General features: G+C 64.9%; 49 protein-coding genes (2 of these 49 only partly in view). 30 read left to right on the top strand and 19 right to left on the bottom strand.

The window, feature by feature from the left end; translation table 11 throughout:
* Positions 1-423: the start of a cytochrome c biogenesis protein DipZ gene (locus tag AC5P6H_RS12790; protein WP_126411688.1), read on the bottom strand. The gene continues 1,344 nt to the left of window position 1, outside the view; only the first 423 of its 1,767 coding nucleotides appear in the window; it begins with the start codon at positions 421-423; the stop codon falls past the left edge of the window.
* A 2-nt stretch (positions 424-425) separates the two neighbouring features.
* Entirely contained in the window at positions 426-1,007 is a 582-nt protein-coding gene (gene msrB / locus AC5P6H_RS12785) for a peptide-methionine (R)-S-oxide reductase MsrB (RefSeq protein WP_495202715.1), read from the bottom strand.
* Positions 1,008-1,151: 144 nt separating this feature from the next.
* Between msrB and AC5P6H_RS12780 the strand changes: the two genes are divergently transcribed.
* Together AC5P6H_RS12780 and AC5P6H_RS12775 are read left to right on the top strand one after the other, a co-directional pair.
* Positions 1,152-1,871, top strand: a complete 720-nt coding sequence (locus AC5P6H_RS12780; RefSeq protein ID WP_014645826.1) for a response regulator transcription factor — start codon at positions 1,152-1,154, stop codon at positions 1,869-1,871.
* On the top strand, positions 1,868-3,337 hold the full coding sequence (locus AC5P6H_RS12775; RefSeq protein ID WP_495202714.1) for a sensor histidine kinase: 1,470 nt from the start codon (positions 1,868-1,870) through the stop codon (positions 3,335-3,337). The genes AC5P6H_RS12780 and AC5P6H_RS12775 overlap by 4 nt, the downstream gene beginning before the upstream one ends.
* Here the strand turns inward: AC5P6H_RS12775 and AC5P6H_RS12770 are convergent.
* Together AC5P6H_RS12770 and AC5P6H_RS12765 are read right to left on the bottom strand one after the other, a co-directional pair.
* Positions 3,334-4,680 (bottom strand): ATP-binding protein, encoded by a 1,347-nt coding sequence (locus AC5P6H_RS12770; RefSeq protein ID WP_197575085.1) that lies wholly within the window; start codon positions 4,678-4,680, stop codon positions 3,334-3,336. The two genes, AC5P6H_RS12775 and AC5P6H_RS12770, sit on opposite strands and share 4 nt — an antisense overlap.
* On the bottom strand, positions 4,677-5,366 hold the full coding sequence (locus AC5P6H_RS12765; RefSeq protein WP_014645829.1) for a winged helix-turn-helix domain-containing protein: 690 nt from the start codon (positions 5,364-5,366) through the stop codon (positions 4,677-4,679). The genes AC5P6H_RS12770 and AC5P6H_RS12765 overlap by 4 nt, the downstream gene beginning before the upstream one ends.
* 349 nt (positions 5,367-5,715) lie before the next feature.
* On the opposite strand from AC5P6H_RS12765, the gene asnB reads away from it, so the two are divergent.
* Positions 5,716-7,617: an asparagine synthase (glutamine-hydrolyzing) gene (gene asnB, locus AC5P6H_RS12760; RefSeq protein ID WP_495202713.1), complete on the top strand. Its 1,902-nt coding sequence runs from the start codon at positions 5,716-5,718 to the stop codon at positions 7,615-7,617.
* A gap of 692 nt (positions 7,618-8,309) precedes the next feature.
* Here asnB and AC5P6H_RS12755 read toward each other — a convergent pair.
* Positions 8,310-8,657: a phasin family protein gene (locus tag AC5P6H_RS12755; RefSeq protein WP_014035870.1), complete on the bottom strand. Its 348-nt coding sequence runs from the start codon at positions 8,655-8,657 to the stop codon at positions 8,310-8,312.
* A 117-nt stretch (positions 8,658-8,774) separates the two neighbouring features.
* Positions 8,775-9,137: a 6-carboxytetrahydropterin synthase QueD gene (queD, locus tag AC5P6H_RS12750; RefSeq protein WP_014645831.1), complete on the bottom strand. Its 363-nt coding sequence runs from the start codon at positions 9,135-9,137 to the stop codon at positions 8,775-8,777.
* A 192-nt stretch (positions 9,138-9,329) separates the two neighbouring features.
* Between queD and AC5P6H_RS12745 the strand changes: the two genes are divergently transcribed.
* A complete protein-coding gene (locus AC5P6H_RS12745; RefSeq protein ID WP_046428687.1) occupies positions 9,330-11,969 on the top strand; it encodes a TonB-dependent receptor in 2,640 nt (879 codons plus the stop codon).
* Between the two features lie 74 nt (positions 11,970-12,043).
* Positions 12,044-14,638, top strand: coding sequence for a M14 family zinc carboxypeptidase (locus tag AC5P6H_RS12740; RefSeq protein WP_495202712.1), 2,595 nt, complete (start codon positions 12,044-12,046; stop codon positions 14,636-14,638).
* A gap of 561 nt (positions 14,639-15,199) precedes the next feature.
* Here the strand turns inward: AC5P6H_RS12740 and AC5P6H_RS12735 are convergent.
* A complete protein-coding gene (locus tag AC5P6H_RS12735) occupies positions 15,200-16,615 on the bottom strand; it encodes a DEAD/DEAH box helicase (RefSeq protein WP_046428694.1) in 1,416 nt (471 codons plus the stop codon).
* Between the two features lie 869 nt (positions 16,616-17,484).
* On the opposite strand from AC5P6H_RS12735, the gene AC5P6H_RS12730 reads away from it, so the two are divergent.
* The 3 genes from AC5P6H_RS12730 (at position 17,485) to maiA (ending at position 20,397) form a co-directional block, all read left to right on the top strand.
* Positions 17,485-18,399 (top strand): IS110-like element ISStma6 family transposase, encoded by a 915-nt coding sequence (locus AC5P6H_RS12730; protein ID WP_495202711.1) that lies wholly within the window; start codon positions 17,485-17,487, stop codon positions 18,397-18,399.
* Between the two features lie 325 nt (positions 18,400-18,724).
* Complete coding sequence (locus AC5P6H_RS12725; protein WP_495202710.1) at positions 18,725-19,714, top strand: fumarylacetoacetate hydrolase family protein; 990 nt, start codon at positions 18,725-18,727, stop codon at positions 19,712-19,714.
* A 14-nt stretch (positions 19,715-19,728) separates the two neighbouring features.
* Complete coding sequence (gene maiA / locus AC5P6H_RS12720) at positions 19,729-20,397, top strand: maleylacetoacetate isomerase (RefSeq protein WP_032957926.1); 669 nt, start codon at positions 19,729-19,731, stop codon at positions 20,395-20,397.
* Between the two features lie 44 nt (positions 20,398-20,441).
* Here the strand turns inward: maiA and AC5P6H_RS12715 are convergent, their stop codons facing one another.
* The 3 genes from AC5P6H_RS12715 to AC5P6H_RS12705 form a co-directional block, all read right to left on the bottom strand.
* Positions 20,442-21,902 (bottom strand): UdgX family uracil-DNA binding protein, encoded by a 1,461-nt coding sequence (locus tag AC5P6H_RS12715; RefSeq protein WP_495202709.1) that lies wholly within the window; start codon positions 21,900-21,902, stop codon positions 20,442-20,444.
* Positions 21,883-23,166, bottom strand: coding sequence for a putative DNA modification/repair radical SAM protein (locus tag AC5P6H_RS12710; RefSeq protein WP_495202708.1), 1,284 nt, complete (start codon positions 23,164-23,166; stop codon positions 21,883-21,885). The genes AC5P6H_RS12715 and AC5P6H_RS12710 overlap by 20 nt, the downstream gene beginning before the upstream one ends.
* 131 nt (positions 23,167-23,297) lie before the next feature.
* Positions 23,298-24,425 carry a PilT/PilU family type 4a pilus ATPase gene (locus AC5P6H_RS12705; RefSeq protein WP_014645840.1) on the bottom strand — a complete coding sequence of 376 codons (1,128 nt, stop codon included), beginning with the start codon at positions 24,423-24,425 and terminating at the stop codon, positions 23,298-23,300.
* A gap of 121 nt (positions 24,426-24,546) precedes the next feature.
* On the opposite strand from AC5P6H_RS12705, the gene AC5P6H_RS12700 reads away from it, so the two are divergent.
* The 16 genes from AC5P6H_RS12700 (at position 24,547) to AC5P6H_RS12625 (ending at position 42,394) form a co-directional block, all read left to right on the top strand.
* Entirely contained in the window at positions 24,547-24,912 is a 366-nt protein-coding gene (locus tag AC5P6H_RS12700) for a DUF4398 domain-containing protein (RefSeq protein ID WP_005415160.1), read from the top strand.
* Positions 24,909-25,793: an OmpA family protein gene (locus AC5P6H_RS12695; protein WP_495202707.1), complete on the top strand. Its 885-nt coding sequence runs from the start codon at positions 24,909-24,911 to the stop codon at positions 25,791-25,793. Before AC5P6H_RS12700 ends, AC5P6H_RS12695 begins: the two co-directional genes overlap by 4 nt.
* 324 nt (positions 25,794-26,117) lie before the next feature.
* The gene (locus tag AC5P6H_RS12690; protein WP_005407964.1) at positions 26,118-26,354 is read left to right on the top strand and encodes an HP1242/YdcH family protein; all 237 of its coding nucleotides are present in this window, start codon (positions 26,118-26,120) and stop codon (positions 26,352-26,354) included.
* A 301-nt stretch (positions 26,355-26,655) separates the two neighbouring features.
* Positions 26,656-28,026: a pyridoxal-phosphate dependent enzyme gene (locus AC5P6H_RS12685; RefSeq protein WP_014645842.1), complete on the top strand. Its 1,371-nt coding sequence runs from the start codon at positions 26,656-26,658 to the stop codon at positions 28,024-28,026.
* Positions 28,027-28,148: 122 nt separating this feature from the next.
* A complete protein-coding gene (locus AC5P6H_RS12680; protein ID WP_495202706.1) occupies positions 28,149-29,321 on the top strand; it encodes a cystathionine gamma-synthase in 1,173 nt (390 codons plus the stop codon).
* Positions 29,318-30,178, top strand: coding sequence for an ABC transporter permease (locus tag AC5P6H_RS12675; RefSeq protein WP_141098655.1), 861 nt, complete (start codon positions 29,318-29,320; stop codon positions 30,176-30,178). Before AC5P6H_RS12680 ends, AC5P6H_RS12675 begins: the two co-directional genes overlap by 4 nt.
* Positions 30,168-31,589, top strand: a complete 1,422-nt coding sequence (locus AC5P6H_RS12670) for an ABC transporter ATP-binding protein (RefSeq protein ID WP_227864116.1) — start codon at positions 30,168-30,170, stop codon at positions 31,587-31,589. Before AC5P6H_RS12675 ends, AC5P6H_RS12670 begins: the two co-directional genes overlap by 11 nt.
* 35 nt (positions 31,590-31,624) lie before the next feature.
* Positions 31,625-33,115: a methyltransferase domain-containing protein gene (locus tag AC5P6H_RS12665; protein ID WP_495202705.1), complete on the top strand. Its 1,491-nt coding sequence runs from the start codon at positions 31,625-31,627 to the stop codon at positions 33,113-33,115.
* A 21-nt stretch (positions 33,116-33,136) separates the two neighbouring features.
* Positions 33,137-36,487, top strand: coding sequence for a glycoside hydrolase family 99-like domain-containing protein (locus AC5P6H_RS12660; protein WP_495202704.1), 3,351 nt, complete (start codon positions 33,137-33,139; stop codon positions 36,485-36,487).
* A gap of 4 nt (positions 36,488-36,491) precedes the next feature.
* Complete coding sequence (locus AC5P6H_RS12655) at positions 36,492-37,418, top strand: NAD-dependent epimerase/dehydratase family protein (protein WP_445392485.1); 927 nt, start codon at positions 36,492-36,494, stop codon at positions 37,416-37,418.
* A 33-nt stretch (positions 37,419-37,451) separates the two neighbouring features.
* A complete protein-coding gene (locus tag AC5P6H_RS12650) occupies positions 37,452-37,895 on the top strand; it encodes a C1 domain-containing protein (protein ID WP_495202703.1) in 444 nt (147 codons plus the stop codon).
* Positions 37,896-37,898: 3 nt separating this feature from the next.
* On the top strand, positions 37,899-38,372 hold the full coding sequence (locus AC5P6H_RS12645) for a class I SAM-dependent methyltransferase (RefSeq protein ID WP_495202702.1): 474 nt from the start codon (positions 37,899-37,901) through the stop codon (positions 38,370-38,372).
* Positions 38,373-38,374: 2 nt separating this feature from the next.
* Positions 38,375-39,517, top strand: a complete 1,143-nt coding sequence (locus AC5P6H_RS12640; protein WP_495202701.1) for an acyltransferase family protein — start codon at positions 38,375-38,377, stop codon at positions 39,515-39,517.
* A complete protein-coding gene (locus AC5P6H_RS12635) occupies positions 39,514-40,080 on the top strand; it encodes a hypothetical protein (protein WP_227864110.1) in 567 nt (188 codons plus the stop codon). The genes AC5P6H_RS12640 and AC5P6H_RS12635 overlap by 4 nt, the downstream gene beginning before the upstream one ends.
* A gap of 63 nt (positions 40,081-40,143) precedes the next feature.
* Complete coding sequence (locus AC5P6H_RS12630) at positions 40,144-40,749, top strand: hypothetical protein (RefSeq protein ID WP_227864109.1); 606 nt, start codon at positions 40,144-40,146, stop codon at positions 40,747-40,749.
* Between the two features lie 28 nt (positions 40,750-40,777).
* Entirely contained in the window at positions 40,778-42,394 is a 1,617-nt protein-coding gene (locus tag AC5P6H_RS12625; RefSeq protein WP_481453297.1) for a DUF8728 domain-containing protein, read from the top strand.
* Here the strand turns inward: AC5P6H_RS12625 and AC5P6H_RS12620 are convergent.
* The 7 genes from AC5P6H_RS12620 to AC5P6H_RS12590 form a co-directional block, all read right to left on the bottom strand.
* Complete coding sequence (locus AC5P6H_RS12620) at positions 42,388-43,830, bottom strand: hypothetical protein (RefSeq protein ID WP_227864107.1); 1,443 nt, start codon at positions 43,828-43,830, stop codon at positions 42,388-42,390. The two genes, AC5P6H_RS12625 and AC5P6H_RS12620, sit on opposite strands and share 7 nt — an antisense overlap.
* Complete coding sequence (locus AC5P6H_RS12615) at positions 43,790-44,206, bottom strand: GtrA family protein (protein WP_227864106.1); 417 nt, start codon at positions 44,204-44,206, stop codon at positions 43,790-43,792. The genes AC5P6H_RS12620 and AC5P6H_RS12615 overlap by 41 nt, the downstream gene beginning before the upstream one ends.
* Positions 44,203-44,934: an SDR family oxidoreductase gene (locus tag AC5P6H_RS12610; protein ID WP_227864105.1), complete on the bottom strand. Its 732-nt coding sequence runs from the start codon at positions 44,932-44,934 to the stop codon at positions 44,203-44,205. The genes AC5P6H_RS12615 and AC5P6H_RS12610 overlap by 4 nt, the downstream gene beginning before the upstream one ends.
* Positions 44,935-44,936: 2 nt before the next feature.
* A complete protein-coding gene (locus AC5P6H_RS12605; protein WP_227864104.1) occupies positions 44,937-46,247 on the bottom strand; it encodes an FAD-binding oxidoreductase in 1,311 nt (436 codons plus the stop codon).
* Positions 46,244-47,662, bottom strand: a complete 1,419-nt coding sequence (locus AC5P6H_RS12600) for a UbiA family prenyltransferase (RefSeq protein ID WP_495202700.1) — start codon at positions 47,660-47,662, stop codon at positions 46,244-46,246. The genes AC5P6H_RS12605 and AC5P6H_RS12600 overlap by 4 nt, the downstream gene beginning before the upstream one ends.
* A gap of 128 nt (positions 47,663-47,790) precedes the next feature.
* Positions 47,791-48,729, bottom strand: a complete 939-nt coding sequence (locus AC5P6H_RS12595; protein ID WP_495202699.1) for an electron transfer flavoprotein subunit alpha/FixB family protein — start codon at positions 48,727-48,729, stop codon at positions 47,791-47,793.
* Positions 48,729-49,475 (bottom strand): electron transfer flavoprotein subunit beta/FixA family protein, encoded by a 747-nt coding sequence (locus AC5P6H_RS12590; protein ID WP_014035896.1) that lies wholly within the window; start codon positions 49,473-49,475, stop codon positions 48,729-48,731. The genes AC5P6H_RS12595 and AC5P6H_RS12590 overlap by 1 nt, the downstream gene beginning before the upstream one ends.
* A 280-nt stretch (positions 49,476-49,755) precedes the next feature.
* On the opposite strand from AC5P6H_RS12590, the gene rfbB reads away from it, so the two are divergent.
* From rfbB to rfbD, 4 genes are read left to right on the top strand one after another with little or no spacing between them, the layout of a single operon-like run.
* Entirely contained in the window at positions 49,756-50,811 is a 1,056-nt protein-coding gene (rfbB, locus tag AC5P6H_RS12585; protein ID WP_014645855.1) for a dTDP-glucose 4,6-dehydratase, read from the top strand.
* Positions 50,812-50,825: 14 nt separating this feature from the next.
* The gene (gene rfbA, locus AC5P6H_RS12580) at positions 50,826-51,713 is read left to right on the top strand and encodes a glucose-1-phosphate thymidylyltransferase RfbA (protein WP_032957912.1); all 888 of its coding nucleotides are present in this window, start codon (positions 50,826-50,828) and stop codon (positions 51,711-51,713) included.
* Positions 51,710-52,267 carry a dTDP-4-dehydrorhamnose 3,5-epimerase gene (rfbC, locus tag AC5P6H_RS12575; RefSeq protein WP_004141806.1) on the top strand — a complete coding sequence of 186 codons (558 nt, stop codon included), beginning with the start codon at positions 51,710-51,712 and terminating at the stop codon, positions 52,265-52,267. Before rfbA ends, rfbC begins: the two co-directional genes overlap by 4 nt.
* Positions 52,264-53,157, top strand: a complete 894-nt coding sequence (rfbD, locus tag AC5P6H_RS12570; RefSeq protein WP_495202698.1) for a dTDP-4-dehydrorhamnose reductase — start codon at positions 52,264-52,266, stop codon at positions 53,155-53,157. Before rfbC ends, rfbD begins: the two co-directional genes overlap by 4 nt.
* A 103-nt stretch (positions 53,158-53,260) precedes the next feature.
* Here rfbD and AC5P6H_RS12565 read toward each other — a convergent pair whose 3' ends face one another.
* Entirely contained in the window at positions 53,261-54,664 is a 1,404-nt protein-coding gene (locus tag AC5P6H_RS12565; protein WP_495202697.1) for a mannose-1-phosphate guanylyltransferase/mannose-6-phosphate isomerase, read from the bottom strand.
* Positions 54,665-54,675: 11 nt separating this feature from the next.
* Positions 54,676-56,022, bottom strand: coding sequence for a phosphohexomutase domain-containing protein (locus AC5P6H_RS12560; protein ID WP_495202696.1), 1,347 nt, complete (start codon positions 56,020-56,022; stop codon positions 54,676-54,678).
* A 140-nt stretch (positions 56,023-56,162) separates the two neighbouring features.
* Between AC5P6H_RS12560 and AC5P6H_RS12555 the strand changes: the two genes are divergently transcribed.
* Together AC5P6H_RS12555 and AC5P6H_RS12550 are read left to right on the top strand one after the other, a co-directional pair.
* Positions 56,163-56,897: a CoA transferase subunit A gene (locus AC5P6H_RS12555; RefSeq protein ID WP_495202695.1), complete on the top strand. Its 735-nt coding sequence runs from the start codon at positions 56,163-56,165 to the stop codon at positions 56,895-56,897.
* A gap of 1 nt (position 56,898) precedes the next feature.
* Positions 56,899-57,259, top strand: the 5' portion of a protein-coding gene (locus AC5P6H_RS12550) for a CoA transferase subunit B (RefSeq protein WP_329857858.1). Its footprint extends 272 nt past the window's final position; the window shows 361 of its 633 coding nt (coding positions 1-361); the start codon lies at positions 56,899-56,901; the stop codon falls past the right edge of the window.

Genomic DNA, 57,259 nt, shown 5'->3' with positions numbered 1-57,259 from the left:
CGGCCCGGCACACGGTGCCCACAGCAGGCCAGTGGCGATGCCGATCAGCAGCGAGGTCCACGCGCCGCCGTGCCCCGCGGCATCCGCCGCATCGGCGCGCGCACTCAGGCGGGCACCCATGCGCTGGAACGGCGCCAGCAGGTGGTCGGCCAGTCGTGGCCAGAGCAGGGCGACCGCGAACAACGCCATCAGCAGCAGGGCGACCCAGCGTCCGACCTGGTTGGCCTGCGCCACCCATTGGCTGCCCACCGCGGCCAGGCTGGCGACCACGGTGAAGGTGAGCGCCATGCCCAGCAGCAGCGGCAGCGTGCTGCGCAGGAACGGGCGATCGGCACGCGCGAACACGAACGGCAGCACCGGCAGGATGCAGGGACTGAGCAGGGTCAGCGCGCCCCCCAGATAGGCAAGCAGCAACAGCAGCATCATCAGGCTCCGGAAGCAGGGGAAGAACCGACCGGCACCCGCCAGCCGTCGGCAGTGCCATCCGTGGCGCCGGGAGCGAACACCATCGCCGCACCGTTCATGCAGTAGCGCAGCCCGGTGGGGCGTGGCCCATCGTTGAACACATGGCCGAGATGGCCGCCGCAGCGGCGGCAATGCACCTCCACCCGCAGCATCCCGAAGGTGACGTCGCGGTCTTCGCCGATGGCGTTGTGCAGCGGCGCCCAGAAGCTGGGCCAGCCGGTACCGCTCTCGAACTTGGTGGACGAGGAGAACAGCGGCAGTGCGCACCCGGCGCAGGCGAAGGTGCCCTGCCGGTGTTCCTTGTTGAGCGGGCTGCTCCAGGGGCGCTCGGTGGCCTGCTGGCGCAGCACCGCGTACTGCGCCGGCGTCAGTCGCTGGCGCCACTCGGCATCGCTGTGCATGACCTCGAACTGTCGCGACGGGCGCGCTTCGGCGGCGGCCGGGGCGGCGCGGCTGCAGGCCCCCAGGCCGAACAGGCCGAACAGGCCGGCGGCGGTGGCGACACCGCCCAGGCCCAGCAGATGGCGGCGGGAGAGGGACATGGCGGACTCCGGGAAGGGGCGACGGGGCCATGCTGCGCCCGCCCGGGTCAACGAATCCTCACGCAGGATTCAATTTTTCGTGAGGTATCGGCGGCCGTCCCGCGCCACAATGCAGCCAGCCTCCCCACTGGCCCCGAGCTGCCGATGTCGACCAAACGCGTGCTGATCGTTGAAGACGATGCCCACATCGCCGACCTGCTGCGCATGCACCTGGGTGATGAGGGCTACGACGTCGCCCATGCCGCCAGCGGCGATGCCGGCCTGCGCCTGCTCGAGCAGGACGGCCCGTGGGATGCGCTGGTGCTGGACGTGATGCTGCCCGGCGTGGACGGGCTGCAGGTGTGCCAGCGCGCACGCGCGATGGCGCGGTATGTCCCGATCATCATCATCAGCGCGCGCGGCAGTGAAACGCAGCGCATCGTCGGCCTGGAACTGGGCGCGGACGATTACCTGGCAAAACCCTTTTCGATGCCGGAACTGGTGGCACGGGTACGTGCGCTGCTGCGCCGCGCCGAGGCGATGGCGCAGAGCGCGCGCATCGATGCCGGCGCGATCGAGCTGGGTGGGCTGCAGCTCGATCCGGTCGCGCGCACCGCTTCGGTGGATGGCAACACGCTGGAACTGACCCCGCGCGAGTTCGACCTGCTGCTGTTCTTCGCCCGTCATCCGGACCAGGTGTTCGCACGCATGGAACTGCTCAACCAGGTCTGGGGCTACCAGCACGATGGCTATGAGCACACGGTCAACACCCACATCAACCGCCTGCGCAGCAAGATCGAACCCGACCCGGCCAACCCACGGCGGTTGCTGACGGTGTGGGGCCGCGGCTACAAGCTGGTCGACCCGGCCGGGGCGGCGGCATGATCAAGCCGAACCTGTGGCAGAAGCTGGCGGTGGTGACCGCCGCGCTGATGCTGATGTGCTGCATGGCGCTGTTGGCACTGCAGATGCGTGCCAACACCCGCCACGAGCAGGAAGTCGTGCAGCGGCTGTCGCTGGGCCTGGCCGAACACATCACCCAGCGCAGCGAGCTGATGGACACCAGCGGCATGCGCGATGCGGCGGTGCGCGCGCTGTTCGGCCAGCTGATGGCGGTCAACCCCAGCGTCGAGGTCTACCTGCTGGACGACCAGGGCCGCATCCTCGGTCACGATGCACCCAGTGGACATCTGGTGCGCAACCGGGTGGATGTGGCGCCGTTGCGTCGCCTGCTGGCCGGTGCACCGTTGCCGATCCTCGGCGATGACCCGCGCAGCGCCGATGGCCGCAAGGTGTTCAGCGCTGCACCATTGATCGTGCAGGGCCGGCCGGCCGGCTATGTGTACGTGGTGCTGGTCGGCGAGCACCGGCAGATGCTCGCCGACGATCTTGCCGCCGGCAGCCAGTGGAACACCACGCTGTGGTCGGTGGTGCTGGTCGGCAGCCTCGGCCTGTTGGCCGGGCTGGTCGCGTTCTACTGGGTGACGCGTCCGTTGCGGCGGCTGACCCGGCGGATCCAGGCCTTTGACATCGATGCGCCGACGCCGCTGCCGCCGCCGGAGCCGCTGCGCGCTGGTGAGCGCGACGAACTGGTGATCCTGGAACATGCGCACGCGCAGATGGCGCAGCGGCTGGGCGAGCAGTGGCAGCAGCTGCGCCAGCAGGATCTGCAGCGCCGTGAACTGGTCGCCAACATCTCGCACGACCTGCGCACGCCGTTGTCGTCGCTGCACGGCTACCTGGAAACGCTGGCGTTGAAGGACGCCACGCTGTCACCGGATGAGCGCCGCCGCTATCTCGGCATTGCGCTGGCTCAGAGCGCCAAGGTCGGCCGGCTGGCGCGCGCGCTGTTCGAACTGGCGCGGCTGGAGCACGGCGAAGTGCGGCTGGAGTGGGAAGTGTTTGCGCTGCCGGAGCTGCTGCAGGACGTGCTGCAGAAGTTCGAACTGGCGGCACAGGCGCGTGGCCAGCAGCTGCACGCGGCGTTTCCGCCCGGCCTGCCGCTGGTCCGTGCGGACCTGGGCCTGGTCGAGCGGGTGCTGACCAACCTGCTCGACAACGCGCTGCGCCATGCACCCGAGGGTGGCCAGATCGAGGTGCGCCTGCGCGCGACCGCCGACAGCGTGGAGGTCTGCGTCGCCGATGATGGCCCCGGGGTAGCCCCGGCGCTGCGTACCCAGCTGTTCCAGGCACCGGCCGCGCTCGGCGCGCGGCGTGGCGACAACGGCGGATTGGGCCTGTTGATCGTGCAGCGCATCGTGCAGTTGCATGGCCGCCGCATCGAACTGCGCGACAGCGAACGGGGCGCGCTGTTCGTGTTTGCCTTGCCGCGCGCGGAAACGGCGGTCTAGCAGGCTGCCTCGGCCTCCACGACACCGCCGGTTTCCAGCGGCAGGTGCAGGCGGATGCAGGCGCCGCCCAGCGCCGAATCGGTCACCTCGACCTGGCCGCCATGCTTGTCGGCCACCACCTGCACCAGCGCCAGCCCGAGGCCGAAGCCGGGGCTGCCCGGGTCCAGCCGCACATAGGGTTGCAGCACCTGGCCGCGCAGTTCCGGTGCGATGCCGGGGCCGTCGTCCTCCACCTGCAGGCACAGCCAGCCGTCATTGACCGTGCTGGCGATGCGGATCTGCCGACGCGCGTAACGCAGCGCATTGCCGAGCAGGTTGCGCAGCGCCAGTTCCAGCATGTGCCGGTTGACGTTGACCAGGCCCACCGGCGACAACGCCTGCTGCACCGGCATCGGCAACGGTGCGAACTGGGCCACCACGCCGCGCACCAGCGCCGCCAGCTGCAGGCGCTGGCGGGTCAGCTGATGGCAGCGGCCCAGTGCGGCGTATTCGACGCCGGCATCGGTGAGGTGCTGCAGCCGATCGACGTCGGTGCGCAGCCCGCCCAGCGCATCGCGCTGCACATCGTCGAGCGCAGTGTCTTCCAGGTCGGCCAGGCCGAAACGCATCCGTGCCAACGGCGTGCGCACCTCGTGCGCGACCGCCTGGGCCAGCACGCGCTGGCTTTCCAGCAGCTGCTGCAACTGCTCGGCCATGTGGTTGAAGGCGTTGGCCAGCGGCCGCACCAGCGCGGTACCGGCGCGCGGCGCGCGGGTATCCAGCTGGCCGTCGCGCATCTGCCGCGCCGCCTGGGCCAACTGCGAGACGTCGCGCCACAGCCGGTACACCATCACGTACATCGGCAGTGCCACCGCCACCATCAGGATCAGCAGCAGGATCGCCACACCGGATACTTCGCTGTCCTGCCAGCCTTCGTCCGGCAGCGCCTCGTCCAACGGGCCCAGCATCACGGCGTAGTCGCTGTCGCCGATCCGCTGCAGGCTGCGCATGTGCTCCAGATCGATCTGTACGCGGCCGTTGTTGAACGGCGGGCGCTGGCTGGCCGGCAGCGCCTTCACCGCCTCGGCCAGCGGCACCATGCGCAGCGCATAGGCGAAATCGGCGTCGAGTTCGCGCGCCAGTGCCGGCCACTGCTCGCGCGGGGTTTCGGCGAAGCGATGCTGCAGCAGCGCGTGCGTGCCGCGCATCTCGGCCTGCAGGCCGGCTTCGGTGCGGTCTTCCAGCAGGGCGTCCCAGGCCCACAGGCCCAGCACGATCAACAACAGGTGGGCGACCAGGAAACCGATGCCGTAGCGCAGGAAGTGGAAGGCGTGGCCGCGCATCGCCGACGGTGTGCGTTTCATCCCCATGCCGAGCGGCTGAACAGGTAGCCGCGGCCACGGACGGTCTTGATCCGTTCCGGCTGCTCCGGGTTGTCGCCCAGCTTGCGGCGCAGGCGCGAGATGCGGGCATCGATTGAGCGGTCCAGGCCATCGAAGGCGATGCCACGCAGGCCGCGCAGCAGCGCGTCGCGGTCCAGGATCTGGCCGGCATTGCTGGCCAGCAGGAACAGCAGGTCGAACTCGGCGGTGGTCAGCTCCAGCAGGCTGCCCTGCAGGTGCACGTTGCGGGTGGATGGGTCGATGCTCAGCTCGCCGAAGCGCAGGCTGCCGTCACGCGGTTCGACCCGGCGGTGGCGGCGCAGGTGGGCGCGCAGGCGGGCCAGCAGCACCCGCGGTTCGATGGGTTTGCCGATGTAATCGTCGGCCCCCAGTTCCAGGCCCAGCACCTGGTCGATGTTGTCGGTACGGGCGGTCAGCACGCAGATGATGCCGTCATAGTGGGGCCGGATCTGCCGACACACTTCGAAACCATCCTGGTCGGGCAGGCCCACATCGAGCAGCACCAGGGCCGGCTTCTCCGCCAGGATCCGGGCCACGGCGCGCTCGCCGCTGCGCTCGTGGGCCACCTGGTAGCCATGCCGTTGCAGGTAGTCGCTGACCATCGTTCCCAGGCGGGCATCGTCTTCGACCAGTACGATATCCAGCATTTCCAAGGCCTCCGTGGGCGCAAACGTACCGCCACGGCACGAGCGCGGCGATGCTATCCCAGCCTTCGGGCCGCCCGGGTCCCGGGGGCGGGCGCCATTCAGCCGGGGTTGCTGGCGCGCGGGCCGGGTCTCAGTCCCGGCAACAACTTGGCGGCCAGCATAGCCTGTTGCTGTTACAAAACGTTACCTTCGTGATACGGCTGGTGACGATCGCTGACAGCAAAGCGACTGACGCCGCGCGCCCCCGCGCCGAGCATGGAGTCTCCTCCGCTCCGCGTGCCGTCCCCATGTCGCCCGCCGCCCCCTGCCTGCCGAACCCGTCCCGCCGCTGCCAGTGCGGAGGCTTCCGATGAGCGGCGTGGTCGGGGCCTGGCTGCCGCCCGCCGAGGATGAGCAGCTGCTGCAGCAGCTGGCGCCGATGCTGCGCGCGCTGCAGCAGCGTGGGCGTGGCCGCATCGGCTACTGGACCGACGCCGAGGCCGGCCTCGCGCTGGGCCATTGCCGGGCGCCGACCGATACGCCGTTGCAGCCGCTGAGCTCGGACTGCGGTCGCTACGTGCTGTGCCTGGACGGCCGCCTGTACAACCGCGGCGACCTGCAGGCGCAGCTGCGCGATCTGCCCCGCAGTTGCAGCGATGCGCGGCTGCTGCTGCAGGCGATCGTCGAATGGGGCGTGCAGCGGGCGCTGTCGCGCATCGAAGGCGCCTTCGGTTTCAGCGTCTGGGACCGGGAGTCGCGCGTGCTGTGGCTGGCCCGTGATCCGGTGGGCGAGCGGCCGCTGTATTACGGCTGGTACCAGGGCCAGTTCCTGTTCGCCTCGGAGTTGAAGGCGCTGCAGGCCTTCGCCGGCTTCGCGCCGAGCATCGACCAGGATGCCCTGAGCCTGCTGCTGCGCCACGACTATGTGCCGGCGCCGCACACCATCTACCGTGGCATCCACAAACTGGTGGCGGGCGCGATGCTGCGTATCGATCTCAGCGACCATGCCGCGGGTTGCTCCAGCCAGGCCGCGCAGGGCGGCGCGCGTTACTGGTGCGCACGCGACGCGATGCAGAGTGCACTGCGGGAGCCGCTGCAGCCGGCGCCGAGCCTGGAACAGGCCACCGACCAGCTTGAAGCGGTACTGCAGAAGGCCATCGCCTCACGCATGCACTCGCCCCTGGCGTGCGGCGCGTTCCTGTCCGGCGGTACCGACTCCTCGCTGGTGACGGCGATGATGCAGGCACAATCGACCCTGCCGATCGAAGCGTGGACGGTCGGCTTCGACGATCCGGGGCATGACGAGAGCGACTGGGCGTCGCAGGTCGCGCGCCATCTGGGCGTGCAACACCACCTGCATCGCATGGACGCGCGCCAGGGCCTGGACCTGCTGCAGCGCCTGCCGCAGGTCTGGTGCGAGCCCTTCGCCGACGCCTCGCAGCTGCCGACGCTGCTGGCCAGTGAACTGCTGGGGGCGCGCAAGCCGGTGGCACTGACCGGTGACGGTGGCGATGAACTGTTCTTCGGGCATCCCAGCTATGGCCGCGCGCTGCGCAATGCGCGCCTGTGTGGTGGCCTGCCGGACTGGGTACGCGACCTGGCGCGGCGCAGCGGCAACCGCATGAACGTCGAGCGCGGCCGCCTCGGTGGTTGGCGCGCCCTGGTGGCCGAGGTGGCTGCCAATGATGTGGAAGGTCACTACCTGCAGCGCGTGACCCGCTGGCGGCAGCCGGCGCAGGTGGTGCTGGGTGCGCGTGAGCCGGTGACGATCTTCCAGCAGCAGGACACGGCGCTGCCGGCCGAGGCGCGCATCCAGCTGCTGGATTTCCGCATGGACCTGGCCGAGGGCATCCTGGCCAAGGTTGATCGTGCGGGCATGGCGGCGGGCGTTGAAACCCGTGCGCCGCTGCTGGACATGGAGGTGGTGCGCCTGGCCTGGCGGCTGCCGCAGCACCTGAAGTACCACGATGGCGAGCACAAGCTGATCCTCAAGCACCTGCTGGCGCGCTACCTGCCGGATCCGCTGGTGTATCGCCCCAAGCGCGGCTTCGGCCCGCCGATGGCGCGCTGGCTGGCCGGTCCGTTGCGCGACTGGGCGGAGGCGCTGCTGGATCCGCAGCTGCTGCGCAATCAGGGCTGCTTCGATGTGGCGCGCGTGCGTGGTGTCTGGGAGGCGTTCCTGCGGGGCGAGCGCAAGTGGCACACGCACCTGTGGAACGTGCTGATGTTCCAGGCGTGGCACCAGCACTGGCACGGTGGTCGCGGGCGCTGAGCCGTTCCTGCATCGCGTGCGGCGGGTTCAATCTGCGCGGCGCAGGGCGGATGCCCTTGCGTACGAATGTCCTCCGGCGCCGGCCGTTGGCCGTCACCTCCCCCTTTACTTCGTACGCAAGGGCCTCCGCCCGGCGTTCGGAGTTCGCCGGCGCCTCCTTGAAAGGCGGCCGCGAGCGCTGTGATCTCCTCGCCGGAAGCCGAGCCTCGTCGGGACGGGCAGGGCCCATCGGTTCGCGGCGGATCAGGACGAAGACATGCGTGTGGCGGATGCATTCTGCGCGGCGCAGGGCGGAGACCCTTGCGTACGAATGTCCCCCGGCGCCGGCCGTTGGCCGTCACCTCCTCCTTTACTTCGTACGCAAGGGCCTCCGCCCTGCGTTCGGAGTTTGTCGGCGCTTCCTTGAAAGGTGGCCGCGCGTGCTGCGCTCTCCTCACCGCACGCCGAGCCTCGTCGGGGCGGGCAGGGGTCTGGGCAAAGTAAAGGAGGAGGTGACGGCCAACGGCCGGCGCCGGGGGACATTTGCCCAGACCCCTGCCCGCCCCGGCGGGGCCCTTCAGCCTGCAGAGACGTCGCACGAAGACGCGGTTCGGTATCCAAACGACAGGCAAAAAAAGACCCGGCAGAGGGAGGGATCTGCCGGGTCCGGATTGCGTGGGGGGAGGGACCCACGCAATGAGTGTTGCGTCGCGTCAGTGGTTGTTCGCGTCCGCCGTTGATTCGTTGTAGCCCTGCACCAGCTCGGACCAAGCCTTGCTGGCCTGCAGGCCGAGACCGACCACGTCCTGCTGGGCCTGGCCCAGCCGCTGCAGGTTGTCCTGCCACAGCTGCGCGCCCTTGGAGAGCGTCCCGGCCGCATCCTCGCCGCGGGCCAGTTCACCCAGCCAGCCGCCGGTCGCAGTCAGGTTGCGCTCCATCACCTTCAGCTGCACGCCGAACATGCTTTCCGCGTTCTCCAACGCCAACCGGTTCGCGCGCGTTGCCGCAGCGGCGAGCTGGCGGGTGGCATCACTGAAGCGATCGCTGAAGGCGGCGGCCATGGGGGCGTCAGGGAGTGGCTTGATGCATTGCAGCATACGCCCTTGATGCGGCAATGCAACAAAAATAACAAAGGCGCCCAAGGCGCCTTTGAAACACCTTTCAGATCAATGGGTTGATCAGGCAGTGGGGCCGCGGTAACGGCACCCCGACGTGCAGGTTTCGTGCACGGTGATCTCGCTCAGCGCCGGCAGGCCGGGCTTGAGCTCGTTCCAGATCCACACCGCCAAGTTCTCGCTGGTCGGGTTCTCCAGGCCGGGGATGTCGTTGAGGTAGTGATGGTCCAGGCGATCGTAGATCGGCTGGAAGGCCGCCTTCACGTCACCGAAATCCATGATCCAGCCGGTCTGCGCACCCGGCTCGCCCTCGACCTTCAGTTCCACCCGGAACGAGTGGCCGTGCAGGCGCGCGCACTTGTGCCCCGGCGGTACGTTGGGGAGGCGGTGCGCCGCCTCAAGCATGAAGACTTTGAAGATTTCCATGGCGCAATTGTACGCCGCAGGTGGCCGGCCATCCTGAGCGGATGCCGGGCTCTCGTGAAGTAACTCTTTCCATCCGGATGAAGAGATGATAGTTTCTCTTATATCCGTATGAAGAGATGTTATTGGCCGGACCCGGGCCAGGCATGGACTACTGCGGAACTTCATCGCCCTTACCACCTCCCCCACATCGTCATGCCCAAGCACACCCTGCTCGTGGCGGCCCTGGCCGTCGCTCTGGCCGCGCCTTTGTCTGCCGCCGCCGAAACCTCCGCCGACGCCAGTGGCGAAGCCAGCACCCTGGCCGCCGTGCGTGTCACCGGTTCCAACATCAAGCGCACCGATACCGAGGCCTCCAACCCGGTGCAGGTGATCGGCCGCCAGCAGCTGGAACAGACCGGCAAGGCCACCGTGGCAGATGTGCTGCGTTCGATCTCGGCCAACACCGGCAACGCCAGCAACGAAACCACCAACAACGGTTGGGCCTCCGGCTCGGCCGGCATCGGCCTGCGCGGCCTGTCGCAGAAGAACACGCTGGTGCTGCTCAACGGCCGCCGCCTGGCCAACTACGGCTTCCCGGCCGGTGGCCTGTCCGATACGTTCGTTGATCTCAACGCGCTGCCGCTGGTCGCGGTCGAGCGCATCGAAGTGCTCAAGGACGGCGCCTCGGCGGTGTACGGTTCCGACGCCGTGGCCGGCGTGGTCAACATCATCACCCGGCAGAACTTCGAAGGCGCCGAGATCGGCGGCAGCTTCGGCGGTGCCGACCAGGGCGGCCTGCACGAGCAGAACCTGAAGTTCGTCGGCGGCCTTGGTGATCTCGACACCGATGGCTACAACATCCTCTTCAGCCTGCAGGGTTACAACCGCGAACGTCTGGACCAGGACGAACGCAACCTGACCAGGAGCGGCATCTACACCGACAAGCCCGGTGGCCGCTGGAACGGCTGGTCGGCCAAGGGCGCGCGCTACCTGGTCAACGGCGTGTCGGTGCCGATGCTCGACGCCAACGGCAACTGCCCGGTCGGTACCACCCGCGTCGCCAGCGCGCCGATCGACGGCCTGGCCGGCGACACCTGCGGCTTCAACCAGGCCCCGTTCACCACGCTGATCCCCTCGACCAAGCGCTACCAGGCCTATGCCAACGGTACCTTCCGCCTGAACGACAACGTCGAAGCCTTCGGCGAAGTGCTGTACAGCCAGATCAAGAGTGCCGCGTGGTTCGGCAGCAGCCCGTTCTTCACCCTGGAGAGCGGCCGCTTCGCATTGAACGCCAACAGTGGCCTGGCCGAACCGGTGTCGTCGCTGCTGCCGGCCAACAATCCGTACAACCCGTACGGCCGTGCGATCCCGATCGAATACACCTTCTTCGACCTCGGCGGCACGATCAAGACCAACCGTTCCACCGCCTATCGCGGCGTGTTCGGCTTGCGTGGCACCACTGCGAACTGGGACTGGGAAGTGGCTGCATTCGGCGCACGCAGCAGCGAGCGTGAGAGCGTGTCCGGCGGCTTCGCCAATCGCTGGGCGCTGGCCGATGCGCTGGCCACCGGCAGCTACAACCTGCTGAATCCGGCGGCCACGCCGCAGTCGGTACGTGATTCGATCAACATCGCCACGCTGCGCCCGGCCGAGTCCAAGCTGCAGGGCGTCGACGCGAAGATTTCCGGCAGCCTGGGCCACACCTGGGCCGGCGAGATCGGCTTCGCCGCCGGTGCCGAGTGGCGCCGCGAGAAGCTCGATTCCAACAACCCGTGGCAGATCGATGCCGGCCTGCAGGTGCGCCCGGCCATCGCCGAAGTACATGGCCAGCGCCAGGTCAGTGCCGCCTACGCCGAAGTGAACGTGCCGCTGGCCTCGACCCTGGAACTGTCCGCCGCCGCGCGTGCCGATCACTACGATGATTTCGGCGATGCGTTCTCACCGAAGATCGGCCTGCGCTGGCAGCCGCTCGATTTCCTGCTGGTGCGTGCCTCGGCGTCGAAGGGCTTCCGTGCACCGTCGCTGTCGGAGAACTCCAACAGCACCAGCATCGCCTACGGCAGCGTGGCCGACCCGCGTGATCCGGACGTGCCGGGCTCGCGCCAGAATCCGACCTTCTTCACCGTTGGCAACAACGCACTGAAGCCCGAGCGCACCAAGAGCGTGAACTTCGGCGTGGTGCTGTCGCCATGGGCCAACACCAACCTGAGCGTGGACTACTACCGCATCCAGCTGGACAACCTGGTCGGCACCAACAACACCCAGACCCTGGTCAACGACAACGTGGCCGGCGCCGTGCAGCGCGACGAGCGCGGCAAGCTGCAGGCCGTCTACAACCGCTACCAGAACCTGAGCGAGCTGAAGACATCAGGCATCGACGTCGAGCTGCGCCAGCGCATCCCGACCGCTGCGCTCGGCGACTTCACCGTGTCCTCCGCCTACACCCACGTGCGCGACTACCGTCGCCCGACCGTGGTCGGCGGCCCGCTGGTCGACTACGCCGGCAGCAACCTCGGCGCGACCCTGCCCAAGGACAAGGCCACCACCACCCTGGACTGGAAATACGGCGACTTCAACGCCGCGGTGACCTGGTACTACACCAGCAGCTACCGCCAGGAGGCCAGCACCGCCGCCAAGGCCGTGCAGCAGCGCGTCGGCAGCTACAGCCAGTACGACCTGTACCTGGCCTACACCGGCATCGACAAGCTGACGGTGTACGCCAAGGTGCAGAACCTGGCCGACAAGACGCCGCCGTACGATGCCTCGTTCCCGGGCATCCGCGCGCCGTACGACTTCAGCCAGTACGACCTGCGCGGCCGCTACTTCACGCTGGGCTTCGACTACCGCTTCTGATCCACCCGCTGCGACCGGTCTCCCCAGGGGACCGGTCGCGCGACCGCCTGCCGTTGTGTTCCAGGGGAGTCACTGTGTCCTTGCATCGTCGTGCCGTTCTTCCGTTGTTGCTTGCCGCCGCCACCGCACTGTTCCAGCCGCAGCCGGTACAGGCACAGAGCACCTACTTCTTTCCGCAGGCTGCCGATGCAGCGGCGTTCGATACCGCCGTGCCCACGCCGGAGCAGTTCCTCGGCTATCCGATCGGCAGCCGTTACACCCGGCACGACCAGCTGGTGGCGTACTTCCAGGAACTGGCCCGGCGCTCGGACAGGATCAGCGTGCGCGAGATCGGCCGCAGCAATGAGGGCCGCCCGCTGTTGATCGCCACTGTCACTGCCGCAGGCAACCACGCGCGGTTGGAACAGATCCGCCAGCAGCACGCGACGCTGGCCGATCCGGCGCAGCCGCGCAGTGCGGCGGGCGACAGCCCGGTGGTGGTGTGGCTGGGATACAGCGTGCATGGCAACGAGACCTCCAGTGCCGAGGCGGCGATGCTGACGGCTTACTACCTGGTGGCCAACCGCAGCGCCGAAACCCAGCAGTGGCTGCAGCAGGCGGTGGTGCTGTTCGACCCGGCGCAGAATCCGGACGGTCGCGATCGTGCCGCCAACTGGCACAACGCGTGGGCCTCCGATCCGGCCTCGGCCGACCCGGCCGACAAGGAGCACGTCGAACCGTTCCCGCAAGGGCGCACCAACCACTACTTCACCGATCTCAACCGCGACTGGCTGGCCCTGACCCAGCAGGACTCGCGGCCGAAGGTGGAGGTGTTCCACCAGTGGTACCCGAACGTGCAGATCGACTTCCACGAAATGGGCAAGGACAGCACCTACTACTTCGAGCCCTCGCCGAAGAGCATGCACAGTCCGCTGATTCCCGCGGCGTCGTACGAATTCAACAAGACCCTGGCCAGGTACCACGCGCAGGCGCTGGATGCGCTGGGCTCGCTGTACTACACCGGCGAGAACTTCGACAACTTCTCGCCGGTATACGGCTCGACCTACCCGGACTTCCATGGTGCCGTCGGCGTGACCGTCGAACAGGCCAGCTCGCGCGGCCGCGTGCAGGAATCGGTGAATGGCCTGCTGACGTTCCCGTTCACCATCCGCAACCAGGTCGCCACCGGGCTGGGCACGGTGCGTGGCGCAGTGACCGAGCGCAGCGGCCTGTTCGACCTGCAGAAGCAGTTCTTCCAGAGCGCGCTGAAGCAGGCCGCACAGCAGCCGGTGAAGAGCTTCGTGTTCGGTGATGCGCATGACCCAGCCCTGACCCGTCGCCTGCTGGAACTGTTGCTGCTGCATCGCGTCGAGGTGCGCGCGCTGGATCGTGCCGTCACTGTCGATGGCCAGCGCTTCGATGCCGGCAGCGCCTACGTTGTGCCGGTCCAACAGGCGCAGTTCCGCCTGGTGCATTCGATCTTTGCCGAGACGCCGCCGATCAAGGGTGATGTGTTCTACGGCAGCACCAGCTATGCAATCGCACCGGCCTACGGCGTGGCCTTCGCCGGTAGCCGCAGCCGTATCGAAGGCGGTGCACGCGTGACCGCGCTGCCGGCGGCGCAGGGCGCGGTGCTGGGCAGCCAGGCCGGATTTGCCTACGCGATCGACTGGCGCGACTACAACGCCGGGCGCGCGCTGGCTGCACTGCAGGGCAAGGGCGTGAGCGCACGTGCGGCATTCCAGCCGTTCACCACCGCGACCGCGCAGGGCGAGGTCAGCTTCGCCGCCGGCAGCCTGGTGATTCCGGTGGCCGGGCAATCGCTGCAGGGCGCAGCGCTGCTTGAGGCAGTGACGTCGGCCGCGCGCGAGGCGGGTGTGCAGGTGCACGCATTGCCCAGCGGCCGCAGCCGCGAAGGCATCGACCTCGGCAGTGACGGCGTCAAGGCGCTGCGCAAGCCCACGGTCGCGCTGGTGATGGGCGAGGGCGTGGCCGCCACCGAGATCGGTTCGGCGTGGTTCCTGCTCGACCAGCAGCTGCACCTGCCTGCCAGCAAGCTGGACCCGCAGCAGCTGGGCAAGGTGCCGCTGGACCGCTACACCACGATCGTGCTGTCCGGCGGCACCTACACCGGCATCGATGCCACGGCGGTGGCCGCACTGAAGCGCTGGGTGCAGGCCGGAGGTTCACTGGTGACCTACGGCAGCGCCTCGAAGTGGGCGATCGAACAGAAGCTGGCCGACGGCGAGAAGCTCGGTAAGGAAGAAGAGACTGCCGACGAGAGCCGCCGTGCGTTCGGCGACCAGCGCGACATCGCTGCGATCGAGCGGGTCAGCGGCAACATCCTCAGTGCCGACGTGGATACCAGCCATCCGTTGGCGTTCGGCGTGCCGCGCCGGCAACTGGCGATCAACAAGGAAAACACGGTGACGCTGCAGCCGAGTGCGAACCCGTTCTCGACGGTGGTACGCATCGACACGCCGCCGCGGGTGAACGGTTACTTGTCCGAGCGCAACCGCACGCGGGTGGCGGGCAGCGCGTGGCTGCTGGTGTCGGCGCAGGGGCAGGGTAACGTGGTGCTGTTCGCCGATGATCCGGCGCATCGCAAGTACTGGCATGGCACGGACCGGCTGCTGATCAACGCGATCTTCTTCGGGAATCTGGTAAATCCGGCGAAAGCGCGGGGTTGAGGTGTTTGGCGCCGAGTTTCTGTTGTGCTTGGGAGGCAGGGGGCCTCAGCCAGGACACGCCGTAAACCCATCCATGGGGGCTCGATGGCGCCATCCTTGGCGCCAACGGTCCTGGCTGAGGCCCCCTGCCTCCCATGACAGTTTCCTGCGGGCGCGGACGCATCAGACCCCAAGGCGGGAGCAAGGGCAAATACAAAAGCAAAAGCAAAAGCAAAAGCAAAGCCAGGAATTGCGACTTCGGCTTTTGCCTTTGAATTTGAATTTGAACTTGAATTTGATCTTTCTTCTCCCGGCTACCCGGCGGGAGAAGAAGGCGCAGGCAATGCTTGAAGCGGATGGGCATGGGGGCAGCGCAGAACCGTTGGCGCCATGGATGGCGCCATCGAGCTTACATGGACGTATTTACAGCGTGTTCTGCGCTGCCCCCATGTCCATCCGCCCTCGGTACTGCCACCGCGTGCTTTATCACCCGGTAGCCAGCAACAAAAAAAGGACGGCGCGTCAGCGCCGTCCCTCGATAGCCCCCCGCGCAGCGGGAAGCGCCATCCATGTCAGCTGGGATCAGCCGGCGCGACCGCCGCCGTTGCCACCCTGGCCGCGACCACGGCCGCCACCATTGCCGCCACCGCCACGGCGCTGGCCCTGACCCGCGCCCGCACGCTGCTGGCCGTTGCCGCCGCCCTCGCGACGGCCACCACCGGCCTTCTTCGGGCCGGCATGCGCATGGCGCGGCGCATCGCCGTGCGGACGGCGTGCGTGGCTCTTGCGCGGTGCGCGCTCACCGGTATCGTGCTCGGCCTTGCCCGGTGCGCTGTTGCCCCAGCGGATCGGCGTCTGCAGCTCGAAGCCCGGCACATCGCGGATGTCCATGTCGCGGCCCAGCAGGCGCACGATCGCGCGCAGCAGCTTCACTTCATCCTGCGCCACCAGCGAAATCGCCTGGCCGGTCGCGCCGTTGCGGCCGGTGCGGCCGATGCGGTGCACGTAGTCCTCGGCCACCATCGGCAGGTCGAAGTTGATCACCTTCGGCAGCTCGTTGATGTCGATGCCGCGCGCGGCGATGTCGGTGGCCACCAGCACGGTCACGCGGCCGGCCTTGAAGTCACCCAGCGCACGCAGGCGCTGGCCCTGGCTCTTGTTGCCGTGGATCGCCGCGGTCTTGATGCCCGACTTTTCCAGGAACGTGGCCAGCTTGTCGCTGCCATGCTTGGTGCGGGCGAACACCAGGGTCTGCTCGCGGCTGTCCTGCGCCAGCAGGTGCAGCAGCAGGTCGCGCTTGCGGCCGGCGTCGACCGGATGCACGCGGTGGGTGATGGTTTCGGCCACGGTGTTCTTCGGCGTTACCTGGATCTGTTCCGGGTTGCGCATGAACTCCAGCGCCAGCTGGCGGATGTTGTCCTCGAAGGTGGCCGAGAACAGCAGGGTCTGGCGGTTCTGCTTCGGCAGCTTGGCCAGGATGCGCTTGATCGACGGCAGGAAGCCCATGTCGAGCATGCGGTCGGCTTCGTCCAGGATCAGCACTTCAATGCCGGACAGGTCGACGCTGCGACGCTCAAGGTGGTCGATCAGGCGGCCCGGGCAGGCCACCAGCAGGTCCACGCCACGGCGCAGGATGTCCAGCTGGTTGCCCATGCCGACGCCGCCGTAGATGCAGGCGCTGGGGATGCGCAGGTACTTGCTGTAGCCACGCAGGCTGTCATGCACCTGGGTGGCCAGCTCGCGGGTCGGGGCCAGGATCAGCGCGCGTGGCTTGCGCGGGCCGGCACGTACCTCCTGCGAGGCGGTGCCCAGGTGCTGCAGCAGCGGCAGGCCGAACGCGGCGGTCTTGCCGGTGCCGGTCTGTGCGCCGGCCAGCAGGTCGCGACCGGCCAGCGCCAGCGGGATCGCCTGCTGCTGGATCGGGGTCGGGTTTTCGTAGCCCTGCTCGGCGAGCGCGCGCAGCAGGAAGGGCGCCAGGCCCAGCGATTCAAAAGACATTGAGTTTGCTCCAAGTACAAGAAACGCCTGTCCGAGCGGACAGACGGGGGCAGATCAAACTGATCGGCTGACTCGGAGCGTTCCCGTGAACCGCGCTGCGAGAATTGGGTGCAGCCGGCACGAAGCGCAGGCTGGAATGCGTGACGAACGGCGTCGGAGTGGGGGCGGGCGAAGAGGGCGGACCCTGGTCGCCGGCGATCCCGGAGGGAAACGGACGGCCGCTGCAGACCCTGCAAGTCTAAACGATGTTCGAGACTTCGCGCAAAAAGGCCTGTTCAGGTAGGGGCGTGTCTGCAGGGCTGCGCCCTGCACCCGCAGAGGCTGAAGCAACGTCAAAGGCCGGTTCCTGTGGGTAGGCGGGGTGGGTCCGGTGGCAGGGGGCGCTGCAAGTACCCCTCCGGGGCCCGGCCCAGCCGCTGGCGGCTGGGCGTTCGGGCGCTTGCGAAGCGGTGCTTCGCAAGCAAAGCGCCCTCACCCATGTAAGCTCGGTCGCCGCATCCATGCGGCTCACGCCCCTGTCACCGGACCCACCCCGCCTTCGACAGTTTCCTGCGATCTGTCGGAATGGCATGGGGTCAGATCCGTTTTCCGCAGGAAAACGGATCTGACCCCGGAATTTCATTCGATATCTGACAGATTTCATCCACGCATGGCGTGGATCTTATCTCTTGCCGATCTGGCACCTTGGGTGCCGAGAGCCCGGCGTGGGCGACCGTGTGGATCCAGGTCTTGCGACCGAGAAGTAGCTTGGGTCCCCACGCCGGATTCTCCCTGAACCGCCCGAACAGTTGGTTGAGTTGGCGCTCGAACTGATAAGACTGGGCAAGCGGGGAGAGCTCTCGACCCTGTCAGCCTAGCGGAGTTCTGCCATGTTTGGGATCGGGATTGATGTGAGCAAAGCCACGCTGGATTTGGCCGTCCATGGAGAGCAGTTTCGCCAATTCAGCAACGACAAGCGCGGCTTTGTACGCTTAATTCGGTGGCTGAAGACGTGGCCGATCAAGCAGGTCGTTCTTGAGGCAAGCGGGGGTTACGAGCGTGCTGCTCTGGATGTATTGCACGCCGCCGGCCTGCCGATGGTGCGAATCAATCCGGCGCGTGCACGGCGATTTGCCCAAGGCACGGGCCGTGCCGCAAAGACCGATCGGCTCGATGCGACAGTGCTGGCGCAGATGGCCCATTTGTTACCGCTGACCCGCTACGTACCGCCTGCCCCTTGGCAGCAGCGTCTGGCTGAATTTGCGCAATGCCGCAGGCATCTGGTGCAGATGCGGGTCAGTGAGATGCAGCGCTTGCGGCGATTGGTTGATCCGGATCTGATTGCGATGAAGCAACGCTATATAGCTCAGCTATCTGACGACCTGAAGCAACTGGACAAAGCTATTGCCGAGCAGCTTGAGGGACAGCCTGGCTGGAAGAACATCGGCGCGCTCAAAGGCGTCGGCCCCATCCTGATCAGCACACTGGCCTGCGAGTTGCCCGAACTGGGCAGCTTGGGAAGCAAAGCCATAGCGTCGCTGGTGGGGCTGGCCCCGATGAACCGCGAAAGTGGCACTTGGCAGGGCCAACGGCGGATCAGTGGTGGGCGCGCGGTGGTACGCGAAGCCCTTTACATGGCGGCCCTGACGGCCATCCGGTACGAGCCAAGACTGCGCGCGTTTTACGCTGGCCTGAAGGCCAAGGGCAAAGCGAGCAAGGTGGCGCTCGTGGCGGTCATGCGCAAAATGCTGGTGATCCTCAACGCCCGTAAGCGGGACGCCGAGGTGGCCCTCGGCTGCCCCTGACAAGACAGTTGCTACTGGCCACCGGCCTACTGTCGAAGGCGGGGTACTGTGGGTTTGCGGGGTGTGAGCGGCATGGATGCCGCGACCAAGCCCCCATGGATGGGTTTACGGCGTCCCCGCAAACCCACAGTGCCTCGCCATCCCACGGAATGTCCGCTGTTGCTGTTGCGTCGGCTGTTGCCTTGGCTTGAAGCGGGTGCAGGGCTGCAAGCCCTGCCGAACCCCCCACTACGGTAGGGTGGGCCGATGCCGCGCTGCAGCTTGGCGCCGCCGCAGATTTTATTACACTTGAAACTTGTTTGCCCACGACTCCGGACACCCACCCATGAAGCTTGGTTCTTTGAAGGAAGGCGGCCGCGACGGCACCCTGATCGTCGTCTCGCGTGACCTGCGCCACGGCGTGCGCGCCACCGGCATTGCCGCCACCCTGCAGCAGGCCCTGGAGGACTGGAGCCACATCGCACCGCGCCTGAACGCCCTGTACGAATCGCTCAATGCCGGCGATGCCGATGGCGTGTTCGACCTCGATCCGCAGGCACTGGCCGCGCCGATGCCGCGCGCCTATGAGTTCGTCGATGGCAGCGCCTACCTGCCGCACGTCGAGCGCGTGCGCCGTGCCCGTGGCGCCGAGGTGCCGGAGAGCTTCTACACCGACCCGCTGATGTACCAGGCCACCAGCGCAGGCTTCTACGGCCCGCGCGATGCGGTCAAGGTGGTCAGCGAGGACTACGGCATCGACCTGGAAGCGGAGATCGTGGTGATCACCGACGACGTGCCGATGGCGGCGACCCCGGAACAGGCAGCCGGTCATATCCAGTTGGTCGGCCTGGTCAACGATGTCTCGCTGCGCAACCTGATCCCGGGCGAGCTGGCCAAGGGTTTCGGCTTCCTGCAGTCCAAGCCGCGCTCGGCGCTGTCGCCGGTGTTCGTCACCCCTGACGAGCTGGGCGCCGCGTGGCAGGACAGCAAGGTGCACCTGCCGCTGCTGACCCACATCAACGGCCAGTGGTTCGGTGCGCCGGAAGCGGGCGTGGACATGCAGTTCAATTTCGCCCAGCTGGTTTCGCATGCGGCCAAGACCCGTCCGCTGGTCGCCGGCACCATCGTCGGCTCGGGCACCATCGCCAACGAGGACACCAGCAAGGGTGCGTCGTGCTTCGCCGAGCAGCGCGTGGTCGAAACCCTGCGCGACGGCAAGCCGAGCACGCCGTTCATGTCGTTCGGCGACGTGGTCCGCATCGAGATGCTCGATGCCGCCGGTAACAGCGTCTTCGGTGCGATCGAGCAGCGCATCGAACAGGCGGCCAGGCCCTGAGCATGGAGGCGGCCATGGAGATCCCGGTCGACGACGGCATCGTGCTGTACACCTACTGGCGATCCAGCGCCGCCTACCGCGTGCGCATCGGCCTGGAGCTGAAGGGCCTGGCCTGGGAGGCCCGGCCGGTGCATCTGGTGCGCGACGGTGGCGAGCAGCACCGGGATGCCTATCGGGCGCTCAACCCGCAGCAGCAGGTGCCGACCCTGCTGCATGAGGGGCATGTGCTGACCCAGTCGCTGGCGATCCTCGAATACCTGGACGAGCGCTTTCCGCAGGTACCGCTGCTGCCGGCCGACGCCGCCGGCCGCGCGCGGGTGCGGGCGCTGGCCCAGCTGGTGGCCTGCGACATCCACCCGATCAACAACCTGCGGGTGATGCAGTACCTGGAGCGCGATCTGCAGGTGCCGGCCGATGCGCGCACGCAGTGGACCCTGCACTGGATCGCCGAGGGCTTCGCGGCGATGGAAGCCCTGCTGGTCAACAGCCGTGACACCGGCGCCTTCTGCCATGGTGACCGTCCCGGCCTGGCCGATATCTGCCTGCTGCCGCAGCTGTACAACGCCCACCGCTTCGGCCTGGACCTGGCACCGTACCCGACCCTGCGCCGCATCGAAGCGGCCTGCCAGGCAGTGGATGCCTTCGACCGCGCACGCCCGGAAAACCAGCCCGACGCCGCCTGAAAAAAAGGGGACGGAGGGGATTAAGTCGTATATGCACTTACGACTTAATCCCCTCCGTCCCCTTTCTGCCGCAAACGGGCCAGGTCATCGCGGAACACCCGGTAGGCTTCCTCGCGGCGCGCATCGTCGGTCTGCCGCAACACCCATGCCGGGTGCACCGTGGCGTAGCCGCGCGTGCCGTCCTCGAGGGTGTGCCAGCGTCCGCGGTCGCGTGCGAGGTCGAAACCACGACCGAATACCGAGGCTGCGGCTGTCGCGCCCAGGCACACGATCACCCGGGGCCGCACACGCGCGATCTCACCCATCAGCCAGGGGCGGCAGGCCTGGATGTGGCGGCTTTCCGGTCGCTTGTGCAGCCGCACCTTGCCGCGCCGCTCATGGTGGAAGTGCTTCACCGCGTTGGTGAGGTACAGCTGGGCGCGATCGATTCCCAGTTCCGCCAGTGCGCGGTCCAGCACCTGGCCGGCGGGTCCTGCGAACGGCTGCCCGCGCAGATCCTCGGTGTCGCCGGGTTGTTCTCCGACCAGCATCACCTCGGCCCCTGCCGGCCCCTGCCCGAATACGGTCTGCGTGGCCTGCTCCCACAACGGGCACTGGCGGCAGGCACTGGCCTGTACGCGCAGATTGTCCAGGCTGCTGGCATCGGCTGCCGGCGTCGCAGCGTTCGCACGCGGGGGAATCCTGCGTTGCGGTGCCTGTGCCGGCCGGTCATGCATTTCCTGCACGCGGTCGGCCGCGTCGCGCACCAGGCGTGGCAGCAACTGTGCTTCAGGCAGGTGGCGCCAGTACTTTGCCGGCATCTCCTGCATCATCATCCGTGTGTTGAGCCGCGCCGGATTGAAGATGCTGGCGTAGTAGGTCTGCCACAGCGACTCGCGTGCATCCTCGGCCGGGGCATCTTCGCGCCGTGCACCGGGGCCGAAGGCAAGCGCCTGCCCATCCCAGGCGACGCTGCGCGAAGGGGTCAGGATCGCCCAGCGCATGCCGGTGAAGCGGCGCGCGAAGAACGGCGCGACCCGGTCGACGATGTGGTGTTGCGGCTCGAACCAGGCGATGAACGCATCGGGCTGGCCAGGTACCTCGCGGAAGCGCACGAATGCCTTCATCTTGTGCGTGTCACGGCGGACGGCCTGGGCGAGGGCTGTCGCGCGCAGGACATCGGCGTCGGCGGGGTTGCCCAGCACTGATCGCTCGCCATGGGCGATGCGCCACAGCAGGCGATACAGCAAGGCCAGGCGCTGGGGATCCCGATGGCACAGGCAGGTGGCCGCCAGCTCCAGGAAGTCACGTGGAACGTTGGGTGCACCGGCCACGGCAAGCATCGGCGCCTGCTGCACGGCCGGCGCATCCAGCAGCGACGTGTCACTCCCTTCCAGCCAGTCCAGCTGCGGCGGGGCAACGCCGCGCAGCAACGCTTCGCGCGCAGCATCGCGCCAGGCCTGCAGCGACCACGGCGGATCCACCCGCAGCGACCAGCGCTGCGCGTCAGGATGCAGACGGGGCATCGAAAAGCGAACCCTGGCGCGGCGGCGGGGCCAGCTGCGCGCGCAGCGCCGCCGGATCATCCAGTGCTTTGCGCGGGTGATGGTCGGCCAGCAGCACGAACGGCAGCAGCTTGCTCATCGGTGCCCTCAGGCGCGCGATGTCGGCCACGCGCAGCCGCCCGTGGCGGCGTGCCATCAGCACGCGCTTGACGTTGCGCACGCCAAGGCCGGGCACGCGCAGCAGCATTTCCTTCGGTGCCCGGTTCAGATCGACCGGAAAGCGCTCGGGATGGCGGATCGCCCAGGCCATCTTGGGGTCGATATCCAGGTCGAGCATGCCGTCCTGGGTGGTATCGGTAATCTCCTCCACACCGTAACCGTAGAAGCGCAGCAGCCAGTCTGCCTGGTAAAGGCGATGTTCGCGCTGCAGCGGTGGCGGCTGCAGTGGCAGCTGCCGGCTGGCGTCCGGAATCGGGCTGAACGCGGAGTAGTAGACCCGGCGCATGCGGTAGTTGCCGTACAGACTGTCGGCGCTGGCCAGGATCTGCTGGTCGTTTGCCCCGTCCGCGCCGACGATCATCTGGGTGCTCTGCCCGGCCGGTGCGAAACGGGGAGGGCGCGGGCGAGCACTGCGACTGGCCGTCGGCGCCACCGCTGCGGGGGACTTGCGAGCCTCCTTGGCTTCCTCAATGCGCCAGCGCAGTTCGCCCATCGCGCCACGGATCGAGTGCACCGTCTTCTCCGGTGCCAAGGCGCTCAGGCCGGCTTCGGTCGGCAGTTCCACGTTGATGGACAGGCGGTCCGCATAGCGCCCGGCACTGGCCAGCAGTTCCGGCGAGGCCTCGGGAATGGTCTTGAGGTGGATGTAGCCGGCGTAGCGGTGTTCTTCGCGCAGCTGCCGGGCCACTTCCACCATCTGCTCCATGGTGTAGTCCGCATTGCGGATGATGCCGCTGGACAGGAACAGGCCCTCGATGTAGTTGCGCTTGTAGAAGTCCAGGGTGAGCGTGACCACCTCGTCCACGCTGAAACGCGCGCGGGCCACGTTGCTGGAGACCCGGTTCACGCAATAGGCGCAGTCGTAAATGCAGAAGTTGGTCAGCAGGATCTTCAGCAATGAAACGCAGCGGCCATCGGGCGTGTAGCTGTGGCAGATGCCCATGCCCTCGGTACTGCCGATACCGCCACTGGCGCGCGAATCGCGTTTGCCCGAGCCGCTGGAGGCGCAGGACGCGTCGTATTTGGCGGCGTCGGCCAGAATGGCCAGCTTGCGGATGGTTTCCATTGAGGAAACCTACGGATGAGGGGTCTCATTGGATGAGACCGCCCATGAACGCTTCAGAAAAAAGGGGACGGAGGGGATTAAGTCGCAAATGCACAAACGACTTAATCCCCTCCGTCCCCTTTTTCGTGGGGTCAGAAGCCGTGGGTGATGCTGGGTGCGCCGGCCGAGAAATCGGCGTACGGGTCGTGCTCGCCGCTGCTGCCTTCGGACAAACGGAACTTCAGGGCCAGGCCATCGCGCGAGTCGGCCGCGCGCAGCGCTTCCTCCTGCTCGATGATGCCCGCCTTGGCCAGCCGGAACAGGCACTGGTCGAAGCTCTCCATGCCTTCTTCCAGCGAGCCTTCCATCGCCGCCTTGATCTCGTGCACCTGGCCGCGACGCAACAGGTCGCGGATCATCGGCGTATTGATCAGCACCTCGGTGGCCGGCAGGCGACGGCCCTCCTTGTTCTTCACCAGGCGCTGGCTGATCACCGCACGCAGGTTCAGCGCCAGGTTCATCAGCACGTTCTTGTGCGCGCTTTCCGGGAAGAAGTTGAGGATGCGCTCGATGGTCTGGTCGGCGTTGTTGGAGTGCAGGGTGGCCAGGCACAGGTGCCCGGTCTCGGCGAAGGCGATCGCCGCCTCCATCGTTTCCGCATCCAGGATTTCGCCGATCAGGATCACGTCCGGCGCTTCACGCATCGCGTTCTTCAGCGCGTTGTGGAAGGCGTGGGTGTCCAGGCCGACCTCGCGCTGGTTGACGATCGACATCTTGTGCTTGTGCAGGTACTCGATCGGATCCTCGATGGTGAGGATGTGACCGGTCGTGGTGCTGTTGCGGTGGTCGATCATCGACGCCAGCGAGGTGGACTTGCCGGAACCGGTGGACCCCACCACCAGCACCAGCCCGCGCGGGGTCATGATGACGTCCTTCAGCACCTGCGGCAGGTTCAGCTCCTCGATGCTCGGGATACGGCTGCGGATGGCGCGGATGACCATCCCGACCTCGCCCCGCTGCTTGAACACGTTGACGCGGAAGCGCCCGGCATCGGGCAGGGCGATGGCCATGTTGAGCTCCAGCTCGCGCTCGAACTGCGGCACCTGGCCTTCGTCCATCAGCGAGTAGGCGATTTTCTTGACCATGCCCGGCGGCAGGCCGGTGTTGCCCAGCGGATAGAGCTTCCCCTCGATCTTGATGTAGACCGGTGCCCCGGTGGTCAGAAACATGTCCGAAGCGTTCTTTTCGGTCATCAGCTTCAGGAAGTAGCCGATATCCATTGCGAATTTTCCCCAACGAAACGGCCGACGCCCGTTGCCAGCACGGTGTCGGCTTGACGACAATGGCCGTGAACCGACAACCGGTACGGCCTCCCCAATGAAACGACTTAGCTTCGCACGAATGCGCCATGGCCTGTATGTGATGGCGTTTGCATTCGCACTGTCTGCCCCCGCCTGGGCGCAGGACGCCGCCCTGGAACTGGCGCAGGCCCGGCAGGCGGTCGACAAGGCCACCCAGGCCGACGCCGACCAGTACGCCCCGGACCTGATCGGTCTGGCCCGGCAGGGCCTGGAGCAGGCCCAGCGCGCCGCCGGCGACCGCCGCGAACGGAAGAACGCCCCGGCGATGGCCCTGCGCGCCGCCGCCGATGCCGACCTGGCACGCGTCCGCAGCGAGGAAGCCACCGTCACCGCGCAGCTGCAGCTGCGCCGCAACGAGGTCAACCAGCTGCAACGCCAGCTGTCGACCGGGGAGGACCGCCGGTGAAGCCGATGACCGCCGCAACCCTGGCCGCGCTGCTGGCGCTGCCGACCCTGGCCGTGGCCGCCGACAACCCGATGGTGGCGCAGCTGAGCCAGCGCCTGATGGCCATCCAGGCCAACCCGGATACCGCTGAGCTGGGCGCCTTCGAGCGCATGCAGGCCCAGCAGGCCATCGCGACCCTGGACAAGGCCAAGCGCCGTGACCAGGAGCTGGCCACCTACCTGGCCGAGCGCCGGGTGGAGATTGCCGAGACGGCCGTACGCACCGCGATGGCCGCGCGCGAGGTCGACCGCCTGGAGCGCACCCGCAGCGACCTGCTGATCGAGGCCAGCCGCCGCGACGCTGCCCGCGCCCGTCAGGAAGCCGAGCAGCTGCGCATGCAGGCGCAGATGCAGGCCGAGGAGGCCGAACGCCTGCGCCAGGCCGCCGAGGCCGAAACCCTGGCCCGCCAGGACGCCGAGAACGCCCTGACCAGCGTGGCCGGCAAGCAGCAGCAGCGGCTCAGCGCTGCCCAGCGGAACGCCGCCAAGCTGGCCCGCGAGGAGGCCGAGCTGGTGTCGGGCCAGAAGCTGCCGGGTTCGAAGTTCGATGCGCGCGGTGAGGTCTTCACCTTCGGGGGCGACGCGTTCGCTGCAGGTGCGTCCAGCCTGTCTGGCGGCGCCCGCAACCAGGCCAAGGCGCTCGCCGAGTACCTGAACATCGGCAAGAAGGGCCGCCTGCGCATCGAGGCCTACGACAATGCCAACGGCGTGGGTCAGAAGCGGGCCGAAGCGCTGCGCGACGCCCTGGTCGCGGCTGGTGTCGCCAGCAACCGGATCCAGGTCAGCGGCAAGAAGGCAGCCTCCACCCGGGCCCGTTCGGCCGAGGTCATCATCGCCCCGTAATGCATTGATATTGTTTGTTTTTCGTTGCAATGAGCATTCAGCCTGAACCCCGCCCCGGCGGGGTTCGGTCTTTTTGACGCAGGGGTCTTGTACCCCGCCTTGAGCAGGCGTAGGGTCAATCGTCCGGGACGCAATGCCGCGGACCGGACGATGGGAGGGCCGGGCCGATGCAAGCAGGGCGCGAACCGCAGCAGATCGACGTGCGCAGGCCAGTGCCGCAGGTCGTTGCAGGCGTCCAGGTGGCCATCGGCCGGCGCTCCTCCATGAACAACGCCCCGTGCCTTGTGGCCGGGGCGTTCGTGTATCTGTCGAAGGAGGTCCATCATGTTTGAAGATCAGCCCCAGAGCGAGATCGACGCCCGTCGCGCGCGTGATCCGGAGTTCAGGGCACTCCATGACCAGCACCGCAAATTGAACAAGAAGTGCATGGACGCGGAGTTGGGTGTACTCCCGATCGATGATGTCACCCTGGGTCGCATGAAGCGTGAGAAGCTGCTGGCCAAGCAACGCCTTCTGCGAATGTACGAAACACCGCTCCCAACGACGTCCCCCACGCTTTGACGCACCCCGTCGCGCCCGGAACGGCGTGACCCGGCCATCGATGGCCCCGCCGGGCGACCGCGCCCCGGCATCGCGGCACCGCCGATGAGGCGGCCGCGCCAAGGCACCACAGGCGGTGGTGCCTTGGCCAGCAGGCACAACTCACCGATGCGGGCGGTACCGGTCTCCTCGTCGATCCGGGGCCGCCCGCATCCCTTCATGGGGCAGGCGGGCGGCATGCCTGCACCGACCTGACATTCAGCGCCATCCGTCGGATAATCATCGGTCCGGCCCTGCGTGGCGCGAATCGAAAGTCCTCCGAATGCCCATCCATTCTTCCGTCCTCGAACTCATCGGCCAGACCCCGATCGTCAAGGCCCAGCGCCTGGACACCGGCGTCTGCGAGCTCTACCTGAAGCTGGAGAGCGCCAACCCGGGCGGATCGATCAAGGATCGCATCGGCCTGTCGATGATCGAGGCGGCGGAGCAGCGTGGTGACCTGAAGCCGGGCGCGACCCTGGTTGAAGGTACCGCCGGCAACACCGGCCTGGGCCTGGCGCTGGTGGCACAGCAGAAGGGCTACAAGCTGATCCTCGTCGTTCCCGACAAGATGAGCCGCGAGAAAATCTTCAACCTGAAGGCGATGGGCGCTGAAGTGCGCCTGACCCGTTCAGACGTCGCCAAGGGCCATCCGGAGTACTACCAGGACCTGGCCAAGACCATCGCCGAGCAGACCCCGGGCGCCTACTTCATCAACCAGTTCGGCAACCCGGACAACCCGGCCGCGCATGAGTTCGGCACCGGCCCGGAAATCCTCGAGCAGATGGGCGGTGACCTCGACGCCATCGTGTTCGGCTGCGGCAGCTCCGGCACCATGACCGGCCTGTCGCGCGCGTTCGCCAAGCTGTCGCCGAAGACCGAGCTGGTGCTGGCCGATCCGGTCGGCTCGATCCTGGCCGAATACATCAACGACGGCGTGCTCAACGACAAGTCGGGCAGCTGGCTGGTGGAAGGTATCGGCGAGGACTTCCTGCCCTCGATCTCCGACTTCAGCCGCGTCAAGAAGGCTTATGCGATCAGCGATGCCGAGAGCTTCCACACCGCGCGCGAGCTGCTGGGCAAGGAAGGCATCCTGGGCGGTTCGTCCACCGGCACCCTGCTGGCGGCGGCGCTGAAGTACTGCAAGGAGCAGACCACGCCGAAGAGGGTGCTGGTGCTGGTCTGCGATACCGGCAACAAGTACCTGTCGAAGATGTACAACGACTACTGGATGCTGGACAACGGCTTCCTGCAGCGCCCGCAGCACGGCGACCTGCGCGACCTGATCCTGCGCCCGTACGGCCAGCGCGACACCGTGGTGATCGGCCCGAACGACCTGCTGACCACCGCCTACCAGCGCATGAAGCTGTACGACGTCTCGCAGCTGCCGGTGATGGACGGCGAGAAGCTGGTCGGCATCGTCGACGAAAGCGACGTGCTGCTGCATGTCTATGGCGACGAGGCGCGCTTCCGCGACACCGTGGCCACCGCGATGGTCAGCAAGCTGGACCGGCTGGACGTGAAGTCGCCGATCGAGGCCCTGCTGCCGGTGTTCGACCGCGGCCAGGTGGCGATCGTGATGGACGGCGACGCCTTCCTCGGCCTGATCACCCGCATCGACCTGCTGAATTACCTGCGTCGGCGCGTTCAGTAAGGCGTTTATCGCCGCAGATCGCTGCTGAATCCCGTTTATCCGCGTCAAAGCTCGTTAAGGCCGCGCTGATAGACTCCCGCTCCTTCGACGGCGCCGGTCATCGGCGCCAATCAGGAAACGACATGTCCAACGCTTCTTCCCCGGACCGCGCGCTGGCCCTGGCCACGCTGGCCATCCACGGCGGTCAGTCGCCCGACCCCAGCACCGGCGCGGTGATGCCGCCGATCTACGCCACTTCGACCTATGCCCAGTCCAGCCCGGGCGAGCATCAGGGCTTCGAGTACTCGCGTACCCACAACCCGACCCGGTTCGCCTATGAGCGTTGCGTGGCCTCGCTGGAAGGCGGTACCCGCGGCTTTGCCTTCGCTTCGGGCATGGCGGCCAGCTCGACCGTGATCGAGCTGCTCGACGCTGGCAGCCACGTGGTGGCGATGGACGACATCTACGGCGGCAGCTTCCGCCTGTTCGAGCGCGTGCGTCGCCGCACCGCCGGGCTGGACTTCAGCTTCATCGACCTCACCGATCTGGCGGCATTCGAAGCCTCCATCACGTCGAAGACGAAGATGGTCTGGATCGAGACCCCGACCAACCCGATGCTGAAGATCGTCGACATCGCCGCGGTCGCCGCCATCGCCAAGCGCCATGGCCTGATCGTAGTGGTCGACAACACCTTCGCCTCGCCGATGCTGCAGCGTCCGCTGGAACTGGGTGCGGACCTGGTCCTGCATTCGGCCACCAAGTATCTCAATGGCCACTCGGACATGGTCGGTGGCATGGTCGTGGTCGGCGACAACGCCGAACTGGCCGAGCAGATGGCCTTCCTGCAGAACTCGGTGGGGGGCGTGCAGGGCCCATTTGACAGCTTCCTGGCCCTGCGCGGCCTGAAGACCCTGCCGCTGCGCATGAAGGCACACTGCGCCAACGCGCTGGCGCTGGCCCAATGGCTGGAAAAGCACCCGGCGGTGGAGAAGGTGATCTACCCGGGCCTGGCCTCGCACCCGCAGCATGAACTGGCCGGCAAGCAGATGGCCGGCTACGGTGGCATCGTCTCGATCGTGCTCAAGGGCGGGTTCGAGGCGGCCAAGCGCTTCTGCGAGAAGACCGAACTGTTCACCCTGGCCGAGTCGCTGGGCGGTGTTGAAAGCCTGGTCAACCATCCGGCGGTGATGACCCATGCCTCGATTCCGGTCGCGCGCCGCGAACAGCTGGGCATCAGCGATGCGCTGGTGCGGCTGAGCGTGGGCGTGGAGGAGCTGGGGGATCTGCAGGTGGATCTGGAGAGGGCGCTGGCGTGAGCAGTCGCTTGGACAAGAGATCTTCCGGGCTGACGCCCTATGCAACTGCCCGGCGGCGGCCATTGGCGGGCTTCCTGCGTTCGCCCTTGGAGCACCGTCAACTCATCTTCCGTCTGATCCAGCGTGAGATCGTGGGCCGCTATCGCGGTTCCTTCGCCGGCCTGGCCTGGTCGTTCATCACGCCATTGATCATGCTGGTCCTGTACACGTTCGTGTTCTCCATCGTGTTCAAGGCAAAGTGGAAGGACTTTGATACCAGCGGTGGCTTCGCCTTGATCCTCTTTTCCGGACTGATCGTGCACGGCGTGGTAGCCGAATGCATCAATCGCTCCCCGGCATTGATCACGAGCAATGCCAACTACGTGAAGAAGGTTGTGTTTCCGCTGGAAGTCTACGCGTGGGTGACGCTCGGTTCGGCGGTTTTCCATGCCTTCGTCAGTTGGATCGTGCTGACCATTGCCCAGTTGTGCATGGGCGTTGCGCTGCCCTGGACCGTGATCCTGTTCCCCGTGGTGATGCTGCCGCTGTTGCTCGGTTGCCTTGGCGTTTCCTGGTTCCTTGCCGCGATCGGCGTCTACTTCCGAGACGTGGCACAGATTACCGGCACGCTTGCGACGCTGCTGCTGTTCCTTTCTCCCGTGTTCTACGCGCTTGATTCGATTCCTGAACGCTATCGTCCCCTGATCCAGGCCAATCCCCTGACGGGTGTCCTGGAGGCGGCACGCAAGGTATTGATGTTCGGTGACATCCCGTCTCCTGCGTACTTCGGGATCGGCCTGCTGGTGGGCCTGCTCATGGCCATGGCTGGTTACGCTTTCTTCCAGAAATCTAGAGATGGATTTGCCGATGTCATCTGATCCGGTCGTTCTCAAGATCGACGGCGTTTCCAAGCACTATCAGGTCTACGGCTCGCCCCAGGACCGGTTGAAGGACGCCCTTTTTTCGCGCGCTGCGCGTGTCGTGGGAAGCCGAGGCAAATCCTATGGCCGCCAGTTCAGTGCGCTGAAGGATGTTTCATTCGAGATTCGCAAGGGTGAAACGGTCGGCATCATCGGACGCAACGGGTCGGGCAAGTCCACGCTGCTGCAGCTGCTGAGCGGTACGCTGGCGCCATCGGAAGGCCAGATCCTGGTCGACGGAAGGGTTGCGGCACTGCTGGAGCTTGGGGCGGGCTTCAATCCTGATTTCACCGGCCGCGAGAACGTGTTCTTCAACGGTGCCCTGCTGGGACTTTCGGACGAGCAGCTGCGCAGCAAGTACGACTCCATTGTCGAATTCGCCGATATCGGCGAGTTCATCGACCAGCCGGTGAAGACATACTCCAGCGGCATGTTCGTGCGGCTGGCCTTCGCCGTGATCGCGCACGTGGAAGCTGACATTCTGGTCATCGACGAGGCACTGAGTGTCGGCGACGCGTTCTTCGTGCAGAAGTGCATGCGATTTCTCCGTTCCTTCATGCAGAACGGCACGGTGGTCTTTGTATCCCATGACACCGCCGCCGTCATCAATCTCTGCGACCGAGTGGTCTGGTTGTCGCACGGGAAGATCGTTGCAGATGGCGCCCCCAAGGAAGTCACCGCCAAGTATCTGGAAGATCTCTACGCGGTGGAGATGGCCGCTGCTGGTCCTGCTGCGGTGGCCGTTGACGCTCCCGAAAGTGACGCGCAACCGGCAGCTGCTGGTGCGACCGCCATCGAACCGGACCACGCAGGCATGGCGCCCCGTGATTTTCGCCAGGATCTGATCAACGCCAGTGAGCATCGGCAGGAAATCCGGGTCTTTGAGTTCAATGCAGACAAGGGGTTCGGACAAGGCGGGGCGCAGGTCGAGTTCGCTGCCTTTGTTGACGTGGATGGCAACCCGCTGTCCTGGGTGGTGGGTGGAGAGCCGGTCCGGCTGCAGATCCGCTGCCGTGTGAACCAGGTGTTGAGCTCGCCCATCATCGGTTTTGAGGTGTACGACCGCCTGGGGCAGACCCTGTTCGCGGACAACACGTATGTCGCCTCCATCGATCCCCCTCCCGGCGCTCAAGCGGGGCAGGTACTGGTGGCTTCCTTTGATTTCCGGATGCCTGTCCTGCGCGAGGGTGACTACACCATGAGTGCAGCCATCGCAGACGGCAATCAGCATCACCATGTCCAGCACCATTGGCTGCATGACGCGCTTGCCTTCCATGTTCATGCACGTGGCATCTGCCTTGGATTGTTCGGCGCACCCATGCAGCGCGTGCGCCTTGTAGTCGAGCAACAAGATCTGGTATCCGGGTGACCGGCTTCAGCAGCAATCATGTATTGAGGTGACCCATGGCAACCCAGCTTGACGAGCACGTAGAAGATCTCGCATTCACCGGCGAACGGTTCATGCCCGAAGTGGCCGGTCAGATCGCCTTCGAACATCTCCATCGCTATCACTTCGCCGCCAGGTTCTGTGCCGGCAAGCAGGTGGTGGACGTGGCCTGTGGCGAAGGTTATGGCAGCCAGATCCTGTCTGGCGTTGCGGACTCGGTGACCGGCATAGATATCTCGGCCGAGGCCGTCGCCCATGCGGCTGGCCGCTACGGGTCCGATCGCTTGCGCTTCGTCGAGGCGTCTGCTGCCTTGCTGCCATTGGAGGACGACTCCGTTGACGTGGTGGTGAGTTTCGAGACCATCGAGCACCACGACCAGCATGAGGAAATGCTGTCGGAGATCCGGCGCGTTCTACGTCCGGGTGGGATGCTGATCATGTCCAGTCCGAACAAGCAGCACTATTCGATCGACCCGGGCTACGAAAACCCCTATCACGTGAAGGAGTTGTTCCGTCACGAGTTGATCGAACTCATCCAGCGCTACTTCCCGCAGCAGCAGGTGTATTCGCAGCGCGTCGTCTACGGTTCCCTGTTGGTCGCTGACGGTCCGGCGGCCTTCGATTCGATCCTGGGCACCGGCCCTGAAACCAGTGAATGGGCCGAAGGCCTCAGCCGCCCGCTCTACGACCTGGTGGTTGCGACGGATGGGGTGCTGCCTGTGCAGTCGTCCTCGTTCTTCGAACTGAAGGTTCATGGAATGGATGCCGGCGCCTTCTACGGGGTGCACTTGCCTGAGCGCGTCCAGAACGCGGATATCGAAGTCCTGCAGCTTCGCGCCAAGGTCGAGGAACTCGAGGCCCAGGCCCAGTCCCATCTTTCCCATCGGGAAGCCGCTTCCCTGGAGGCGGCGGAGGAACTGCGGCGGACGCAGGAAGCGCATCTGGCCGAGATCGAGCGGCTGCGTGACAGCCGCAACGAGGTGCTGTCCTCGATCCCCGTGCTGGGTTCGCTGGTCGATGATGTTCGCCGCGAAGGCGGTCATGATCGGCAGGCCCAGGAACGCAGGCTGGAAAGCCTGCAGAATGCGCTGGATCAGAATCGAGCGCTGGTTGCTGAAGCGGCCAGCAGCCAGTCGATCGACAACAGTCAATTCAAGGCTCAGCTGGCCGAACTCCGCCAGCAGTTGATTCAGGCCGTTGCCACCGAGGAGAGGATCCGCTCCCTCGAGCGCATGCTTTCCGAGTCCCAGGAGATGGTGTTGGGGCATATCAATGCCAACGGCAGCCTGCGCGAAGAAATGTCCGCTCTACGTGCGGAAATCGACCGGACCATGGCCGAACGGGATGAGGCAAGGCAGTCCGTGCAGCAGCTGCAGTTGGCCGTAACCGAGCAGCGCGTCATCAGCGAGCACCGCGAAAGGGATGTGGAACTGCTTAAGGCGTCACGGAGTTGGCGTTACACTGCATGGCTCAGGAAACTGTCAGGAAGTGCCAGGAGGCACCTGTAAGCGATGCATCAGGGTCAGAAAATGGGAAAACTGGGGGCAGTTGCACGCCGCATGTACATGGCGGTGCCGGGCTGGAATGCGCGGCTTGCACTGAAGGATTTCCTGTTCCGGAACTTCAGCTTCGCCTTTGCCAATACAAATGCCTACCGCCGATGGAAAACCTTCGGCGCAGGGCAGGAATTTGCTGTTGTCACGGCGGGCGCGCAGCAGCCGCCAGCGGCTGCCGCTCCGATCCTTGCCGAAGGCGTGAAGGTGTCCTCCGTGGCGCGTATCTACGCAGACGCTTTCGACGTCGCTGCAGGCGTGCGCGGGTCTGAGTACGTGGAGCTGGCGCCTGCGCTACAGCCACCGACCAGCCTCCGCTTCAAGACGATCGCGTTCTACCTGCCGCAGTTTCACCCCTTCGCCGAAAACGACGCATGGTGGGGCAGGGGCTTCACCGAGTGGACCAATGTGAGCAAGGCCGTGCCACAGTTCCAGGGGCATCGCCAGCCGCACCTGCCCGGTGAACTGGGTTTCTATGACCTGCGCTTGATCGATGTGCTCAAGCGCCAGGCCGAGCTTGCCAAGCTGTACGGGGTTCACGGCTTCTGCTTCCACCATTACTGGTTCTCCGGTCATCGACTGATGGAGCGGCCGGTGGACCAGCTGCTCCCGCATCCGGAGATTGACCTGCCGTTCTGCATCTGCTGGGCCAACGAGAATTGGACCCGGCGCTGGGATGGGCATGAAAACGATGTGCTGATTGGTCAGAACTACACGGCTGACAACGACATCGCGTTCATTCGTGATGCGATGCCGTACCTGTCTGATCCGCGGTATATCCGCATCGATGGTCGGCCGTTGCTCATCATCTACCGGCCATCGCTGCTTCCCGATGCCCGCAATTCGCTGGATGTCTGGCGCGGCTATGCGCGTGAGCAGGGCCTTGGCGAGCTGTTCATCGCCATGGTCCAGTTCGACGTCGATGATCCGCGCACGTATGGCTTCGATGCAGCGCTCGAGTTCCCGCCGCACAAGGTGGCGCGTGGCCTGTCCAGCATCAACCACACGCTGGACATCGCCAACCCGCGTTATGAAGGCTACGTGGTCGACTACCGCGAGATGGCCGAACGTTCCAGGAACTGGCCGGAAGAAGACTATCCGCTGTTCAAGGGGGTTACGCCACGCTGGGACAATGAAGCGCGAAAGCCGGGGCGCGGCTACACGTTCGCCCATTCCTCGCCGAGCGAGTACCAGCGCTGGCTGGAATCGGCGGGCGAGTTCGCACTGGCCAAACCTGTGCGTGGCGAGAGCGTGGTCTTCATCAACGCCTGGAACGAGTGGGCCGAAGGCGCCCATCTGGAACCGGACCGTTACTACGGTTATGCCTTCCTGCAGGCGACGCGCAATGTCACCGCCGGCACGGCGAAGCCGCGTGTCGCACTGATTTCCCATGATGCGCACCCGCATGGCGCGCAGTACCTCGCGCTCAACATGGCACGCAAGATGACGGCCGGCCTGGGACTGGACGTGCATGTCGTGCTGCTCGAAGACGGCCGCCTGCACAGCCAGTTCGCCGAGTGCTCCACGGTCCACCTGCTGGGCGACCGGGATCCAGCGGTGCTGGCCAATGAACTACGCCAGCTGGGCGTGCGCTCGGTGCTTGCCAATACGGCGGTCAGCGGCCGCATCGTGCAGGCGTTGGGTGATGCAGGTCTTACCGTGGTGTCGATGATCCACGAGCTGCCGGGTGTCATCCAGAGCTACGGCCTGCAGCCTGCACTGGCGGACATTTCCCGTGTGGCCAAGCGCATCGTCGTCGCCTCGGACGCAGTACGCGAAGGTTTGCAGCCCTTCCTCGACCCGGCAGGGCAGGCCAAGGTAACCAAGCTGCCGCAGGGGCTGTTTGCAGCCAACCGCCATCGCGGGAAGCGCAATCGAGACGCTGCGCGCGCAGCGCTGCGGCAGCGCTTGGGTCTCAAATCCACGGACAGGATCGTGTTGTCGGTGGGCTACGCCGATGCGCGTAAGGGTGTCGACCTGCTGGCCGAGGCGTTCACCAGCGCATTCGCCCAGCGACCTGATGTCCACGTCGTTTGGGTCGGTCACCGTGAAGAGGCTGCGTGTGAGGCCGCGGAAAAGGTGCTCCGCCGCCATGGCATGCTGGAGCGGTTCCACTTCGCCGGTCTCGACTTTGACACCGATGACTACTACGCAGGCGCTGACATCTACGCGCTCGCGTCGCGGGAAGATCCTTTCCCATCCGTCGTGCTGGAGGCCTTGTCTGTCGAGCTGCCGGTCGTCGCATTCGCAGGCACGGGGGGCGGTGCGGACCTCGTGGCCCAGCACCAGGCGGGCATGGTCGTGCCGGCACTGGACGCCGTCGCCTATGGCGGCGCCTTGGCGCGTCTGCTCGATGAGGATTCGGTGCGAGCAACGGCAGGCGAAGCCGGACGACGCCTTGTCAATGCCGACTTCTCCTTCCGCAGCTACCTGCTGGACTTGCTGGATCTGGCCGGGCATCGCATTCCGCGTGTCTCGGTGGTAGTGCCGAACTACAACTACGCCCACTACCTGGAAGAGCGTCTGGCGTCGGTGTACGGGCAGGACTTCCCCCTGTATGAGGTCATCATCCTGGATGACGCCTCATCGGATGGGAGCCTGGCAGAACTCGAACGCCTCTGGCCAACATTTGATCCGGAGCCGCGCCTTGAGGCGTCGTCGGACAACAGCGGGTCGGTCTTCCGCCAGTGGATGAAGGGCGTGAGCTTGGCGCGCGGCGAGTACGTCTGGATCGCCGAGGCCGACGATCTTTCCAAGCCAGCATTCCTGCGCTCGCTGGTGGACCTGCTCGAGTCCAACCCCCGCTCGGTGATGGCGTTCTCGCAGTCGGAACAGATCGACGAGTTCGGCGAGGTGATGGCTGGCGACTATCTGGAATACACCAATGATCTCTCGCGTGATCGCTGGCGCAGCAGCTATTCGGCGATGGGTTCCGAAGAAGTTGAAGCCGGTCTGGCTGTTAAGAACACCCTGCCCAACGTCAGCGCCGTGCTGTTCCGTCGCGAGGCGCTGCTGCGCGTGATGCAGGAGCACATCGAAGAGATCACTCAGTATCGGATCGCGGGCGACTGGCTGGTCTACCTGCTGTTGCTGCGCGATGGCGGCCTCAGCTTCAATGCGGAATCGCTCAACCAGCACCGCCGCCATGGCAACAGCGTGACCATCGGCTCCAAAGCGCAGGGTCACCTGGATGAAATCCGCAGCCTGCATGCCCATGCGCAACGGTTGTTCCCGCTGAGCGCGGCCACGCGAAGTGCGGCGGCGGCTTATGAGGACAAACTGCGCACCCACTTCGGGCTTCGCAACCTCCCGGCCGGGGCGGAATAATCGCATGAGCGTGCTTGTCATCGGTGGCAATGGTTTCATCGGCTCGCGACTCGTCGACGCGCTGCGCACGCGCGGTGACGAGACAGCGGTGCTGGATCGCTTTGCTGCCCGCCTGGACATGGACTGGAGTGGCGTGCGCTATTTCCAGGGCGATTTCCATGACGCCGATGTACTGGAGCAAGCACTGCAGGGGGTGGACACCGTCTACCACCTGGCCAGTTGCACGGTGCCGAGCACGGCCGATGCCGACCCCATCGCTGACATCCAAGGCAATCTGGTCGGAACACACCGGCTGCTGGAGGCCATGCGTGAGCGCGGTGTCCGCAGGTTCTGCTACTTCTCCTCGGGAGGAACGGTGTACGGCAACCCCGACGCCGTTCCTGTGCCCGAAACGCACGCGCTGCGGCCAATCTCGTCCTACGGCATCGTGAAGGTCGCCATCGAGCAGTATCTGGCCATGTTCCAGCGCAAGGGGTGGCTGGATCCGGTGATCATCCGGCCCTCCAACCCGTACGGCCCGGGTCAGCCGGCGCGCAGCATCCAGGGGGCCGTTGCTGTCTTCCTTGGAAAGGCGCTTGCCGGTGAAGGGATACAGATCTGGGGCGATGGAGAGACGGTCAGGGACTACATCTACATTGACGATCTGATCGACCTGTCCCTGCGTGCGGTTGATTCGGGCCGCAATGCGGTCTTCAATGCGGGCTCGGGTAGCGGCGTCAGTCTCAACGAGCTGTGCAACTTCATTCGCAGCGTGACTGGCAGTGCATTGTCGGTTCAGTACCAGCCGGCTCGCGCGTTCGATGTGCGCGAAATCGTGCTCGATGTGGCAAGGGCAAGAGAGAACCTGGGGTGGCTGCCCCAGGTGGGAATTCACGATGGTATCCGCAGAACCTGGCAGGCGATGCTGGAGGGGAGGGCTTCCAGGGGGTGACGTAGTGGATGCCGCCCATTCAGGGAGCAGACCATGTACCCGCAGACGATGTGGTTTGATTCTGTAGCAGCGATCTCCGAAGCGGTAGCCGGCTCGCTGGATGTAATGCGTGAAATCGATGGCGAGATCGCCAAGGGCAGCCTGACTCGTGGCTTCTGCGCCCATTGTGGCAAGGTGCGGGATTTGCAGGTCAACGGCGGCGCGATGTTTGGTGCCGACGTCAACCTTCGGGAAGGGCTGGTCTGCCAGTCGTGTGGGCTCAACTCACGGTCCCGGCACCTGTACATGGAAGCACGCACCTGCTTCGAGCCAACTGACCGTCTCGCGCTCCTGGAGGCCTTTTCGCAGCTGTCGCGCTATGCCGCGGCGGTATGGCCCGCGATGATGCTGTCTGAATTCCATGGGCCTGGCTCACGGGGTGGGGAACCGTATACCTTCCTCGATCATCAGGGGGGCACGCGCACAGCGGTTCACTAGGATATGCAGGCACTCTCGTTCGACGATGGATGCCTGAATGGAATACTCCACAACGACGTACTTGAGCACGTTCCAGATCCCCTGGCGGGCCTGAAGGAGTGTCACCGCGTGCTGGCGCCAGGTGGCGTGGCGTTGTTCACGGTACCGTTTTTCCCTTGGCTTCCTGAAACCCTGGTCAGAGGGCGACTGGACGAGAGCGGGGCTTTGGTGGAGCTGCTGCCAACAGAGTTGCACGGCGATGGCCTTCGCCCCGAGGGGATCTACACATTTCACAATTTCGGTGCCGATTTCGCCGATCTGGTGACGCGTGCGGGGTTCGCGGACGTCTCCTTTGGCGTGTGCTATGACCCCTATGCTGGCCTGGTGACAAACAACTACCGTTATGGGGATGAGTTCCTTATGCTACCCACGGTCGTCCGTGCGGTCAGGGAGCGGATGGATGAGACGGATCCTTCCCCGGCGTCGATCATGGAGTGAAAATGCAAGACAACACCGCTGTTGTGTCCGCCGTTACCGCTCTTCCCAAGCGCGGACGGTTGGAGTTTCTGGACGCACTGCGTGGCCTGGCGGCCGCCTATGTGGTGATCTACCACATGACCCTGATGCCCCACCCCCAGTTGGCATTGCCGCGTTGGGCCGAGAAGTTCACCCTGATGGGGGGGACAGGTGTCACCCTGTTCTTCATCGTTAGCGCTTTCTCGCTCTATTACACGATGCCGATGCGCGAAGGCAGCCCGAAGCCGACTGCCAGTTTCTATCTGCATCGTTTCTTCCGCGTAGCGCCTCTTTTCTACTTCCTTATTCTGGTGAGCTGGCTCCGCGACGCCTGGCTGTTTGGTGTCCACCATTCGGCAGGCGCGGTGGCAGCGTCTGCGACTTTCATCTTCAACCTGTTCCCCATGCGCCAGGAGGGATTCGTCTGGGCAGGCTGGACCATTGGCGTGGAGATGATCTTCTACGCGGTGTTTCCTTTGATCTATGCCCGGGTAAGGGATCGGTACAAGGCAGTCGCGTTCATTTTCGTCACCCTCCTGTTCTGGTACTTCATCGGACTGGTGCTCGATTACCTGGTGTTGCCGGAGGGATGGCGCGAGTCGATCCTGCAGTGGAGCACGTTCAAGCATTTCCCGATCTTCGCCACGGGCATCCTTCTGTACTACTGGTTCATGGATACCGATGCCGACTGCAGCATGGCCCGAAGCAAGGGACAGGCTGCGTTGTTCGCAGGCGCCTTCACCTACCTTGCGTTGGTGCAGGGCTGGCTGCCCAACATTCTGGGCAACCCTTACTACTTCCAGGCGCTGGCATATGGCCTGATCTTCGTCGGCCTTGCCCTGTTCCCGTGGAAGCTGGTGGTCAACCGCTTCACCTCCTTCCTCGGCAAGGTCAGCTACTCGGTCTATCTGCTGCACCCGACCATCGTGTACCTGCTGATCCCCGTCTATCGCCGCATCCATGAACAGCAGGCCGATCTGACGGTAGCGTTCATCGTGTGCGCCGGCGTGACCTTCGCAATTCTCCTGCCGCTGGCGTGGCTGTCCTATCGCTTCATCGAACTGCCGGGCATCCGGCTGGGCAAGTCGCTGGAAGCACGTTGGATCCCGAGGAAGACTGCGCAATGAAGAGCTGGAATAGCCTGTTCCTTCTTTCAATCTTGCTCCTGGCAGGTTGCCGGGAACCAAACGCACCGCTGCCAGCTTCCACTTTGCCTGCTGGCAGTGGGTCTGATGACGCGCAATCGGCAGCTGAAGTCGAGCCGCCCGTTGCGCAGGATCAAGCGGGGCCTAGCGTCATGGAGGGCATCGATGTCGCCAAGGCATCTGACCAGTCCTACTGCAACATCGAGAGCGTTGGGTCCAATGCTTTCGTCGCGGGACCGCTTGTGGTGGCGCCGGCGCAGAAGGTGCACGGCTGGTTGGGTCATTCCACGCCCGCCCCTGTAGGTTCACCCATGCTAGTGCTGCTGGGTGAGCACGGCGCCGCTGCGGGAATCGCCCTGCAGCTGTCCATGGTGCGGGACGATGTGGTGAACGCCTACGGAGGGCGAGCGGAACTACGCGAATCCGGTTTCGAGGCTGCGCTTCCGGACGTGCCGGCGGGCACCTATAAGCTGCTTCTGCACTACATTGTCGATGGAAAGACGTATCGTTGCGACAATGGCCGCCAAGTCACTTTCAATCAGTGACGAAACTATTCAACTGCACTGATCGCTCCTGAATCGATCCGCTATTCAATAAGGAAAACCAAAATGAAGTTCAGTATCGGATTGTCCTCGCTGTGCCTGGCAGGAGCGACGTGTCTGGCGTTGACGGCATGTGATCTGCGTGAGCCAGCAGCCACGCCTGCTGCGGCAGCGGATCCGGCCCAGAGGGCGAATGCAGCGCCGACTGCGGGGGCGAACGGGGATGCGGATTCCGCCGCCAAGGCTCAAGTGGAGGCAAAGCTGCTTGCTGGGCTGGATGCAGTGCAGCCGCTGATCAGGTCGAAGGAGGATGTCTATCAGCCTATCGCACCGCTGGCTGACCACCGGCTCCTGGTGCACCCAGCTGAAGGCAAGCGTGCCCGCCTTGTGCTCGATGTGAGCAGCCTTTCAGGTCTCACGCTTTCGCCTGTCATCGAGAGTTTCCAAGGTAATGCGACCTGTGAGGCGGATCCGAGCGCCGGCGTTGCAGGACTGCACTGGCAACTTGATGGGGCGCCGATGAACGACGTCGTCGTAGACCGCAACTATACCTCGACCATCCGGGTCGATGTCGGTGGCGCCAAACAGCTGGTCATCGAGTCTAGCGACCAGAACGGTGTCATCTGGTGTGACTGGCTTGCGGTCGGTTTCCACGACGTTGTACCCAAGTAAGCGCATCCTAGGAATGTGAGTTGATCCAATGAATGAAAGCCTGACCAGATTCGATAGCGGCACCTTGGTAACATGGAAGCGCCTCGCGCCGCTCACTATTTCGGTTGTCCTGTTGTTCTGGGCATATCTGCGCTTCAACAAAGGGTTCGCGGTAGATGATTCCTACATCACGTTCCGGTATGCGCAGAATGCATTGGCGGGTCATGGCTTCGTCTTCAACGTAGGCCAGCACTACTACGGATCAACCGCAACCGGCTACGCCATGCTGCTCGCCGGCATAGTGAAGTTGCTGTCGTTCGTGCGCATTCTAGTCGACATCCCGCAGGTATCGACCTTCCTCTCAGCGTTGTCGGTCGCTGGGATCGCCTGGATCGCTGGGCGAGCCTGCCTCTGGAATCGCTCGTTGCTCGGGCAGGTCGCAGCGGTTGCAGTAGCTGTGTTCATTGTGGTCCTTCCGCTGTCCAGTTCGGTATCTGGCCACGAGACATATGCCTTCACCGCGGCGCTTGCGGTGGGCAGCTACCTGATCATCATGAGACGCGCGTTGTTTGCAGGGGCACTGATGATGGTGCTCGCGATGACGCTGCGCCCGGACTCGCTGTTGTTCGTCATCATCCAGTTCTCAGGCCTGGTCTTCGCCTTTGGCGTTGACCGGACACAGTCCCGCTACACCCTGCGGCAGATCTGCATTGCGGTGGGCATCGTCCTGATCGGGATGCTGGCGTGGGTGGTGGCGATGAAGCTGTATTACGGTACCTTCTTCCCGGGCACGATGGACGCAAAGAAGGCCCAGGTGCAGATGGGCTATTGGCCGCTGTTCAAGATCAGCACCGTCGTAACGGCGCTCGACCAGCTGTTCGCGGGGCGCTACTGGCTATTGCTGCCGGTGCCGGCACTGGTCGCCGCAGGTGTATTCCTGCGACAGTTGCGCGCGCGACTGCCAGGTCCGTTGGTCAATCCTTTGATCCTTTACTGCGCGGTCTGGCTCTTGTTCGCACTGGGTGTCGTATGCGCCTATACCCTGTTCAAGGTGACGTTGTGGACGTGGTACGTCGCGCCGATCGGTTTCGGGCTGTTGCTCTCAGGCGTATACGGCGCCAACTACCTCGCGCAGCAGCGGGTAGCCAGTGCCGCCAGTGTGGGCCAAGTGCCGAGCACACCTGGAACGTGGGCATCCTTCATCCTCGTTTTCCTGCTGGCGGTCGGCCTGTCGATCACGCCGCGGATTGACCAGCAGACAACGACGTTCGCAACCAGCCGAAACGTCAACGGGCACCTGACAAGCTATGACCCGATCATGTATTACCTGAAGAAGCATGAGCCTGCTGGTACGAGCGTGGCCATCGCTGAGCCGGGCACCTTCGGATACAAGCTGGGTCCTGACTACCAAGTGCTGGACGTGCTCGGTCTGGCAAGTCCGGGTGTAGCGAAGGCTCTGCGCGCTGGAGACTTCAACTACACGGTGACAACCTGGAAGCCCAAGTACGTAGTGACGAGTTGGCAGGGCAAGTACAACCCTGACCAGCAGCCCGGCTTCTTCGATCACTACGAACTTGTGGGAGAGTTCCGGGAGCCCTACTGGGATGTGCTGCTGAAGCAAGGCGCCATGCTCTACCGACGTAAGGACGACGCAACGGCTCACTGATTCAGTGGGGGGCCGGGTTCTTCCACAGCGAGGCCCGGCCATTTCCTCTCGTACGCCCGCCGTAGGATCGGGATGCCGACCGACATGGTCTCTTTGGCTGCGGCGTCATCGCTCCAGTAAAGTGCAGCATTGCGCTCTATGACCGTGGGGATCGGCATGTGCCTATCCCTTATATCCCTGTATGCCAGCGCCTTGCTGGAAGAGTGCTCCTTGGTGTATGTCGTGCGCCAGAATTCGGCCTCGACCCAGCCAGTCCCCAATGCAAGCGTAAGCAGAACACCAACGGCTCGCGTGGCCATCGGCCGGTTTCGGCCAGCAAGCGTCAGCCATGCCAGAATCGGAACTAGCATGGAGATTGCGCCATAGTGCATAGCCAACCCAGGTTGCCAGCCGCCCTGGTACTGCGCACGTCCCCACGCAACGGCGCACAGCTGGAGCATGACGGTAAAGACCAAGAGTGCGCAGACGCGGGCGGCAGGATTTTCTTGCCCAGCGCGCAGTCCAGCCAGCACCGCGGCTGCCGCAGCTACGCCGATGATCGCTGCTGCGAGGTACACATTCCAGACTGGCAACAGGCTCGCACCGATCAAGCCCGCAAAAAACTGTCCGAACGCAGAGGGAGAGGGGGCTGCCTCACCCGCACCGGCCCGTGACCATGAAAACCACAGCAATGCCAGAAGCAGACTGGCCAAGCATAGCGCGGCAATGAAGTATGGGCCGCGCTGCGTCTTCGTTGTGCGCAGCCATGCCAGCGGGAGCATGAACCCGGCCTGCAAGAGGCCATTCAATCCACACAAGCTGGACGCAATGACCGCCAGAATCGCCACGGCCAGATGCCATGGGCGTACGGAATGACGGACAACTGCCCACGCAAATACGCAGACAAAGAGCGCGCTCGACAGAAACTGCAGGTGAAATCCCCACATGGCGTAACCGGCCATCGGGTTGAAAAGCAGGATGGGAATCATCCCATCCCATACGCTGGTGCATCCGCGGAGATTGCGGGCGACCTGCAGAGTGATGAGGCCGATCGCTGTAGCTATAAAGAGATTGAGGATGACCAGTGATCTGAAGTCGAAATCTGATGCGTTGAGCAGGGCCCACTGCACGGCCTTCTGCAGAGGAATCCTGTGGTCTCCATGCTGCTCCCAAAGCCAGGCCCACGGAACCCCACTCTGTGCCGCGACAGAGGTTACGTAGTACCACTCATCTGCAAATGGGTAGACCTGAAGGTCTCCGAAATGCCGGGCGATCTGCACAATCGGCAAGGCAAGCAACAACGCGTAGGGGAGCGAGCGATTCGCAATGTGCCAATGGATGGAGGACGACGAGCGGTTTGAGGGCTGTATCATGGCAAATGACTGGCGGCAGGCCGTCCCAGCATACTCCTTGCAGTCACGTTGGATCGTGCTGCCTGGAAAATACGAATCTCGCATCCAGCTGATACTTCACGATATACCCGATGCAGAGACCCACGATCCCACCGATGTAGCGCATCGCGTCGCTTTCGAACACAAAATGGAATACGGTCTCCGTTCCCCAGAATATGACCGTAGTTGCCAGGCCCATCAATGTGTAAAGAATGAAAGTCTTGGCTTCGTGCTTGTGGTCGCGCGAACGATGGTCGAATACAAATCGCTTGTCGAGGATGTATTTGCAGACGAGCCCGGTACCCGTACCAAACGCCATCGAGAGCGCAACTGCCCAAGGCCCTGAATACACGGCGATGGCCAAGGCCTGTGAACCAATGTTCACAGCGATCGACAACGCTGCGAATGCTGCGTAGATCGCTACGAGCTTAGTGCGGGTCACAGGCGGACCTTCCGGAACATCCGCTCGGGGATGTGCTTGATGACTTGCATGATCAGCCACCAGAATCCGGGAAGATAGGCGACAGGGCGTCGCCGGTCGATCGCCTTGACGATTCCCTTTGCAACGTTGTCCGCAGACGCCCAAAGGGGACCCTTCTTGAAGGAGGCAGTCATCGGCGTGTCAACGAAACCTGGCTTGATCGTCAGAACGTTGATGCCTTCGCTCTGCAGGCGTTGCGACAAGCCGCTCATGTACGCGGTGACCGCAGACTTCGCGCTCCCGTAAAGGTAGTTGCTGGCGCGGCCCCTGTCTCCAGCAACAGATGAGATGACCGCGATGGTCGAACCCGCCTGTATTCTGGAAGTCAGCTGGTGTGCAAGTGCGATAGTCGCGGTTCCGTTGACATGGAACTCGCGTAGCGCAACATCGACGTCCGCATCGCAATCCGCTTGTGAGGGAAGCGTTCCGTGCGCGATAAGGGCAACATCGATCTGCCCCAGGCTCTGCATTGCCTCATCCAGGATCGCAGCATGGGCGCGAATGTCGGCCACATTCAGTACGGAAGAGGTCACCCGCGCTGCACCACGCGTTAAGAGATCCGCCGCGATGATGTCCAGTTTCGCGCTGCTGCGGCCCACAAGGTGCAGTGCACTGGCGCGTTGTGCATAGCAACGCGAAACGCTTTCAGCAATGGCCGAAGTGGCGCCGATGATCAGGATCTTCTGCATATTTACTCCGTCATACGTCGCCAGAAATCTGACGAAAATCTAGGATCCATGTGGCTTTCAAAGGCGCTGAGCGCGTGCCCATACCCTTGCTGGAAAAGCTTGGGCGCCATGCGGGCATCCTTGGCCGGGTACAGGGTTCCACCCGCTTCAGTGACGATATCGTCCAACCTGCTCAGCAACTTGAAGACACTGGGCCCAGTGTTTGGGAAATCGAGCGCAAGGGTTGTGCCCGGCCGGGGGAAGGAGAGCAACCCGCTGGAACTGATGTCCCCGAATTCCTTGAGTACCGCGAGAAAGGAGCCGTTGCCGCTGTCGGAGATTGCCCGCAGCAGACTCGCGGTCGCGTCCTTGGCGCAGGAAGGTGGAAGCACGCATTGATGTTGCAGGAACCCTCGGGGGCCATACATACGGTTCCAGTTCCCTATTCCATCCAACGGATAGAAATAACCCTGATAATGCTGCTGACGACGCTGGCGCAGGGCCAGCTGCCGCCAATAGTAGGCAGTGTTGAACGGCCGCAGGGTGAGCCGGTTCACCAGCGATACCGGTGGCGTGGCAGGGAAGGACAATCGTTGCCGCCCGCCGGGGACCGGTGCTAACGGGTCGCCGGGCGCATGGTCGCTGCGAATGAAATGCCCGCGACCGAGCCTACTGCCTTTTGCCAGGCAGTCGATCCACGCGACCGTGTATTCGTGCGTGGAGGCGGACTCTGCAGAAAGTGCGAAGAACTCATCGAGTGAGCCGAAGCGGACTGTTTCAGTGTCGAGCCAGGGTCCTGGGACACGTCGCAGCTGGATTTCGCAGCGGGTAATGAGTCCGGTCAGCCCCAGGCCCCCGATAGTGGCTCGCAGCCGTTCGCTTCCCGTTCCAGCAGCGAGATGTTCTCTTGATCCATCCGAACGCAGTAGCTCAATCGAGCGCACGTGGTGCCCGAAGCTGCCTGCGACGTGATGGTTCTTGCCATGCACGTCATTGCCGATGGCCCCGCCCAGCGTGACCCAGCGCGTACCAGGCGTAACGGGGAGAAACCATCCGTGAGGTAGGACCAGCGAAATGACATCAGCCAGGGTGACGCCCGCCTCCGCTTCGAGTACGCCAGTGCAAGGATCAAAGGAAATGAAATGGTCCAAGGCACGGGTGGTAAGCAGACTTCCGCCGGCGTTCAGGCAGCTGTCGCCATAACTACGGCCGTTGCCACGAGGAAGCGCGGCTCCACTGAAATCAGGCAGAGGCGCAAGCCGACCCGCCACGGGTAGGTTACGCTGTCCGTAGGCGACGGGAAAGCGGCCCCATGAGCTGAACTCGCTGCTCATATGGCGATCAAAAGCGCCAGCAGTCCCAGGGCGCCGACCACCTGGCTTACGCGGTCTGTCGCGGCGAACACGATGGGGTCATCGTGCATGTCGCCACGGTGCGCAACGACCCAGACGCGGCTCACCCAGTACAGCAGGATCGGGCACAGCAGCCACAGAAGCTCCGGCCTGCTGTAGAGCTGGATGCTGGCAGGACTGTTGATGTACAGGGCGAACACCAGGACCGCCAGGTAGCCCGCGCTGGTTCCCATTGACTGGATGAGCGGCAGGTCATTGACACTGTATCCCCGCCCGATAGCGGTTTCCTTGCCACTGCTCAGCGCTGACTCGAGTTCACCATACCGCTTCACCAATGCCAGGCTCAGGAACAGGAACATGGAGAAGGCTAGCAGCCAGAACGACATGTCTGCATTGATGGCGACTGTTCCGCCGATGATCCGGACGGTATACAGAGCTGCAAGCAGGACGACATCGATCATGACGATCCGCTTCAGCTTCAACGAATAGCTGAGCGTCATGATGTAGTAGCCCACCAGGACCAAGGCGAACTTCCAGTTGCAGGTCAGTGCAAGTGCAAAACCGCTCAGCGTGAGCAAGGGGGCGGCAAACAGGCCCTGCAGGATGGGAAGCCGGCCTGCAGCAAAGGGGCGAAGGCGCTTGCGTGCGTGCAATCTGTCGGGGGTAAGATCCAACAGGTCGTTCAGGACGTAGACGCCCGACGCGCACAGGCCGAATGCAAGGAATGCCACCACGCCTTGGATGATCGCATCAATATCGAAAAAGCGGTGTGCGGTGAGGAGCGGAACCAGCACGAGCAGGTTCTTGAGCCATTGATAAATGCGCAGCGCCTTTACCCAGGTCTTCAAGCCTTCCCGTGCGCGTGGCAGGGTGCTTCCCACCGTGGTGACCTTTGCTGCGGCCACTGCCAGCGAGTCAGCACCATTGACTACGATCGCCGAGGCTGCATGCTTCCAAACCTGCAGGTCAACGCGCCCGTTGCCGAGATAGTCAAAGCCCCGCTCACCGAAGCGCTCCACGAGCGCCCCCGCCTTGCGATGCCCGGCCAGGTTACGGTTGCCGTCGCTGCACAGCACCTCCTCGAAGAGCCCAAGGTGTTCTGCAATCGGAGTTACCAGCAATGCATCCGACGCAGTGCAAAGCACGCGGGGTCGTTGTGGGGTGGTCCGCAACAGTTCCAGTACGCGCTCGTCATACGGCAGCGTCTCCGGCGGCAGCGTTGTGCGTTTGGCCAGTTCACGCTTCAGTGCCGCCTTTCCCTTGAGCAGCCAGAGCGGCAGCATGAACACGTAGAGCGGATTCTGTGCGAGTAGAGCGAGCAATGACTCATACAGGACGTCAGAGCGCAGCAGCGTTCCATCCAGGTCTACGCAGAGGGGACGACTATCGGTGCTCACGCGGCAGCGCTCCCCACGGGACGGATTGGCTTGGACTGCATAGGTTCCATTTCCGGATGCAAAGGACATCCAGTATAGCGGCAAGTCCAAAACCTCCCGGCGCATGCGTGCCGGGAGGTTCGCGCTGTTTACAACGCCTTTTCCAGCTCCGGCAGGATCGCAAACAGATCCCCCACCAGGCCGATATCGGCAATCTCGAAGATCGGCGAATCCGGATCCTTGTTGATCGCCACGATCGTACCGGCGTCCTTGATGCCGGTCAGATGCTGGATCGCACCGCTGATGCCCACCGCCACATACAGCTCCGGGGCGATGATCTTGCCGGTCTGGCCGACCTGCAGGTCGCTCGGCACGTAGCCGGCATCAACCGCAGCGCGCGAGGCACCGACGGCGGCACCGAGCTTGTCGGCCAGCTGGAAGATGACCTTGAAGTTCTCTTCCGAACCGACACCACGGCCACCGGAGACCACGCGCCTGGCGCTCTGCAGGTCCGGGCGGTCGCTGGCACCAGCGGCGAGGCCGACGAAGCGGGTGTGGGTCGGCAGGGCAGCATCGATGCTGGCCGCTTCGATGGTGGCGCTGCCGCCCTGGGCGGCTTCCGGCCACGAGGCGGCACGCACGGTGGCGACCACGATCTGGTCGGCCGGGGCTTCCACGGTGATGATCGCGTTGCCGGCGTAGATCGGGCGCTTGAAGGTGTGGCTGCCTTCAACGCTCATCAGGTCGGAAACCTGGTTGACGCCCAGCAGGGCGGCCACGCACGGCATCAGGTCCTTGCCGAAGGTGGTCGACGGGCCGAACACGTGGGTGTAACCCTTGGCCAGCTGCGCGATCTGCGGTGCCAGCACCTGGGCGATGGCCTGCGCGTTGGCAGCGTTGGCCACGGTCAGGACCTTGGCGACGCCAGCGATCTTCGCGGCCTCGGCAGCCACGGCAGCCGGATCGGTGGCCAGCACCAGCACGTCGATGCTGGCGCCGCTGATGGCGGCAGCAGCGCTGACGGTCTTGGCGGTGGCGGCGTTGAGCTTGCCGTCGTGGTGCTCGGCGATGACGAGAATCCTGCTCATTACAGCAACCCCTTCTGCTTGAGTGCGGCAACCAGTTCGGCCGCGTCCTTGACCATCACACCCTTGCTGCGCTTGGACGGCGCGGCGTACTGGGTGGTCTTGAAGGTGTCGGCGGCTTCAACGCCGAGGTCGGCCAGCTGCAGGGTCTCCAGGGGCTTGGCCTTGGCCTTCATGATGTCCGGCAGCTTGATGAAGCGCGGCTCGTTCAGGCGCAGGTCGGTGGTGACCACGGCCGGCAGATCGACTTCCAGCGTTTCCAGGCCGGCGTCGACTTCGCGGGTCACCGTGGCCTTGCCGTCGGCAATGTCCAGCTTGCTGGCGAAGGTCGCCTGCGGGCGCCCCCACAGCGTGGCCAGCATCTGGCCGGTCTGGTTGGCGTCGTCGTCGATCGCCTGCTTGCCCAGGATCACCAGGTCCGGCTGTTCCTTCTCGATCAGCTTGAGCAGGGTGCGCGCGGCGGTCAGCGGCTGGATGGCCTGGTCGGTGACCACATGGACGGCGCGGTTGGCGCCCATGGCCAGGCCGTTGCGCAGGTGCGCCTGGGCATCGGCCGGGGCGATGGTGGCGACCACGACTTCGCTGGCGATGCCCTTGTCGCGCAGGCGCAGGGCCTCTTCCAGGGCGATTTCATCGAAGGGGTTGGGGGACAGCTTGACGCCGTCGGTGACCACGCCGGAACCGTCCGGCTTGACCTGAATGCGGACGTTGTAGTCCACCACGCGCTTGTACGCGACGAGGATTTTCATCTGGTACGGGGTCCTTCAATAACGGAGAGAACGTCCGGTCCTCGCACAGCAACCGGTTCGGGGGTGGGACCCCGATTCTAGCTGGCTTGAGGGGACCATGCGAATGCGTATGGTCTTGTAGTGATGCTGCGCCGCCGCATAGCTTTGGCTTGAAGGCAGCTTTCTGATGTCATGTTCACGTCATGCAGGCAGTCGTGAAGGTTTCCCCGATGTATCCTGTCCCGCTATGTCGGGCACCGTGGGTGCCTGTGGACGTCATCATTGAACAGGAGATCAGGTAGTGCCCACATGGCTTGTCACCGGCGGTGCCGGCTTTATCGGCGGAAATTTCGTCCTCGAGGCAGTTGCCCGTGGCATCAAGGTCATCAACCTCGACGCCCTGACCTACGCCGGCAACCTGAAGACCCTGTCCAGCCTGGACGGCAACCCGAACCACGTGTTCGTGCAGGGTGACATCGGCGACGGTGCTCTGGTGACCCGTTTGTTGGCCGAGCACCAGCCCGATGCGGTGCTGAACTTCGCCGCCGAGAGCCACGTCGACCGTTCCATCGATGGCCCGGGTGCCTTCATCCAGACCAATGTGGTGGGCACTCTGGGCCTGCTGGAAGCGGTGCGTGACTACTGGAAGGCGCTGCCGGCCGAGCAGGGCGCGGCCTTCCGCTTCCTGCACGTATCGACCGACGAGGTGTACGGCACCCTGGGCGAGACCGGCAAGTTCAGCGAAACCACGCCGTACGCCCCGAACTCCCCGTATTCGGCGTCGAAGGCCGCTTCGGACCACTTGGTGCGTGCGTTCCACCACACCTACGGGCTGCCGGTGCTGACCACCAACTGCTCCAACAACTACGGTCCGTACCACTTCCCCGAGAAGCTGATCCCGCTGGTGATTGCCAAGGCGCTGGCTGGCGAACCGCTGCCGGTGTACGGCGATGGCAAGCAGGTGCGCGACTGGCTGTTCGTGTCCGACCACTGCGAAGCGATCCGCACCGTGTTGGCCAAGGGCCAGGTGGGCGAGACCTATAACGTCGGCGGCAATTCGGAAAAGCAGAACATTGAAGTGGTGCAGGCGATCTGCGCACTGCTGGACCAGCGCCGTCCGCGCGAAGACGGCCAGCCGCGCAGCAGCCAGATTACCTACGTCACCGACCGCCCCGGTCATGACCGCCGCTATGCGATCGATGCCTCGAAGCTGAAGAACGATCTGGGCTGGGAACCGGCCTACACCTTCGAACAGGGCATCACCTTCACCGTTGACTGGTACCTGGACAACCAGGAATGGGTCAACGGCGTGCTGGACGGCAGCTACCGTCTGCAGCGCATCGGCACCGCAGCCTGAATCCAGGAGATTTCATGACCCAGCGTAAAGGCATCATCCTGGCCGGGGGCTCCGGCACCCGGCTGTATCCGATCACCAAGGGCGTCAGCAAGCAGCTGCTGCCGGTGTACGACAAGCCGATGATCTATTACCCGCTCAGCGTGCTGATGCTGGCGGGCATCCGCGAGGTGCTGATCATCAACACCCCGCACGAGCAGGCGCTGTTCCAGCAGCTGCTGGGCGACGGCTCGCAGTGGGGCATGGACATCCAGTACGCGGTGCAGCCGAGCCCCGATGGCCTGGCCCAGGCCTACCTGATCGGCCGCGACTTCGTCGCCGGCAAGCCGAGCTGCCTGGTGCTGGGCGACAACATCTTCCACGGCCACGGTCTGCGAGAAGTGCTGCGCAACGCCGACCAGCGCGAGCAGGGCGCGACCGTATTCGGCTACTGGGTCAACGACCCGGAACGCTACGGCGTGGCCGAGTTCGACAAGGACGGCAAGGTCATCGATCTGGTCGAGAAGCCGGAGAATCCGCGATCGAACTACGCGGTCACCGGCCTGTACTTCTACGACGGCAGTGCCAGCGACTATGCGGCCGAGCTCAAGCCGTCGCCGCGTGGCGAGCTGGAGATCACCGATCTGAACCAGCGCTACCTGCGCGAGGGCCATCTGCATCTTGAGGCGCTCGGCCGTGGTTACGCCTGGCTCGATACCGGCACCCATCAGTCGCTGCTTGAGGCGTCCAACTTCATCGAGACCATCCAGACCCGTCAGGGCCTGCAGGTGTGCTGCCCGGAAGAAATCGCGTTCGGCAAGGGCTGGATCAACGCCGAGCAGCTGGAAGCACTGGCTGCGCCGCTGATCAAGAATGGCTACGGCCAGTACCTGCACAAGCTCGCCCTGCGTGGAGTCGTTCCGTGAAAGTGATTGAAACCAAGTTGCCCGGCTGCGTGGTGATCGAGCCGGCGGTGTTCGGCGATGCCCGCGGTTATTTCTTCGAAACCTGGAACGCCGAGCGCTTCGCCGCGCTGGGCCTGCCGGACCGTTTCGTGCAGAGCAACGTGTCGACCTCTGCGCAGGGCGTGCTGCGCGGCCTGCATTACCAATGGCCGCGGCCGCAGGGCAAGCTGGTCAGCGTGCTGGAAGGCGAGGTCTATGACGTGGCCGTGGATATCCGCCGCGGTTCGCCGACCTTCGGCCAGTGGGAAGCGGTGGTGCTGAGCGCGGAGAACAAGAAGCAGTTCTGGATTCCGGAGGGCTTTGCCCATGGCTTTGCCGTGTTGTCCGAGCGTGCGGTGTTCAGCTACCTGTGCACCGAGGTTTATCTGAAGGACTTCGATGCAGGTGTCCGCTGGAACGACGCCGACATTGCCGTGGACTGGCCGGTCAGCGCACCGACCCTGTCAGCCAAGGACGAGAACGCACCGTTCCTGAAGGACATTGCTGAAGATCGCCTGCCGGTCTACGTGCCATGACCGTGCTGGTGTTCGGTGGCAACGGGCAGGTGGGCCAGGAGTTGCTGCGCGCGCTGGCGCCGCTGGGGAAGGTGATTGCAACCACGCGCAGCGGCCAACTGCCCGACGGAAGTACCTGCGAAACGGCCGATTTCGGCCAGCCCGACAGCCTGCCGGCATTGCTGGACCGCGTGCAGCCGTCGCTGGTGGTCAATGCGGCCGCCTATACCGCAGTTGATCGTGCGGAGCAGGAGGTCGAAGCTGCCTTCGCTGCCAATGCGCAGGCGCCGGGCGTGATCGCGCGCTGGTGTGCGGCGCATGGCGTGCCGTTCGTGCATTACTCCACCGACTACGTGTTCGACGGCCAGGGCAGCGCGCCCTACCGCGAGGACGAGCCGACCGCACCGCTGGGCGTGTATGGCACCAGCAAGCGCGATGGCGAGGACGCGGTGCGCGCGGCCGGTGGCCGCCATCTGATTTTTCGCACGGCGTGGGTGTATGCCTCGCACGGCGCGAACTTCCTGCGCACGATGTTGCGTGTGGGTGCAGAGCGTGACGTATTGCGTGTGGTGGCTGACCAGATCGGTACGCCGACGCCGGCGGCGCTGATCGCCGATGTCACCGCGCAGGCACTGCAGCATCCTGGACAGTTGTCGGGTACCTGGCACCTGACCGCCAGCGGCCAGACCAGCTGGCATGGCTTTGCCGAGGCCATATTTGCCGAGGCGTTGGCCAGCGGCGTGTTGGCCAAGGTGCCGACGGTCGAGGCGATTCCCACTTCCGAGTATCCGACCCCGGCCAGGCGCCCGGCCTGGTCGGTGCTGGACAACCGCAAGCTGCAGCAGGATTTCGGCGTCGTGCTGCCGAGCTGGCAGGATGGCCTGAAGCGGGTGATGGCGGAGCTGGCCTGATGGCCGTAGCGCCGGGCCAAGCCCGGCGACGCAGCGCTGCCGGGCCGATCAGGAACGGGTCAGAGCCCGTTGCGCAGCAACGGGATCCGACCCCGGGCAAACCTCAGCTGCGCCCGTAGGTATCCTCGAAGCGCACGATGTCATCCTCGCCCAGGTAGCTGCCGGACTGCACTTCGATCAGTTCCAGCGGCAGCTTGCCCGGGTTGCGCAGGCGGTGGGTCACGCCCAGCGGAATATAGGTGCTCTGGTTCTCGCTGAGCAGGATCACCTCGTCACCACGGGTCACTTCAGCGGTGCCGCTGACCACGATCCAGTGTTCGGCGCGATGGTGATGCATCTGCAGGCTCAGCGTGCCGCCGGGCTTGACCGTGATCCGCTTGACCTGGAAGCGCTCGCCGTTGTCGATCGAATCGTAGGCACCCCACGGGCGATAGACCTTGCGGTGCCAGGTGGCCTCGCTGCGGCCCTCGGCCTTCAGCTGCGCCACTACGGTCTTGACCTCCTGCATGCGATCGGCCTTGCCGACCAGCACCGCGTCGTCGGTTTCCACCACCACCACGTCATCCAGTCCGACCAGCGCCACCAGGCGCTGTGCGTAGGCATAGGTGTTGCGGCAGTCGATGGCGATCACGTCGCCCTGGTGGGCGTTGCCATCGCCGTCCTGCTGCGAGACATCGCGCAGCGCGGTCCACGAGCCGACATCGTTCCAGCCGGCATCCAGTGGAATCACCACGGCATCGGCGGTCTTCTCCATCACCGCATAGTCGATCGAATCGGACGGAACGGCAGTGAAGCCCTCCTTGTCCAGGCGGGTGAAATCGGCATCGCGACGCGCCTGCTGCCAGGCCTGGCGGCTGCCGGCGAGCATGGCGGGCTGGAAGCGTTCCAGCTCCTGAAGGTAGCGCGAGGCCTTGAACAGGAACATGCCGCTGTTCCAGTAGTACTGGCCGCTGCTGACGTAGCGGGTGGCGGTGCCCAGGTCGGGCTTCTCGACGAAGCGCTCGACCGCGCGCAGGCCCTGGCCATCGGCGGCCTTGATATAGCCGTAGCCGGTTTCCGGGCCGGTCGGCACGATGCCGAAGGTCACCAGCTTTCCGGCTTCGGCGGCAGCGGCGGCGGCCTGGACGGCGCTGCGGAATGCAGTCTCGTTGTTGATCACATGATCGGAGGGCAGCACCAGCAGCAGCGCGTCGCCGCCGTCGCGGGTGGCTTCCAGCGCGGCCACCGCGATCGCCGGTGCCGTGTTGCGGCCGACCGGCTCAAGGATGATCGCGGCTGGCTCGGCGCCAACCTGCTGCAGCTGCTCCGCGGCTACGAAGCGATGCTCTTCGTTGGCGATCACCAGCGGTCCACGCGCGGCGATCGGCGCCACGCGCTTCCAGGTAGCCTGCAGCATCGTCAGTTCGCCCGCCAACGGCAGGAACTGCTTTGGGTACGCCTCGCGCGACAGCGGCCACAGGCGGGTACCGGATCCACCGGACAGGATGACGGGCTGGATGCTGCTCATGCGTCCCTCGGTTACTGCTGGATGAGGCGGGAGATGTCGTCGGTACGTGCCTGCATCAGTGCGGCATCGCCCCGGGCTTCAACATTCAGGCGCAGCAGCGGCTCGGTGTTGGAGCTGCGCAGGTTGAAGCGCCAGTCGCCGAAGTTGGCACTGATGCCATCGGTGTGGTCCAGCGTGGGCGACTGCGCTGCGAAGTGCTCCATCACGCGTGCGACGGCGGCCTTGGCATCGCTGACCTTGAAATTGATTTCGCCGCTGCACGGGTAGGCAGCCATGCGGTCTTCGACCCAGTCGGCCAGCGAGCGCCCGCTTTCGGAAACCAGCTGGGCGATCAGCAGCCACGGAATCATGCCCGAGTCGGCATAGGCGAACTCGCGGAAATAGTGGTGGGCGCTCATCTCGCCACCGTACACCGCGTCTTCGGCGCGCATCTTTTCCTTGATGAAAGCGTGGCCGCTCTTGCACTGCACCGGTACGCCGCCGGCCTGTTCGACCATGTCCACGGTGTTCCAGACCAGGCGCGGGTCGTGCACGACCTTGCCGCCGGGATTGCGCGCCAGGATTGCCTTGGCCAGCAGGCCGACCAGGTAGTAGCCCTCGATGAAGCGGCCGGTATGGTCGAAGAAGAAGCAACGGTCGAAGTCACCGTCCCAGGCAATGCCGAAATCGGCACCGTGTTCGCGCACGGCGTCGGCGGTGGCGGTGCGGTTCTCCGGCAGCAGCGGGTTGGGAATGCCGTTGGGGAAGCTGCCGTCCGGCTCGTGGCAGATGCGGATGAACTCGAACGGCAGGTGCGGCGATAGCAGGTCGACGATGGCCCCGGCACCGCCGTTGCCGGCGTTGACCACCAGCTTCAGCGGTCGCAGCTTGCCAGCGTCGACATAGCTCAGCAGGTGCTGGATGTACGCGCTCTTGTCGTGCTGCGCGCTCTGCGCGGCGCGCGGCGGCTGTGCCGCGGACGTATCGGCGGCAACCGCATCGGAAATCGCGAACAGGCCAGTATCGGAGCTGATCGGTCGTGCGTTTTCCTTGACCAGCTTCATGCCGTTGTAGTCCATCGGATTATGGCTGGCGGTGACCATCACACCGCCGGCCGCGCCCAGGTGGTCGGTCTGGAAATAGACCTCTTCCGTGCCACACAGGCCGATGTCGATCACCTCGCGCCCGGTACCGCGCAGACCTGCGGCCAGTGCATCCTGCAGCGCGGGGCTGGTCAGGCGCACGTCATGGCCCAGCACCACCGGGCCCGGCGCAAGCTGCGCCGCCAGGGCAACGCCGATGCGGCGGGCCAGATCTTCGTTCAGTTCTTCCGGCACGCGGCCGCGGATGTCATAGGCCTTGAAGGCGGGCAGGGGCATTGATCGGGATCCTTGGGTGGCTCAGCACGCGATTGTAGTACCTGTCTTGTATGGGAAGCGTTTCCATGCCGCAACGCCACGTGACCGCCTGCCGTGCTGGCCTAGAATGGTGTGATTACATCAACGAAGTGAGGGCGTAGATGAGCAATCCGGCAACGACCGGCGGAAAGCGCGGCAAGCGCTTCGCCAGTGCGACGGAGGCCCTGCAGGGGGTGGTCGCCGATGGACAGACCCTGGCCGTGGGCGGCTTTGGCCTGTGTGGCATCCCCGAGGCGCTGATCGCTGCGCTGCGCGACAGTGGCGTCAAGGGCCTGACCGTGATCTCCAACAATGCCGGTGTCGATGGCTTCGGACTGGGCCAGCTGCTGGAAACCCGGCAGATCAAGAAAATGATTTCGTCCTACGTGGGCGAGAACAAGGAATTCGAACGGCAGTTTCTGGCTGGTGAGCTGGAGCTGGAGTTCAACCCGCAGGGCACACTGGCCGAGCGCCTGCGTGCCGGTGGTGCGGGTATTCCGGCATTCTTCACTGCCACCGGCTATGGCACGGTGGTTGCCGAGGGCAAGGAAACCCGCGAGTTCGACGGTAAGCACTACGTGATGGAGACGGCGCTGCGCGCCGATGTGGCACTGGTCAAGGCCTGGAAGGCCGACGAGGCCGGCAACCTGGTGTTCCGCAAGACCGCACGCAACTTCAACCCGGCCTGTGCGATGGCCGGCAAGGTCTGCATCGTGGAAGTGGAGGAGGTGGTGCCGGTCGGTGCCATCGACCCGGACCAGGTGCACCTGCCAGGCATCTATGTGCACCGCATCGTGCACAACGCGCATCCTGAGAAGCGAATCGAACAGCGCACCATCCGCGTGGAGGGCAACTGACATGGCGTGGACCCGTGACGAGATGGCGGCACGCGCCGCCCAGGAGCTGATCGATGGCGCCTACGTGAACCTGGGCATCGGCCTGCCGACGCTGGTTGCCAATCACATTCCCGAAGGCGTGGATGTGTGGCTGCAGTCGGAGAACGGCCTGCTCGGCATCGGCCCGTTCCCGACCGACGCTGAAGTCGACGCGGACCTGATCAATGCCGGCAAGCAGACGGTTACGGCGCGTGCCGGTGCCAGCTACTTCGGCAGCCACGACAGCTTCGCGATGATCCGCGGTGGCCATGTGAACCTGGCCATCCTTGGCGCCATGCAGGTCACCGACAAGGGTGACCTGGCCAACTGGATGGTGCCCGGCA

It is taken from the genome of Stenotrophomonas sp. YJH_SMC_110 (genome assembly GCF_059369255.1).
This window is presented reverse-complemented; position numbering and strand designations above follow the sequence as displayed.

What these genes read in the sequence shown, in the direction of transcription:
- msrB (WP_495202715.1), bottom strand. Translation starts at nt 1,007, where the DNA reads ATGTCCCTCTCCCGCCGCCATCTGCTGGGCCTGGGCGGTGTCGCCACC.
- AC5P6H_RS12780 (WP_014645826.1), top strand. Translation starts at nt 1,152, where the DNA reads ATGTCGACCAAACGCGTGCTGATCGTTGAAGACGATGCCCACATCGCC.
- AC5P6H_RS12775 (WP_495202714.1), top strand. Translation starts at nt 1,868, where the DNA reads ATGATCAAGCCGAACCTGTGGCAGAAGCTGGCGGTGGTGACCGCCGCG.
- AC5P6H_RS12770 (WP_197575085.1), bottom strand. Translation starts at nt 4,680, where the DNA reads ATGAAACGCACACCGTCGGCGATGCGCGGCCACGCCTTCCACTTCCTG.
- AC5P6H_RS12765 (WP_014645829.1), bottom strand. Translation starts at nt 5,366, where the DNA reads ATGCTGGATATCGTACTGGTCGAAGACGATGCCCGCCTGGGAACGATG.
- asnB (WP_495202713.1), top strand. Translation starts at nt 5,716, where the DNA reads ATGAGCGGCGTGGTCGGGGCCTGGCTGCCGCCCGCCGAGGATGAGCAG.
- AC5P6H_RS12755 (WP_014035870.1), bottom strand. Translation starts at nt 8,657, where the DNA reads ATGGCCGCCGCCTTCAGCGATCGCTTCAGTGATGCCACCCGCCAGCTC.
- queD (WP_014645831.1), bottom strand. Translation starts at nt 9,137, where the DNA reads ATGGAAATCTTCAAAGTCTTCATGCTTGAGGCGGCGCACCGCCTCCCC.
- AC5P6H_RS12745 (WP_046428687.1), top strand. Translation starts at nt 9,330, where the DNA reads ATGCCCAAGCACACCCTGCTCGTGGCGGCCCTGGCCGTCGCTCTGGCC.
- AC5P6H_RS12735 (WP_046428694.1), bottom strand. Translation starts at nt 16,615, where the DNA reads ATGTCTTTTGAATCGCTGGGCCTGGCGCCCTTCCTGCTGCGCGCGCTC.
- AC5P6H_RS12730 (WP_495202711.1), top strand. Translation starts at nt 17,485, where the DNA reads ATGTTTGGGATCGGGATTGATGTGAGCAAAGCCACGCTGGATTTGGCC.
- AC5P6H_RS12725 (WP_495202710.1), top strand. Translation starts at nt 18,725, where the DNA reads ATGAAGCTTGGTTCTTTGAAGGAAGGCGGCCGCGACGGCACCCTGATC.
- maiA (WP_032957926.1), top strand. Translation starts at nt 19,729, where the DNA reads ATGGAGATCCCGGTCGACGACGGCATCGTGCTGTACACCTACTGGCGA.
- AC5P6H_RS12715 (WP_495202709.1), bottom strand. Translation starts at nt 21,902, where the DNA reads ATGCCCCGTCTGCATCCTGACGCGCAGCGCTGGTCGCTGCGGGTGGAT.
- AC5P6H_RS12710 (WP_495202708.1), bottom strand. Translation starts at nt 23,166, where the DNA reads ATGGAAACCATCCGCAAGCTGGCCATTCTGGCCGACGCCGCCAAATAC.
- AC5P6H_RS12705 (WP_014645840.1), bottom strand. Translation starts at nt 24,425, where the DNA reads ATGGATATCGGCTACTTCCTGAAGCTGATGACCGAAAAGAACGCTTCG.
- AC5P6H_RS12700 (WP_005415160.1), top strand. Translation starts at nt 24,547, where the DNA reads ATGCGCCATGGCCTGTATGTGATGGCGTTTGCATTCGCACTGTCTGCC.
- AC5P6H_RS12690 (WP_005407964.1), top strand. Translation starts at nt 26,118, where the DNA reads ATGTTTGAAGATCAGCCCCAGAGCGAGATCGACGCCCGTCGCGCGCGT.
- AC5P6H_RS12685 (WP_014645842.1), top strand. Translation starts at nt 26,656, where the DNA reads ATGCCCATCCATTCTTCCGTCCTCGAACTCATCGGCCAGACCCCGATC.
- AC5P6H_RS12680 (WP_495202706.1), top strand. Translation starts at nt 28,149, where the DNA reads ATGTCCAACGCTTCTTCCCCGGACCGCGCGCTGGCCCTGGCCACGCTG.
- AC5P6H_RS12670 (WP_227864116.1), top strand. Translation starts at nt 30,168, where the DNA reads ATGTCATCTGATCCGGTCGTTCTCAAGATCGACGGCGTTTCCAAGCAC.
- AC5P6H_RS12665 (WP_495202705.1), top strand. Translation starts at nt 31,625, where the DNA reads ATGGCAACCCAGCTTGACGAGCACGTAGAAGATCTCGCATTCACCGGC.
- AC5P6H_RS12660 (WP_495202704.1), top strand. Translation starts at nt 33,137, where the DNA reads ATGGGAAAACTGGGGGCAGTTGCACGCCGCATGTACATGGCGGTGCCG.
- AC5P6H_RS12655 (WP_445392485.1), top strand. Translation starts at nt 36,492, where the DNA reads ATGAGCGTGCTTGTCATCGGTGGCAATGGTTTCATCGGCTCGCGACTC.
- AC5P6H_RS12650 (WP_495202703.1), top strand. Translation starts at nt 37,452, where the DNA reads ATGTACCCGCAGACGATGTGGTTTGATTCTGTAGCAGCGATCTCCGAA.
- AC5P6H_RS12645 (WP_495202702.1), top strand. Translation starts at nt 37,899, where the DNA reads ATGCAGGCACTCTCGTTCGACGATGGATGCCTGAATGGAATACTCCAC.
- AC5P6H_RS12640 (WP_495202701.1), top strand. Translation starts at nt 38,375, where the DNA reads ATGCAAGACAACACCGCTGTTGTGTCCGCCGTTACCGCTCTTCCCAAG.
- AC5P6H_RS12635 (WP_227864110.1), top strand. Translation starts at nt 39,514, where the DNA reads ATGAAGAGCTGGAATAGCCTGTTCCTTCTTTCAATCTTGCTCCTGGCA.
- AC5P6H_RS12630 (WP_227864109.1), top strand. Translation starts at nt 40,144, where the DNA reads ATGAAGTTCAGTATCGGATTGTCCTCGCTGTGCCTGGCAGGAGCGACG.
- AC5P6H_RS12625 (WP_481453297.1), top strand. Translation starts at nt 40,778, where the DNA reads ATGAATGAAAGCCTGACCAGATTCGATAGCGGCACCTTGGTAACATGG.
- AC5P6H_RS12620 (WP_227864107.1), bottom strand. Translation starts at nt 43,830, where the DNA reads ATGCGAGATTCGTATTTTCCAGGCAGCACGATCCAACGTGACTGCAAG.
- AC5P6H_RS12610 (WP_227864105.1), bottom strand. Translation starts at nt 44,934, where the DNA reads ATGCAGAAGATCCTGATCATCGGCGCCACTTCGGCCATTGCTGAAAGC.
- AC5P6H_RS12605 (WP_227864104.1), bottom strand. Translation starts at nt 46,247, where the DNA reads ATGAGCAGCGAGTTCAGCTCATGGGGCCGCTTTCCCGTCGCCTACGGA.
- AC5P6H_RS12595 (WP_495202699.1), bottom strand. Translation starts at nt 48,729, where the DNA reads ATGAGCAGGATTCTCGTCATCGCCGAGCACCACGACGGCAAGCTCAAC.
- AC5P6H_RS12590 (WP_014035896.1), bottom strand. Translation starts at nt 49,475, where the DNA reads ATGAAAATCCTCGTCGCGTACAAGCGCGTGGTGGACTACAACGTCCGC.
- rfbA (WP_032957912.1), top strand. Translation starts at nt 50,826, where the DNA reads ATGACCCAGCGTAAAGGCATCATCCTGGCCGGGGGCTCCGGCACCCGG.
- rfbD (WP_495202698.1), top strand. Translation starts at nt 52,264, where the DNA reads ATGACCGTGCTGGTGTTCGGTGGCAACGGGCAGGTGGGCCAGGAGTTG.
- AC5P6H_RS12565 (WP_495202697.1), bottom strand. Translation starts at nt 54,664, where the DNA reads ATGAGCAGCATCCAGCCCGTCATCCTGTCCGGTGGATCCGGTACCCGC.
- AC5P6H_RS12560 (WP_495202696.1), bottom strand. Translation starts at nt 56,022, where the DNA reads ATGCCCCTGCCCGCCTTCAAGGCCTATGACATCCGCGGCCGCGTGCCG.
- AC5P6H_RS12555 (WP_495202695.1), top strand. Translation starts at nt 56,163, where the DNA reads ATGAGCAATCCGGCAACGACCGGCGGAAAGCGCGGCAAGCGCTTCGCC.